The sequence below is a fragment of the Sphingomonas faeni genome (genome assembly GCF_003053745.1).
In the GTDB taxonomy this organism is placed as follows: Bacteria; Pseudomonadota; Alphaproteobacteria; order Sphingomonadales; family Sphingomonadaceae; genus Sphingomonas; species Sphingomonas faeni.
The window spans coordinates 113,826-169,122 of sequence record NZ_QAYE01000005.1; the positions used below are offsets into that span (position 1 = coordinate 113,826).

At 65.9% G+C, this 55,297-nt stretch carries 62 protein-coding genes (2 of these 62 only partly in view); 40 read left to right on the top strand and 22 right to left on the bottom strand.

Annotated elements, in window-relative coordinates:
* Window positions 1-103 carry the 3' portion of a tyrosine recombinase XerC gene (locus C8J25_RS10625; protein ID WP_244186986.1) on the top strand. It extends 803 nt beyond the left edge of the window, so 103 of the gene's 906 nt are visible here — the last part of the coding sequence; its start codon lies beyond the left edge, outside the window; the stop codon is at window positions 101-103.
* Here the strand turns inward: C8J25_RS10625 and C8J25_RS10630 are convergent.
* The 4 genes from C8J25_RS10630 to rsmI form a co-directional block, all read right to left on the bottom strand.
* Window positions 100-699 (bottom strand): DedA family protein, encoded by a 600-nt coding sequence (locus tag C8J25_RS10630; RefSeq protein ID WP_107954412.1) that lies wholly within the window; start codon window positions 697-699, stop codon window positions 100-102. The two genes, C8J25_RS10625 and C8J25_RS10630, sit on opposite strands and share 4 nt — an antisense overlap.
* Before the next feature lie 166 nt (window positions 700-865).
* Entirely contained in the window at window positions 866-1,819 is a 954-nt protein-coding gene (gene gshB, locus C8J25_RS10635) for a glutathione synthase (RefSeq protein WP_107954413.1), read from the bottom strand.
* Window positions 1,820-1,883: 64 nt separating this feature from the next.
* Window positions 1,884-2,237: a YraN family protein gene (locus C8J25_RS10640; protein ID WP_056488495.1), complete on the bottom strand. Its 354-nt coding sequence runs from the start codon at window positions 2,235-2,237 to the stop codon at window positions 1,884-1,886.
* Window positions 2,238-2,360: 123 nt separating this feature from the next.
* On the bottom strand, window positions 2,361-3,209 hold the full coding sequence (gene rsmI / locus C8J25_RS10645; protein WP_107954557.1) for a 16S rRNA (cytidine(1402)-2'-O)-methyltransferase: 849 nt from the start codon (window positions 3,207-3,209) through the stop codon (window positions 2,361-2,363).
* Window positions 3,210-3,219: 10 nt separating this feature from the next.
* Here rsmI and C8J25_RS10650 point away from each other — a divergent pair, with 10 nt between their 5' ends.
* The gene (locus tag C8J25_RS10650; RefSeq protein WP_107954558.1) at window positions 3,220-4,419 is read left to right on the top strand and encodes a penicillin-binding protein activator; all 1,200 of its coding nucleotides are present in this window, start codon (window positions 3,220-3,222) and stop codon (window positions 4,417-4,419) included.
* A 60-nt stretch (window positions 4,420-4,479) separates the two neighbouring features.
* On the opposite strand, the gene hemW is transcribed toward C8J25_RS10650, so the two are convergent.
* A complete protein-coding gene (gene hemW / locus C8J25_RS10655; RefSeq protein WP_107954559.1) occupies window positions 4,480-5,652 on the bottom strand; it encodes a radical SAM family heme chaperone HemW in 1,173 nt (390 codons plus the stop codon).
* A gap of 43 nt (window positions 5,653-5,695) precedes the next feature.
* Here hemW and C8J25_RS10660 point away from each other — a divergent pair, with 43 nt between their 5' ends.
* Window positions 5,696-6,253, top strand: coding sequence for a CAP domain-containing protein (locus C8J25_RS10660; protein ID WP_107954414.1), 558 nt, complete (start codon window positions 5,696-5,698; stop codon window positions 6,251-6,253).
* Between the two features lie 67 nt (window positions 6,254-6,320).
* Window positions 6,321-7,118: an EAL domain-containing protein gene (locus C8J25_RS10665; protein ID WP_483009880.1), complete on the top strand. Its 798-nt coding sequence runs from the start codon at window positions 6,321-6,323 to the stop codon at window positions 7,116-7,118.
* A gap of 110 nt (window positions 7,119-7,228) precedes the next feature.
* Here C8J25_RS10665 and rdgB read toward each other — a convergent pair whose 3' ends face one another.
* Window positions 7,229-7,864, bottom strand: a complete 636-nt coding sequence (gene rdgB / locus C8J25_RS10670) for an RdgB/HAM1 family non-canonical purine NTP pyrophosphatase (protein ID WP_107954416.1) — start codon at window positions 7,862-7,864, stop codon at window positions 7,229-7,231.
* Window positions 7,861-8,577: a ribonuclease PH gene (gene rph, locus C8J25_RS10675; protein WP_056055360.1), complete on the bottom strand. Its 717-nt coding sequence runs from the start codon at window positions 8,575-8,577 to the stop codon at window positions 7,861-7,863. The genes rdgB and rph overlap by 4 nt, the downstream gene beginning before the upstream one ends.
* 215 nt (window positions 8,578-8,792) lie before the next feature.
* Here rph and hrcA point away from each other — a divergent pair, with 215 nt between their 5' ends.
* From hrcA to C8J25_RS10695, 4 genes are all read left to right on the top strand, one after another.
* Window positions 8,793-9,836, top strand: a complete 1,044-nt coding sequence (gene hrcA, locus C8J25_RS10680; RefSeq protein WP_056055363.1) for a heat-inducible transcriptional repressor HrcA — start codon at window positions 8,793-8,795, stop codon at window positions 9,834-9,836.
* Window positions 9,837-9,861: 25 nt separating this feature from the next.
* On the top strand, window positions 9,862-10,401 hold the full coding sequence (gene grpE / locus C8J25_RS10685; protein ID WP_107954417.1) for a nucleotide exchange factor GrpE: 540 nt from the start codon (window positions 9,862-9,864) through the stop codon (window positions 10,399-10,401).
* Window positions 10,402-10,526: 125 nt separating this feature from the next.
* A complete protein-coding gene (locus C8J25_RS10690; protein WP_107954418.1) occupies window positions 10,527-11,750 on the top strand; it encodes a threonine synthase in 1,224 nt (407 codons plus the stop codon).
* A gap of 107 nt (window positions 11,751-11,857) precedes the next feature.
* Entirely contained in the window at window positions 11,858-12,097 is a 240-nt protein-coding gene (locus C8J25_RS10695; protein ID WP_107954419.1) for a hypothetical protein, read from the top strand.
* Between the two features lie 124 nt (window positions 12,098-12,221).
* Here C8J25_RS10695 and C8J25_RS10700 read toward each other — a convergent pair whose 3' ends face one another.
* Both C8J25_RS10700 and C8J25_RS10705 read right to left on the bottom strand, forming a co-directional pair.
* Window positions 12,222-12,701 (bottom strand): vgr related protein, encoded by a 480-nt coding sequence (locus C8J25_RS10700; protein ID WP_107954420.1) that lies wholly within the window; start codon window positions 12,699-12,701, stop codon window positions 12,222-12,224.
* Window positions 12,698-13,135 carry a copper chaperone PCu(A)C gene (locus tag C8J25_RS10705; RefSeq protein WP_208622573.1) on the bottom strand — a complete coding sequence of 146 codons (438 nt, stop codon included), beginning with the start codon at window positions 13,133-13,135 and terminating at the stop codon, window positions 12,698-12,700. Before C8J25_RS10705 ends, C8J25_RS10700 begins: the two co-directional genes overlap by 4 nt.
* A 168-nt stretch (window positions 13,136-13,303) precedes the next feature.
* Between C8J25_RS10705 and dnaK the strand changes: the two genes are divergently transcribed.
* The 4 genes from dnaK (at window position 13,304) to C8J25_RS10725 (ending at window position 17,494) form a co-directional block, all read left to right on the top strand.
* The gene (gene dnaK / locus C8J25_RS10710; RefSeq protein ID WP_107954421.1) at window positions 13,304-15,211 is read left to right on the top strand and encodes a molecular chaperone DnaK; all 1,908 of its coding nucleotides are present in this window, start codon (window positions 13,304-13,306) and stop codon (window positions 15,209-15,211) included.
* 116 nt (window positions 15,212-15,327) lie between these two features.
* On the top strand, window positions 15,328-16,464 hold the full coding sequence (dnaJ, locus tag C8J25_RS10715) for a molecular chaperone DnaJ (protein WP_107954422.1): 1,137 nt from the start codon (window positions 15,328-15,330) through the stop codon (window positions 16,462-16,464).
* Window positions 16,465-16,645: 181 nt separating this feature from the next.
* Window positions 16,646-16,969 (top strand): hypothetical protein, encoded by a 324-nt coding sequence (locus C8J25_RS10720; RefSeq protein WP_146173328.1) that lies wholly within the window; start codon window positions 16,646-16,648, stop codon window positions 16,967-16,969.
* A 72-nt stretch (window positions 16,970-17,041) separates the two neighbouring features.
* Window positions 17,042-17,494: a TM2 domain-containing protein gene (locus C8J25_RS10725; protein ID WP_107954424.1), complete on the top strand. Its 453-nt coding sequence runs from the start codon at window positions 17,042-17,044 to the stop codon at window positions 17,492-17,494.
* A 176-nt stretch (window positions 17,495-17,670) separates the two neighbouring features.
* Here C8J25_RS10725 and C8J25_RS10730 read toward each other — a convergent pair whose 3' ends face one another.
* From C8J25_RS10730 to purB, 3 genes are all read right to left on the bottom strand, one after another.
* Window positions 17,671-17,934: a PepSY domain-containing protein gene (locus C8J25_RS10730; protein ID WP_107954425.1), complete on the bottom strand. Its 264-nt coding sequence runs from the start codon at window positions 17,932-17,934 to the stop codon at window positions 17,671-17,673.
* Window positions 17,935-18,074: 140 nt separating this feature from the next.
* On the bottom strand, window positions 18,075-18,287 hold the full coding sequence (locus C8J25_RS20290) for a hypothetical protein (RefSeq protein ID WP_146173329.1): 213 nt from the start codon (window positions 18,285-18,287) through the stop codon (window positions 18,075-18,077).
* Window positions 18,288-18,439: 152 nt separating this feature from the next.
* Entirely contained in the window at window positions 18,440-19,738 is a 1,299-nt protein-coding gene (gene purB / locus C8J25_RS10735) for an adenylosuccinate lyase (RefSeq protein WP_107954426.1), read from the bottom strand.
* A gap of 232 nt (window positions 19,739-19,970) precedes the next feature.
* Here purB and C8J25_RS10740 point away from each other — a divergent pair, with 232 nt between their 5' ends.
* Complete coding sequence (locus tag C8J25_RS10740) at window positions 19,971-20,399, top strand: EF-hand domain-containing protein (RefSeq protein WP_107954427.1); 429 nt, start codon at window positions 19,971-19,973, stop codon at window positions 20,397-20,399.
* Window positions 20,400-20,474: 75 nt separating this feature from the next.
* Here the strand turns inward: C8J25_RS10740 and C8J25_RS10745 are convergent, their stop codons facing one another.
* The 3 genes from C8J25_RS10745 to radC form a co-directional block, all read right to left on the bottom strand.
* Window positions 20,475-20,876 carry a BLUF domain-containing protein gene (locus C8J25_RS10745; protein WP_107954428.1) on the bottom strand — a complete coding sequence of 134 codons (402 nt, stop codon included), beginning with the start codon at window positions 20,874-20,876 and terminating at the stop codon, window positions 20,475-20,477.
* A gap of 65 nt (window positions 20,877-20,941) precedes the next feature.
* A complete protein-coding gene (locus C8J25_RS10750; RefSeq protein ID WP_244186988.1) occupies window positions 20,942-21,151 on the bottom strand; it encodes a hypothetical protein in 210 nt (69 codons plus the stop codon).
* 82 nt (window positions 21,152-21,233) lie between these two features.
* The gene (gene radC, locus C8J25_RS10755; RefSeq protein ID WP_107954430.1) at window positions 21,234-21,938 is read right to left on the bottom strand and encodes a RadC family protein; all 705 of its coding nucleotides are present in this window, start codon (window positions 21,936-21,938) and stop codon (window positions 21,234-21,236) included.
* An 86-nt stretch (window positions 21,939-22,024) separates the two neighbouring features.
* On the opposite strand from radC, the gene C8J25_RS10760 reads away from it, so the two are divergent.
* The 18 genes from C8J25_RS10760 to C8J25_RS10845 all read left to right on the top strand — a co-directional run bounded on the left by C8J25_RS10760 (window position 22,025) and on the right by C8J25_RS10845 (window position 38,743).
* Window positions 22,025-25,192 (top strand): intermembrane phospholipid transport YdbH family protein, encoded by a 3,168-nt coding sequence (locus C8J25_RS10760; protein WP_244186989.1) that lies wholly within the window; start codon window positions 22,025-22,027, stop codon window positions 25,190-25,192.
* A gap of 47 nt (window positions 25,193-25,239) precedes the next feature.
* Complete coding sequence (locus C8J25_RS10765; protein ID WP_082444354.1) at window positions 25,240-25,416, top strand: YnbE family lipoprotein; 177 nt, start codon at window positions 25,240-25,242, stop codon at window positions 25,414-25,416.
* Between the two features lies 1 nt (window position 25,417).
* Window positions 25,418-25,798: a YdbL family probable chaperone protein gene (locus C8J25_RS10770; protein ID WP_107954431.1), complete on the top strand. Its 381-nt coding sequence runs from the start codon at window positions 25,418-25,420 to the stop codon at window positions 25,796-25,798.
* Window positions 25,799-26,076: 278 nt separating this feature from the next.
* The gene (locus C8J25_RS10775; RefSeq protein WP_056488546.1) at window positions 26,077-26,397 is read left to right on the top strand and encodes an AtpZ/AtpI family protein; all 321 of its coding nucleotides are present in this window, start codon (window positions 26,077-26,079) and stop codon (window positions 26,395-26,397) included.
* 70 nt (window positions 26,398-26,467) lie between these two features.
* Window positions 26,468-27,226: a F0F1 ATP synthase subunit A gene (locus C8J25_RS10780; protein ID WP_056056028.1), complete on the top strand. Its 759-nt coding sequence runs from the start codon at window positions 26,468-26,470 to the stop codon at window positions 27,224-27,226.
* Window positions 27,227-27,265: 39 nt separating this feature from the next.
* On the top strand, window positions 27,266-27,493 hold the full coding sequence (locus C8J25_RS10785) for a F0F1 ATP synthase subunit C (RefSeq protein ID WP_055873230.1): 228 nt from the start codon (window positions 27,266-27,268) through the stop codon (window positions 27,491-27,493).
* A gap of 54 nt (window positions 27,494-27,547) precedes the next feature.
* Window positions 27,548-28,042 (top strand): F0F1 ATP synthase subunit B family protein, encoded by a 495-nt coding sequence (locus C8J25_RS10790; RefSeq protein ID WP_107954432.1) that lies wholly within the window; start codon window positions 27,548-27,550, stop codon window positions 28,040-28,042.
* On the top strand, window positions 28,035-28,652 hold the full coding sequence (locus tag C8J25_RS10795) for a F0F1 ATP synthase subunit B family protein (protein ID WP_107954433.1): 618 nt from the start codon (window positions 28,035-28,037) through the stop codon (window positions 28,650-28,652). Before C8J25_RS10790 ends, C8J25_RS10795 begins: the two co-directional genes overlap by 8 nt.
* 203 nt (window positions 28,653-28,855) lie before the next feature.
* Complete coding sequence (locus C8J25_RS10800) at window positions 28,856-29,176, top strand: DMT family transporter (protein WP_056488555.1); 321 nt, start codon at window positions 28,856-28,858, stop codon at window positions 29,174-29,176.
* Window positions 29,177-29,504: 328 nt separating this feature from the next.
* On the top strand, window positions 29,505-31,430 hold the full coding sequence (gene uvrC, locus C8J25_RS10805) for an excinuclease ABC subunit UvrC (RefSeq protein WP_056055419.1): 1,926 nt from the start codon (window positions 29,505-29,507) through the stop codon (window positions 31,428-31,430).
* A 154-nt stretch (window positions 31,431-31,584) separates the two neighbouring features.
* The gene (locus C8J25_RS10810; RefSeq protein ID WP_107954434.1) at window positions 31,585-32,562 is read left to right on the top strand and encodes a polysaccharide deacetylase family protein; all 978 of its coding nucleotides are present in this window, start codon (window positions 31,585-31,587) and stop codon (window positions 32,560-32,562) included.
* Window positions 32,563-32,681: 119 nt separating this feature from the next.
* A complete protein-coding gene (gene recO, locus C8J25_RS10815; RefSeq protein ID WP_107954435.1) occupies window positions 32,682-33,413 on the top strand; it encodes a DNA repair protein RecO in 732 nt (243 codons plus the stop codon).
* A 41-nt stretch (window positions 33,414-33,454) separates the two neighbouring features.
* A complete protein-coding gene (gene leuB, locus C8J25_RS10820; RefSeq protein WP_107954436.1) occupies window positions 33,455-34,501 on the top strand; it encodes a 3-isopropylmalate dehydrogenase in 1,047 nt (348 codons plus the stop codon).
* Entirely contained in the window at window positions 34,498-35,598 is a 1,101-nt protein-coding gene (locus C8J25_RS10825; RefSeq protein WP_107954437.1) for a glycosyltransferase family 2 protein, read from the top strand. Before leuB ends, C8J25_RS10825 begins: the two co-directional genes overlap by 4 nt.
* 196 nt (window positions 35,599-35,794) lie before the next feature.
* On the top strand, window positions 35,795-37,000 hold the full coding sequence (locus tag C8J25_RS10830) for a trans-sulfuration enzyme family protein (RefSeq protein ID WP_107954438.1): 1,206 nt from the start codon (window positions 35,795-35,797) through the stop codon (window positions 36,998-37,000).
* On the top strand, window positions 36,997-37,395 hold the full coding sequence (gene apaG / locus C8J25_RS10835; RefSeq protein ID WP_107954439.1) for a Co2+/Mg2+ efflux protein ApaG: 399 nt from the start codon (window positions 36,997-36,999) through the stop codon (window positions 37,393-37,395). The genes C8J25_RS10830 and apaG overlap by 4 nt, the downstream gene beginning before the upstream one ends.
* Window positions 37,392-38,174, top strand: coding sequence for a LysR family transcriptional regulator (locus C8J25_RS10840; protein ID WP_107954440.1), 783 nt, complete (start codon window positions 37,392-37,394; stop codon window positions 38,172-38,174). Before apaG ends, C8J25_RS10840 begins: the two co-directional genes overlap by 4 nt.
* Before the next feature lie 41 nt (window positions 38,175-38,215).
* Complete coding sequence (locus C8J25_RS10845) at window positions 38,216-38,743, top strand: GNAT family N-acetyltransferase (protein WP_341871535.1); 528 nt, start codon at window positions 38,216-38,218, stop codon at window positions 38,741-38,743.
* Between the two features lie 162 nt (window positions 38,744-38,905).
* On the opposite strand, the gene C8J25_RS10850 is transcribed toward C8J25_RS10845, so the two are convergent.
* Together C8J25_RS10850 and C8J25_RS10855 are read right to left on the bottom strand one after the other, a co-directional pair.
* Window positions 38,906-40,177, bottom strand: a complete 1,272-nt coding sequence (locus tag C8J25_RS10850) for a serine hydrolase (protein WP_107954442.1) — start codon at window positions 40,175-40,177, stop codon at window positions 38,906-38,908.
* Window positions 40,177-41,031 carry an ABC transporter permease gene (locus C8J25_RS10855; RefSeq protein WP_107954443.1) on the bottom strand — a complete coding sequence of 285 codons (855 nt, stop codon included), beginning with the start codon at window positions 41,029-41,031 and terminating at the stop codon, window positions 40,177-40,179. The genes C8J25_RS10850 and C8J25_RS10855 overlap by 1 nt, the downstream gene beginning before the upstream one ends.
* Window positions 41,032-41,096: 65 nt before the next feature.
* On the opposite strand from C8J25_RS10855, the gene C8J25_RS10860 reads away from it, so the two are divergent.
* Complete coding sequence (locus tag C8J25_RS10860) at window positions 41,097-41,852, top strand: GcrA family cell cycle regulator (RefSeq protein ID WP_107954444.1); 756 nt, start codon at window positions 41,097-41,099, stop codon at window positions 41,850-41,852.
* A 505-nt stretch (window positions 41,853-42,357) separates the two neighbouring features.
* Here the strand turns inward: C8J25_RS10860 and C8J25_RS10865 are convergent.
* A complete protein-coding gene (locus C8J25_RS10865; protein WP_107954562.1) occupies window positions 42,358-43,215 on the bottom strand; it encodes an outer membrane protein in 858 nt (285 codons plus the stop codon).
* A 159-nt stretch (window positions 43,216-43,374) separates the two neighbouring features.
* Between C8J25_RS10865 and parE the strand changes: the two genes are divergently transcribed.
* Entirely contained in the window at window positions 43,375-45,384 is a 2,010-nt protein-coding gene (gene parE, locus C8J25_RS10870; RefSeq protein WP_107954445.1) for a DNA topoisomerase IV subunit B, read from the top strand.
* Window positions 45,385-45,574: 190 nt separating this feature from the next.
* Here the strand turns inward: parE and C8J25_RS10875 are convergent, their stop codons facing one another.
* On the bottom strand, window positions 45,575-46,363 hold the full coding sequence (locus tag C8J25_RS10875; protein ID WP_107954446.1) for a hypothetical protein: 789 nt from the start codon (window positions 46,361-46,363) through the stop codon (window positions 45,575-45,577).
* Window positions 46,364-46,603: 240 nt separating this feature from the next.
* Between C8J25_RS10875 and C8J25_RS10880 the strand changes: the two genes are divergently transcribed.
* The 5 genes from C8J25_RS10880 to queE all read left to right on the top strand — a co-directional run bounded on the left by C8J25_RS10880 (window position 46,604) and on the right by queE (window position 51,497).
* On the top strand, window positions 46,604-47,794 hold the full coding sequence (locus tag C8J25_RS10880; RefSeq protein WP_107954563.1) for an aspartate aminotransferase family protein: 1,191 nt from the start codon (window positions 46,604-46,606) through the stop codon (window positions 47,792-47,794).
* Window positions 47,795-47,957: 163 nt separating this feature from the next.
* Window positions 47,958-48,899, top strand: coding sequence for an ornithine carbamoyltransferase (gene argF, locus C8J25_RS10885; protein WP_208622574.1), 942 nt, complete (start codon window positions 47,958-47,960; stop codon window positions 48,897-48,899).
* A 32-nt stretch (window positions 48,900-48,931) separates the two neighbouring features.
* Window positions 48,932-49,849, top strand: a complete 918-nt coding sequence (gene hslO / locus C8J25_RS10890; RefSeq protein ID WP_107954447.1) for an Hsp33 family molecular chaperone HslO — start codon at window positions 48,932-48,934, stop codon at window positions 49,847-49,849.
* A gap of 309 nt (window positions 49,850-50,158) precedes the next feature.
* A complete protein-coding gene (gene queC, locus C8J25_RS10895) occupies window positions 50,159-50,863 on the top strand; it encodes a 7-cyano-7-deazaguanine synthase QueC (protein ID WP_107954448.1) in 705 nt (234 codons plus the stop codon).
* 1 nt (window position 50,864) lies between these two features.
* Window positions 50,865-51,497 carry a 7-carboxy-7-deazaguanine synthase gene (queE, locus tag C8J25_RS10900; RefSeq protein ID WP_107954449.1) on the top strand — a complete coding sequence of 211 codons (633 nt, stop codon included), beginning with the start codon at window positions 50,865-50,867 and terminating at the stop codon, window positions 51,495-51,497.
* Window positions 51,498-51,664: 167 nt separating this feature from the next.
* On the opposite strand, the gene C8J25_RS10905 is transcribed toward queE, so the two are convergent.
* The 3 genes from C8J25_RS10905 to lipB form a co-directional block, all read right to left on the bottom strand.
* Window positions 51,665-52,375 (bottom strand): hypothetical protein, encoded by a 711-nt coding sequence (locus C8J25_RS10905; protein ID WP_107954450.1) that lies wholly within the window; start codon window positions 52,373-52,375, stop codon window positions 51,665-51,667.
* A gap of 297 nt (window positions 52,376-52,672) precedes the next feature.
* Window positions 52,673-52,954 carry a hypothetical protein gene (locus C8J25_RS10910; protein WP_107954451.1) on the bottom strand — a complete coding sequence of 94 codons (282 nt, stop codon included), beginning with the start codon at window positions 52,952-52,954 and terminating at the stop codon, window positions 52,673-52,675.
* 103 nt (window positions 52,955-53,057) lie between these two features.
* Window positions 53,058-53,864, bottom strand: a complete 807-nt coding sequence (gene lipB / locus C8J25_RS10915) for a lipoyl(octanoyl) transferase LipB (RefSeq protein ID WP_244186990.1) — start codon at window positions 53,862-53,864, stop codon at window positions 53,058-53,060.
* Here lipB and C8J25_RS10920 point away from each other — a divergent pair.
* Together C8J25_RS10920 and C8J25_RS10925 are read left to right on the top strand one after the other, a co-directional pair.
* Complete coding sequence (locus C8J25_RS10920; protein ID WP_107954453.1) at window positions 53,830-54,690, top strand: hypothetical protein; 861 nt, start codon at window positions 53,830-53,832, stop codon at window positions 54,688-54,690. The two genes, lipB and C8J25_RS10920, sit on opposite strands and share 35 nt — an antisense overlap.
* A protein-coding gene (locus C8J25_RS10925) for a hypothetical protein (protein WP_107954454.1) crosses the window boundary here: on the top strand, window positions 54,687-55,297 show its 5' portion. 130 nt of this gene lie beyond the right edge of the window; the window shows 611 of its 741 coding nt (coding positions 1-611); its start codon is at window positions 54,687-54,689; its stop codon lies beyond the right edge, outside the window. The genes C8J25_RS10920 and C8J25_RS10925 overlap by 4 nt, the downstream gene beginning before the upstream one ends.

Here is a 55,297-nt window from a genome sequence, read left to right on the forward strand (position 1 = left end):
GCTCGGGCATGCGAGCCTGAGTTCGACGCAGGTCTATACGCAGGTCGATGCCGCGCATCTGATGGACGTGTACCGCAACGCCCACCCGCATGGCGGCGTCTAGCCCTTCGGCTTCCAGGTCAGCACACGCCATCCATAGCCGATGATGATCACCACGAACGTCGCCACTGCGACCGGCCCGACATAGCGGTCGAGTTCCTCGAAGTGCGAGCCCAGAAGGATGCCCGCATAGGTGAGCACGGTGTTCCAGATCGCGCTGCCTGCCGCGGTCCAGATCACGAACTGCCAGATCGGCATCCGCGTCATCCCCGCGGGCAGCGAGATGACGGTGCGGAAGGTCGGCATGAACCGGAATACGAAGATCACCCAGCCGCCGCGCTTCATGAAGAAGCGGTGGATCTTCTCGACGTCGGACCATTCCATCGTCAGCCAGCGCCCGTTGCGCTCGATGAACGGGCGGAAGCGTTCGTAGCCGATGTTACGGCCGATATAATACCAGAAGTAGTTGCCGACGACCGAGCCCGCGGTGCCCCAGGCGATCAGCGGCACGACGCTCATGTGGCCGCGCGCGACGGCCATGCCGCCGAGCCCCATGATGACTTCGGACGGCACCGGCGGCACGATATTCTCGAGCGCCATCAACAGGAAGATACCGAAATATCCGCCCCAGGCGATGAGATCGAGGATGAATTCGGTCATGGGTATCACATACTGCCGGGATGCCGGATGTGTTCCACCGACATCACACCACCCCGGCGAAGGCCGGGGCCCAATTGGGGGACGGTCATGACGGAGGACGGCGCTCCGTGACCGCGACCTTTCCAATTGGGCCCCGGCCTCCGCCGGGGTGGTATCTTCGCTCCAGTTACCGAGCCGCCACCTTCGCCTCGATCGCATCCCAGATCATGCCGGCGACATCGGTCCCATCGAAGTTCGAGATCGTGACGATCCCGGTCGGCGACGTGACGTTGATCTCGGTCAGCCACGTGCCACCGATCACGTCGATCCCAACAAACAACAGCCCGCGCTTCTTCAGTTCAGGCCCGAGCACTGCGCAGATCTCGCGCTCCTTGTCGGTCAGCACCGACTTCTCCGCCGAGCCGCCAACCGCGAGGTTCGAGCGGATCTCGCCTTCGCCGGGCAACCGGTTGATCGCGCCCGCGACCTCGCCGTCGATCAGCACGATGCGCTTGTCGCCCTTCGCCACGTCGGGGAGGAACGCCTGGACCATGTGCGGCTCGCGCCACGTCATGTTGAAGACCTCCATCAGCGCCGACAGATTGGCGCCGTCAGACTCGACCTTGAAGATCGCCTTGCCGCCATTGCCGTGCAGCGGCTTGATCACGATCGCGCCGTGCTCCGCGAGAAACTTCCGCGCCTCGTCGAGCGAGCGGGTCACCAGCGTCGGCGGCATGAACTGCGGATAGTCGAGCACGAAGACCTTCTCGGGCGCGTTCCGCACCTGCGCGGGATCGTTGACGACGAGCGTCTTGTCCGCGATCCGCTCGAGCAGGTGCGTCGCGGTGATATAGCCGAGATCGAACGGGGGATCCTGACGCATGAGGACCACGTCGGCCTCGTCGCCGAGATCGAGGTTCACGGGTTCGCCGACGCTGAAGTGATCGCCGACGACGCGCTGCACGGTGACCGGGTGCGCCTTCGCCCAGACGCGGCCGTCACGGTAGTTCAGGTCCTCGGCCGAGTAATGGAAGAGCGTATGGCCACGGTCCTGCGCGGACAACATCAGCGCGAAGGTCGAATCGCCGGCGATGTTGATGCTGTCGAGCGGGTCCATCTGGACGGCGACGGTGAGGCTCATGCGTCTTCCTTCTGTTCGGTCGAGCGCATGTAGGCGCGGGCGGGCGCGAAGTCACCGGGCGGCGTCATCCGATCCAGGCATTCTCGATATGGCGCGGGCGCGTGCCGGGGGCGAGCAGGATGACGTCGACGCGGATATCGTCGCCGGGGCCGGCATAGCGCGGCATCAGATATTCCGCGGCTGCGGCGACGCGCGCGAGGCGACGCTCGTCGATCGCGAAGTCGAGTTCGGCGGCGGTCGCGCGGGTTTTTACCTCGACGAAGGCGACGAGGTTTCCCTTTCGAGCGACGAGGTCGACTTCGCCGGCGGGGGTGCGGACGCGGCGGTCGAGAATGCTCCAGCCCTTGAGGCGCAGCCACCACCCCGCCAGCCGCTCGCCGCGACGACCCGCGATCTCGGCGGAGCGACGGTCACGCATCCCTGCTCCCATCCCTGAAAGGGAGGGGTTGGGGGTGGGTAGGCTGCTGGGATTCGGGACCGCCAGCCAATCGGCCGACCCACCCCCGGCCCCTCCCTTCCAGGGAGGGGGGAAGAAGGGCGGTCACCCTTTCTCCGCCTTCAATTCCAGCGCCCGCGCGTAGAGGGCTTTGCGGTCGAGCCCGAGCTTCTTCGCCACCTCGCTCGCAGCCTGCCCGGTGGACAGTCGCGTCAACGCCTCGACCAGCGCCGCGTCACCGTCCTCCGCACTCGCCGGCGGCGCCTCGCCCGGCGGTGCGACGACGATCACGATCTCCCCCCGCGGCGGCGCATCCGCGTAGCGCGCGGCGAGCGTCGAGAGTGTCCCCGTCACCGCCTCCTCGAACTTCTTGCTGATCTCGCGCGTCACCGCCGCCTCGCGGTCGCCGAGTCCCTCGGCCAGCGCGGCAAGACATGCGCCCAGTCGCGGCCCCGATTCATACATCACCAGCGTCGCACGGATCGTCGCAATCTCCGCGATCGCCTCCGCTCGCGCGTGCATCTTCGACGGCAGGAAGCCCACGAACAGGAAGCGGTCGGTCGGCAGCCCCGCCAGCGTCAGCGCCGCCACCGCCGCACACGGCCCTGGAATCGTCACCACCAGATGCCCCGCCGCCCGCGCGTCACGCACCAGCTTGAACCCGGGGTCCGATATCAACGGCGTCCCCGCATCCGACACCAGCGCCACCGCCTGCGTCGCCATCCGCGCGATCAGCGCCGGGCGCACGCCCTCCGCGCTATGGTCATGATACGGCACCATCGGCGTCTTCGTGCCGATGTGGCGGAGCAAGCCGGCGGTCACGCGGCTGTCCTCGACCGCGATCACGTCGGCGCGGCGGAGGATGTCGGCGGCGCGCGGCGACAGATCGCCAAGATTGCCGATCGGGGTCGCGACGATGTAGAGGCCGGGATCGAGAAGAGTTTCAGGGTTCATGGGGACGGTCATGGCAGACGCGACGACGATACGGCAACCACGCGCATTCATACGCTGGGCCACCCTCACGGCCGCATGTTTGCTCGGCGCGTGCCAGACGATCGTCCCACGCGGCCCCGTCGAGCCGACGCAGCAGCGCCCGACCACGCGCCCCGTCGATCGGCCCGAGATCGGCGTCGAGACCGGCATTCCTCGCGATGCCGAGCGCAATCGCGTCGCGCTGCTCGTGCCGCTGTCGGGTAGCAACGCGGGCGTCGGTACCTCGATCGCCAACGCGACGATGCTGGCCTTGCTCGACACGCAGAACCAGCGTGTCCGGATCACCAACTACGACACTGCGACCGGTGCCGCCGCCGCCGCGCAGCGTGCGATCGCCGAGGGTGCGCAGCTGATCCTCGGGCCGCTGCTCGCCGACGACGTCCGTGCGGTCGCGCCGATCGCGCGCGCCGCTAACATCCCGGTGCTGAGCTTCTCCAACGATCTCGGCGTGGCGGGCAACGGCGCATACCTGATGGGCTATGTCCCGACCCAGTCGATCGCGCGCGTCGTCGATTTCGCCAAGGAGCGCGGCGTCAGCAACTTCGCCGGCTTGGTCCCCAACGGGCTTTACGGCGAGCGTGCCTCCACCGCGCTCCTCCGCGCGGTAGAGGGGGCGGGCGGTCAGGTCGTCTCGCTCCAGACCTACGCGCGCGGTCCGGGTGGCATTTCCGGTGCGGTCACGCGGCTCGCGGCGAAGGCCCCTTATGACGCGGTCCTGATCGCCGATGGCGGCGCCACCGCAGCCTCGGCAGCGGCGATGGTCAAGCGCGGGAGCGGCGCATCGACGCGTATCCTCGGCACCGAACTCTGGAATTCGGACACCGCGATCGCCGCGAAGGCAGCGCTCAACGGCGCCTGGTATGCGAGCGTTTCGGACACGCTGTATCGCCAATATGCCGCCAAATATCGCGCGCGGTTCGGGGCAGGGCCGTACCGCCTGTCTAGCCTCGGCTATGATTCGGTCCTGTTGACGGTCCGCATCGCACGCGACTGGAAGCCGGGGACGCCGTTCCCGGTCAATAGCCTGCGCGACGGCGATGGCTTCGCCGGCATCGACGGTGCCTTCCGCTTCGGCAAGGACAGCGTCGCCGAGCGCGCGCTCGAGGTGAAGGAAATTCGTGGCGGTACGACCACGGTGGTCTCGCCCGCACCGGCCGGGTTCGGAAAGTAAGCTTGTTCACCCGCGAAGGCGGGTGCCCAGACTGGGCACCCGCCTTCGCGGGTGAACAAATTAGGCGGTGACGATCTCAGGCAGGATCGCGTCGAGGAGTAGGGCGCCGGCTTCGGTAACCCGCAGGCGCCCCGGCGTGTGTGCGATCAGCCCCAGCGCCTCAAGCCGAGCCACCGCCGCCAGATCGACCGGTACCACACCCGCATTAAGCGCGGTGATCCGGTCGAGATCGACGCCTTCCGCCAACCGCAGCCCCATCAGCAAAGCCTCGGTCGCCCGCGTTGACGGGGACAGCGGGTCCTCCACCTCCATGCCGTGGCCGTTCCGCTCGATCGCCGACAGCCAGTTCTCCGGCTTCTTCCGCCGCACCGTCGCCAGCCCGCCGCGCCGTCCATGCGCGCCCGGCCCGATCCCTGCGTAATCCTGGTACCGCCAGTAAGCGAGGTTATGCCGGCTCTCCGATCCCGGCCGTGCATGGTTCGATGTCTCGTACGCCGGCAACCCCGCCGCGGCGGTATCCGCCCGAGTCGCCTCGAACAGATCGGCCGCCGAATCACCGTCGGGGATCACGATTCGCCCCGCCAGCGCCTCGGTCGCGAACCGCGTGCCGGCCTCGATCGTGAGTTGGTACAGCGACAGATGTTCCGTCCCGAGGCTTAGCGCACGCGCAAGTTCCGCGCGCCAGTCATCGAGCCGCTGCCCTGGCAATGCATAGATCAGGTCGAAACTTACCCGTTGAAACACGCTCTGCGCAGTCGCCAGCGCAGCCTGCCCCTCGTTCACGTCATGCGCGCGCCCCAAAAACTTCAGCGCCTGATCGTCGAGCGACTGCAACCCCAGCGACACCCGGTTCACGCCAGCACGCGCCAGATCGGCAAACCGCGCCGCCTCGACCGAAGACGGATTCGCCTCCAGCGTGATCTCGATTCCCTCGGCGAACCCCCAGGCCTTCTCCGCCGCATCCAGCACCGCCGCGACGGTCGACGGCGGCATCAGCGACGGCGTGCCCCCTCCAAAGAAGATCGACTGCAACTTCCGGCCAGGCAACACCCGCGCCTCATGCGCGAGGTCGGTGAGCAGCGCCTCGCGCCAGGCCGCCTGGTCCACCTCCTCGCGAACATGGCTGTTGAAGTCACAATACGGGCATTTCGACACGCAGAACGGCCAGTGGACGTACAGCGCGAGGTCGCCCGGGGAATCGGAGCGGGGGCTTGGTGTTTCGAAGACGGGCATTATCTCGCGCATATGGTCGCACGGGGCGGCCGAAGGAAGCGCAATGACGGCACGGATGGGTTTGGCGATCGCCGGGGCGCTTTTGCTGGCGGGCTGCGCGCAGGGCCCCGAGCGTGTCGTCGAGCCGCGCGAATCGATGGCGCCGGCACCGCGCGGTGCGAGCCTGCTTAAGACCACGATGATGGACGGCCACAATGCCGCACGCGCCGCCGTCGGCGTGGCGCCGCTTACCTGGAGCGATACGCTGGCGGCTACCGCGCGCGCCTATGCCGAGGAGATGGCGCGGACCGGCAAATTCGCGCACGCCCCGCAACCGCAGGGCATGTCGCGCGAAGGCGAAAACCTGTGGACCGGCACGCGCTATGCCTATGCCTACACCGAGATGATGGGGCACTGGGTCGCCGAGAAGCGCGATTTCATCAATATGCCGACCCCCGGATTCAGCCGCACCGGCAATTTCGAGGACGTCGCGCACTATACGCAGATCGTCTGGCGCGGCTCGACGCAGGTCGGCTGCGCGATGGCGAGCAACAAGACCGACGACTATCTGGTGTGCCGCTACTCGCCGCCCGGCAACGTATTTGGCGAGCGCGCCTATTGACCTGGAGCAAGCTGGCAGACCCACATTGGTCGCACTTTCTTAAGCGATCGTCGGCTAACCTGTTTTAATGATACCAGTATCCAAACCCGATGGCGTTCGGCCCGGTGGCTGTGTCGGATGCCGTGATGGTGCCGGCCTGTCGTTTGCCTTCTCGATGGCGTTCCAGCCGATCGTCGACGTCGAGACCGAGACCGTCTTCGCCTACGAAGCGCTCGTGCGTGGTCCCGAGGGTCAGTCGGCGGCGAGCGTCTTGTCGCAGGTCGATGGCGCGAATCTGTACGCGTTCGACCAGCAATGCCGGGTGCGCGCGATCGAGGCTTCGGTGAAGGCCGGGCTGCTCGATACGCCCGCCCGACTGTCGATCAACTTCCTCCCGAACGCGGTCTATTCGCCGGCCGCGTGCATCCAGTTGACGCTCAAGACCGCGGGCGCCGTCGGGATGCCGACCGATCGCCTCATCTTCGAGTTCACCGAGAACGAGGAGATGCTCGACCCCGCGCATGTCGCGAACATCATCGCGACGTATCAGAAGATGGGTTTCGGCACCGCGCTCGACGATTTCGGTGCAGGGCATGCCGGATTGAACCTGCTCGCGCGGTTCCAGCCGGACATCATCAAGCTCGACATGGAGCTGATTCGCGACATCGATACGAGCCTGCCGCGGCGGATGATCGTCGAGGGTATGCTGCGGATGTGCACCGCGCTGGGGATCACGGTGATTGCCGAGGGGGTGGAGACGCTTGGCGAATTCGAGGCGCTGCGTGGTTTGGGCGTACGGTATATCCAAGGGTATTTCCTGGCGAAACCGGCGTTCGAAGCGCTGCCTGCGGTGACGTGGCCCGAGAAGCAACTGATCGCGGTTTAAACAGGGTCAGCCCCTATCGTTCTCCCGCGAAGGCGGGAGCCCAGGTTCACGAGCGGGACATTCGTGGCTCCTGGCCCCCCGCTTTCGCGGGGGAACGGGAAGTAAGTCTCTCAGAACACTGCGGCTTCCAGCAACTTGAACGCCTCGTTCCGATGGCTGATCGCGTTCTTCGTCTCGTGCGGCAGTTCGGCATAGGTCTGGTCGTAGCCCAGCGGCACAAACACCGGATCATACCCGAACCCGACATTCCCACGCGGCGGCCAGACGAGCGTCCCCTCGGCACGCCCCTCGAACCATTCGACATGACCGTCCGGCCAAGCCAGCGCCAGCACGCTAACGAAATGCGCGCCGCGCGTCGCATCCGGCCCCTTGGCGATGACCGCGTCCTCGACCTTCTGCATCGCCATGTTCCAGTCGCGACCGTTCGGGGTCTCCGCCCAGTCGGCGGTGTAGACGCCCGGATCGCCGTTCAGCGCGTCGACGCACAGCCCGCTATCGTCCGCGAGGGCGGGGTAGCCCGACAGGTCGGCGGCCGAGCGCGCCTTCAGCTCGGCGTTCGCGAAGAAGGTCGTGCCCGTCTCGACGGGCTCCGGCAGGTCGAGCTCGGCGGCGGAGACGACTTCGAGCCCCCGCCCTTCGAGCAAGGCAGCGATCTCGCGAACCTTGCCCTTGTTGTGGCTGGCGATGACCAGCTTGCCGGGAGCGAGCTTGCGGATCGCCTGCGGTTCCTTGCCTTCGCCGCTCACTTGGCGACAGCCTTGGCTTGCGCCGCGAAGATGTCGGTGCAGCCGATCCGCGCGAGGCGGAGCAGGCGAAGCAGCGCCTCCTCGTCATAGGTCGCGCCCTCGGCGGTCGCCTGCGCCTCGGCGATGTTGCCGTTTTCGAGCAGTACGAAGTTCGCATCCGCATCCGCGCCCGAATCCTCGATATAGTCGAGGTCGAGCACCGGATTGCCCTGGTAGATGCCGCAGCTGATCGCCGCGACCTTCTGCGTCAGCGGGTCGGCGGTCAGCTTGCCGCTCGCGAGCAGGCCGTCGATCGCGAGCCGCAGCGCGACCCAGCCGCCCGAGATCGACGCGGTGCGCGTGCCGCCATCCGCCTGGATCACGTCGCAGTCGATCACGATCTGGCGCTCGCCGAGCAGCTTCAGGTCGACGACCGCGCGAAGCGAACGCCCGATCAGCCGCTGAATTTCCTGCGTGCGCCCCGACTGCTTGCCCTTGGCGGCCTCGCGGTTGTTGCGCGTGTTGGTGGCGCGCGGGAGCATGCCGTATTCCGCTGTCACCCAGCCTTCGCCCTTGCCGCGCATGAACGGCGGGACCTTCTCCTCGACGCTGGCGGTGACGAGCACTTTCGTGTCGCCGAAGCCGATCAGGACGGAGCCTTCGGCATGCTTGGTGAAGCGCGGCTCGATCGTGATCGCACGCATCTGGTCTGGGGCGCGGCCGGATGGGCGCATAGTCTTATCCTAACGGGAGTGAGTGGTTGCCCGCTGCCTAGCCTTTCGTTTGGTCGCTCGCCAGCCCAACCACCGCCGTCATCCTGACGAAAGTCAGGACCCAGGGTAACCGAGTGCTATCCTTCGTGGCTCTGGATCCTGACTTTCGTCAGGATGACGGGTGAGGAGGGTGCATTCCTCTTTGTACGCCTGTCGATCCGCCCTAGATCAAAGCGATGGCCACGCCCCCCGTCACCGAACTGACCGATCGCGCGCGCGACATTTTTCGCGCCGTCGTCGACAGCTACCTCGCCAGCGGCACGCCGGTCGGGTCGAAGACGATCGCGCAACTGACCGGCCTCAGCCTTTCGCCCGCCTCGATTCGCGGGGTCATGGGCGAGCTCGAAGGCCTCGGCTTGCTTGCCAGCCCGCATACCAGCGCGGGCCGGATGCCGACCGACCGGGGCCTGCGGCTGTTCGTCGACGGCATGATGCAGGCGATGGAACCGTCGTTCGAGGAACGCCAGACGATCGAGGCGCGTGCGGGCGTCGGTGGCCCGGTCGAGGAGGCGCTCGCCGCCACCACGCTCGCGCTCTCCGGGCTGTCGGCCTGCGCCGGGCTGGTGATGGTGCCCAAGCGCGAACTGAAGCTGCGCCAGATCGCGTTCGTCGCGTTGTCGCCCGAACAGGCGCTGGCGGTGCTGGTCAGCGAGGACGGCTCGGTCGAGAACCGCGTGATCGCGCTGCCGAAGGGCATGTCGCCGTCGGCGCTGGTCGAGGCGGGCAACTACATGTCGGCGACGCTCGGCGGCCTGACGCTGGCGGATGCGCGGACCCGGATCGAGCGCGAGCTGGCGGACGGGCAGGCGGCGCTCGACGGCGCGGCGCGGACGCTGGTCGAGCGTGGGATCGCGGTGTGGAGCGAGGATGCGGATCGCCGCCCGGTGCTGATCGTGCGCGGGCAGGGACGGCTGATCGACGCCGCCGCCGCCGCCGACCTCGACCGGGTCCGCGACCTCCTCGACGATCTAGAGGGAAAGCAGGAAGTCGCATCGCTTCTGGACAGCGCGCGGGCCGGTGATTCGACACGAATTTTCATTGGCGCGGAGACCAAACTGTTCGCGTTGTCAGGGTCTTCGGTGATCGCCCGACCGTTCCGCGGATTGGACGGTCGGGTGGTCGGCGTGGTCGGCGTGATCGGCCCCACGCGGTTGAACTATGCGCGCGTCGTGCCCATGGTGGATTTCACGGCTGCAACGCTCGCCCGGTTGATGGGTTGAGCCGGCCCAAATTATAGGGAAAACCATGTCCGACATCGACCAGAACACGCCTGCAGACCTGCGCGAAGAGACCGCCGAAGCCGCGCCTGAGGTGGCCTCGAACGACCGCGTCGCCGAGCTCGAGAATCAGCTCGCCGAAGCCAAGCAGAACGTCCTCTACGCGCAGGCCGAGATCCAGAACGTCCGCCGCCGCGCGGAGAAGGAAGCGCAGGACGCGCGCGCCTATGCCGCGACGGCATTTGCGCGCGACGTGCTGTCGGTTGCCGACAACCTGTCGCGCGGCCTGTCGGCGATCCCCGCGGACCTGCGTGCGGATGACAAGATGAAGGGCCTCGTCACCGGGCTCGAAGCGACTGGTCGCGAGCTGGAGAGCGTGTTCCAGCGCCACGGCATCACCAAGATCGCGGCCGAGGGCCAGATGCTCGATCCGAACAAGCACCAGGCGATGCTGGAAATGCCGAGCGACCAGCCGCCAGGCACGATCGTCCAGGAGATGCAGGCGGGCTACATGATCAAGGACCGCCTGCTGCGTCCCGCCATGGTCGGCGTCGCCAAAGCTGGCTGACACCGTCTTGCTCCCCTCCCTGACAGGGAGGGGCTGGGGGTGGGTCGGCCAGTTGGCTATCGGTGCGCCCGCCCCAGACCGACCCACCCCCGACCCCTCCCTTCCAGGGAGGGGGGAGAGCAGCGATGAACCAGAACCTCACGACCGATCGCCAGACCTTCGTCACGCATCTCGAATGCTCGATCACCGGCGAGCGGTACGAGGCGGATCAGCTTCATGGGCTGTCGCGTGCGGGGCGGCCGTTGCTAGTGCGCTACGACCTCGACGCCGTGCGATCGACGATTTCGCGAGACACGATCGAGGCTCGGCCGACAGACCTGTGGCGCTGGCGCGAACTGCTTCCCGTGCGCCACACGTCCAACATCGTCAGCCTCGGCGAGATCGAGACGCCGCTGGTGCCGCTGACCAAGTCCGGCGGCCCCAACGTGTTGGTCAAGGACGAAGGCCGCCTCCCAACCGGCAGCTTCAAAGCTCGAGGCCTCGTCATGGCCGTCGCGATGGCGAAGGAGTTGGGCGTCACGAAGATCGCGATGCCGACCAACGGCAATGCGGGCGCGGCGCTGGCGGCGTACGCCACCCGCTGCGGGATCGAGACGATCGTGTTCTGCCCCGACGACACGCCCGAGATCAACGTCCGCGAGATTGCGATGCAGGGCGCGCGCGTCTGGCGGGTCAACGGGTTGATCGACGATTGCGGCGCGATCGTGGGGAAGGGCGCCGCGGAAGGCCGCTGGTTCGATTTCTCGACGCTCAAGGAGCCCTATCGGATCGAGGGCAAGAAGACGATGGGGCTCGAACTCGCCGCGCAGTTCGGCTGGAAACTGCCCGACGCGATCTTCTACCCGACTGGCGGCGGCACCGGGCTGATCGGCATGTGGAAGGCGTTCGACGAACTCGAGAAGCTCGGCTGGATCGGCTCCGAGCGCCCGAAGATGTTCGCGGTGCAGGCGAGCGGCTGCGCGCCGATCGTCCGCGCGTTCGAGGCGGGCGAGGAGCATGCCGAACGTTGGGAAGATGCGAGCACCGTCGCGGCGGGCATTCGCGTGCCGAAGGCGGTCGGTGACTTCCTGATCCTCCGCGCGGTACGCGAGAGCGGCGGGCAGGCATTGGCGGTCGGCGATCCGGCGATCCTGAAGGCGGTCGATGCGGCGGCGAAGCAGGACGGGCTGCTGCTGTGCCCCGAGGGCGGTGCGACGTTGGCCGCCTATCATCAGGCGCTGAACACCGGGTTGGTCGACGAGGACGACAAGGTCGTTCTTTTCAACTGCGCGTCCGGACTGAAATATCCGATGCCCGAGGCACCGCAAGCGCTTGATAGGACACGACCTATCGATTTCGACGCGCTGTAAACGGCGCATTTCTGCCGATCGGGTGGGTCTCGATCTACCAGATCGGTGGTTGAAATTGATCCATGTTGGCTGCAACGGGGCGCCCTTATTTACAAAAGGGGTTCCCAATGCAGAAAATCGTCCAGGTCGTTTGCGTCGTGCTCATCGCGGCGGCGGTGATGTTCGGCGGACGTTGGTACATGTACGTTGCGCAGGGTTCGAGCCCGTATGACGAGGTCGGCATCGCGTTGAACGGCTACGCGCCGGGACCGATGCGCGCCTGGGGCTGCCACAAGATGCAGGCGCGGTTCCCGGGCCAGTTGCCGCCTTATGGGTGTGCCGGGGCGGATGGGCGTAACTGGCTGTAACAAAACGTCCGTCATCCCAGCGAAAGCTGGCATCTCCCCGTGATAGCGCGCGCCCTCGCCGCTTGAGATCCCAGCTTTCGCTGGGATGACGGTGGGGGAGTGAACGGGGACGGGGTCGTGGACGTCAGGCCGACGCTAACGGCGTAAACGGCAGCACCGTCTCGTATTGCGCAAGCGGCGGTGCGCCCGCTACCTTTGCCCCCGCGCGCAGCAGGAACGCATGCCGGACGATCTCGCCCTGTTGCTCGATGCCGTAGCGGTGCAGCGCCACCCCAGGCCGGAACGCATAGTCGTACCGACACCAGGGATGCCGCGCCAAGGGCAGGAACACGCCGCGCTGGTGCTGCCAGATGTGCGTCATCTCGTGGACGAACAGCCCCTGCAATGTCAGGTTCGCGTGCGCGAAGTCGTCGCACCAGAGGTCGCCCTTGGGGTGGAAGTGGATGCAGCCGCGCGGTGCCATCACCGTATCGCGCGGCTGGAAGAACGCCCATTTGCTGCGCGCCAAACTCACCGAAGAGTAATCGATCGCGCCCCCGAACACCGATGCTGCGAGCGCCGTCTCCCCCTCGGTCAGCGTGCGCTTTGAGCCTGCTCGGGTCACTTCCCTACCGGGGTTCCCGCCGCGACTACGGTCGCGTTGTTGATGATCCGCGTCCCATCGGCAAACGCGAACGTGAGCGTCACGCGATCGGCGGGCTTGATCCCCGAGTTCATGTCGAACAGCATCACGTGCCGCCCGCCCGGCGCGAACGCCACATCCGTGTTCGCCGGAATCTCCACGCGGGTCAGCGGCGTCATCGTCGACATGCCGCCTTTGTCCATCGTCTCGTGCATCTCCGACTTGATCGCGACGTCGGTCGTGGCCGAGATCAGCGTCGCAGGTGTGGGCCCCCCATGCACCGTGAAATACGCCGCCGCGGGCCGCCCGGTGACCGCGCCGAGCCGCACCCAGGCGCCGTCGACCGACAGTTCCTTCGGCGGCGAGCACGACGCTAGTGCCATCGCGGCAACACCCAGTCCGAAAACGATACGCATAGGTTACTTTTCCCCGGGCCCTGCCTCTTGCGCATCCTATGACGGGTACAATCTTGCGGCAAGCGCGAGGCCACCTATATCGCGCCCATCATCAGAAAGGTTCCACTGCCGTAACGGGGTGGAACCGGTTTCGTATTTTCGTTTCAAGTGAGGGGCTAATCAGAACTCATGGCTAAAGTAATCGGTATCGATCTCGGCACGACCAACAGCTGCGTTTCCGTCATGGAAGGCGGCAAGCCCAAGGTCATCGAGAATTCCGAGGGCGCGCGCACCACGCCGTCGATCGTCGCGTTCGCCAAGGATGGCGAGCGACTGGTCGGCCAGCCGGCCAAGCGGCAGGCAGTGACGAACGGCGACAACACCATCTTCGCGGTGAAGCGCCTGATCGGCCGTCGCTTCGACGATCCGATCACCAAGAAGGACACCGAGCTGGTCCCGTACAAGATCTCGCGCGGGCCGAACGGCGACGCATGGGTTTCGGCGGGCGGCAAGGATTACTCGCCGTCGCAGATTTCGGCGTTCACGCTGCAGAAGATGAAGGAAACCGCTGAGTCGTATCTCGGCGAGACGGTCACGCAGGCGGTCATCACCGTGCCGGCGTACTTCAACGACGCGCAGCGCCAGGCAACCAAGGATGCCGGCCAGATCGCCGGCCTCGAAGTGCTGCGCATCATCAACGAGCCGACCGCGGCGGCGTTGGCTTACGGCCTCGACAAGCAGGACGGCAAGACGATCGCAGTCTACGATCTCGGCGGCGGCACGTTCGACATCTCGGTGCTAGAAATCGGCGACGGCGTGTTCGAGGTGAAGGCCACCAACGGCGATACCTTCCTCGGCGGTGAGGATTTCGACAACAAGATCGTCCAGTACCTCGCCGACGAGTTCAAGAAGGCCGAGGGTATCGACCTCGCCAAGGACAAGCTGGCGCTGCAGCGTCTGAAGGAAGCGGCCGAGAAGGCGAAGATCGAGCTCAGCTCGGCGCAGTCGACCGAGGTCAACCTGCCCTTCATCACCGCGGACCAGAACGGCCCGAAGCATCTGGTCAAGTCGATCACCCGCGCCGACCTGGAGCGGATGGTCGAGGATCTGGTCAAGCGTACGCTCGAGCCTTGCCGCAAGGCGCTCGCAGATGGCGGCCTGAAGCCCGAGGACATTTCGGAAGTCGTGCTCGTCGGCGGCATGACGCGCATGCCGCGCGTGCGTGAAGTCGTGAAGCAGTTCTTCGGCAAGGAGCCGCACACTGGCGTCAACCCGGACGAGGTCGTCGCGATGGGCGCCGCGATCCAGGCCGGCGTGCTGCAGGGCGACGTCAAGGACGTGCTGCTGCTCGACGTGACGCCGCTGTCGCTCGGCATCGAGACGCTGGGTGGCGTGTTCACCCGGATGATCGATCGCAACACGACGATCCCGACCAAGAAGTCGCAGACCTACTCGACCGCCGACGACAACCAGGGCGCGGTGACGATCCGCGTTTTCCAGGGCGAGCGCGAGATGGCGGCCGACAACAAGATGCTCGGCAATTTCGATCTCGTCGGCATCCCGCCCGCACCGCGCGGCGTGCCGCAGATCGAGGTCACGTTCGACATCGATGCGAACGGTCTGGTCAGCGTTTCGGCCAAGGACAAGGGCACCGGCAAGGAGCAGCAGATCCGCATCCAGGCGTCGGGTGGTCTTTCGGACAACGACATCGACCAGATGGTCCGCGATGCCGAGACCTTCGCCGAGGAGGACAAGAAGCGTCGTGCGGGCGCCGAGGCGAAGAACAACGCCGAGTCGCTGGTCCACACCACCGAGCGCCAGCTGGCGGATAACGGCGACAAGGTCGACGAGTCGCTGAAGACCGAGATCCAGGCCGCGATCGACGCGACCAAGGCTGCGGTCGAGAGCGGCGATGCGGACGCGATGACTGAGAAGAGCACCGCGCTCGCCCAGGTCGCGATGAAGCTCGGCCAGGCGATCTACGAGAAGCAGGCCCAGGCGGACGCTTCGCCGTCGGCTGATGGCAATGGCGCGAAGAAGGACGACGACGTCGTCGATGCCGAGTTCTCGGAAGTCGACGACAACCCGAAGGCGTAACCGACGTCCCCCTCTCCCCGTCGGGGAGAGGGTCGGGGTGAGGGGCAGTACCGAGAGGGGCCGCGTGTGGCGCCCCTCTCCCAACCCTCTCCCCGGAGGGGAGAGGGCTTGAGATCATGAGTACCCAGACAGATTATTACGAACTGCTCGAATGCGAGCGGACCGCGGATGCGGGGACGATCAAGTCGTCCTACCGCAAGCTCGCGATGAAGTATCACCCGGACAAGAATGCCGGCTGCAAGGATTCCGAAGCGCAGTTCAAGGCGGTCAGCGAGGCCTATGAGTGCCTCAAGGATCCGCAGAAGCGCGCGGCCTATGATCGCTTCGGCCACGCTGCGTTCCAGAATGGCGGCGGCGGTGGCGGTCACGGTGGCGGCGCGCAGGATTTCGGTGGCTTCAGCGACATCTTCGAAAGCGTCTTCGGCGAATTCATGGGCGGCGCACAGCGCGACGGCGGTCGCTCGGCTGCGCGACGCGGCGCGGACCTGCGCTACGACATGGAAGTCAGCCTGGAGGAAGCCTTCCACGGCAAGACGACCGAGATCACGATCGACGTCTCCGCGCTCTGCGACACCTGCGACGGCTCGGGTGCCAAGGCCGGTACGCGGGCTAAGACCTGCCAGCATTGCGGCGGTCACGGCAAGGTGCGCGCGCAGCAAGGCTTCTTCGTGGTCGAGCGCGCCTGCCCGGTCTGCAACGGCGCGGGCGAAGTCATCGCCGACCCGTGCCCCGATTGCCGCGGCGAAGGTCGCGTCGAGAAGACCAAGACGCTGTCGATCAACGTGCCCCCAGGCGTCGACGAGGGCACGCGGATCCGCATGTCGGGCGAAGGCGAGGCGGGCGCCCGCGGCGCGCCGTCCGGCGATCTTTACATCTTCCTCCACGTGACCAAGCACAATCTGTTCGAGCGCGAGGGAACCACGCTCTTCGCGCGCGCACCGATCAGCTTCACGGTCGCGTCGCTCGGCGGATCGCTGTCGATCCCCGGCCTCGACGGCCGCACGCACGAGGTGAAGATTCCCGCCGGTATCCAGTCGGGCAAGCAACTCCGCCAACGCGGCGCCGGCATGCCCGTCCTGCAAGGCCGCGGCCACGGCGACCTCGTCGTCCAGATCGACGTCGAAACCCCCACGCGTCTCAGCAACCGCCAGAAGGAACTGCTCGAGATGTTCCGCGAGACGGAAACGGGTGACGAGTGCCCGGCCAGCCAGGGCTTCTTCGCCAAGCTGAAGGGCGTGTTCGCCGGGGAATGAACCGAGCTACCATATAGATCTAAAGGGGGGCGCAATGCTGGCATGTCTTTTCACTGCGATGGCCTGTTGGCTGGTCATGGCCACCGCCCCCCAGACGCCAATCGGCAACGCAATGCGCCGAGTACTGATCGATAGGCCTGCGGCGCGGTTGGCACGGTTCACGCGGGGCGATGCCGCCGTCATGTTCCTGCTGATGCTGACGGCCGCGATGGTCACGCTCGTCGGCGAAGGCGACGGTATCAGGCTGCTCACTCTGGCCGCCCCCGATGTAGCGATCTGGATCACGACGTTCGAGATTTCGGCCTATGTCGACATTCTCATGGCGCTGGCCGCTGCGGCATCCAGTCTGCGCGTTCGAGGTTTCACGACGCGCTGGCTCGAGGTCTTCACTCGTCGCCCGGCTGCAAAAGCGCACAAGCGTGCGATCCGCTCGCGGAAGAAGCGATCGACGAATGCAGACAACGACGACGACAGACATTGGCGTCAAACCGCGCTTGCCGCCTGACACCGGGAGTGAGTTCGAGCTTGCCTGATCCGCATCATCCGCCAGAATGCGAAACGAACACCGAGGAATGATATGCGCGGACAGGTTTTAGGCGTCGATCCCCGCACGGGCGAAGGGCTCGTCGCGGGACAGGACGGACAGCGGTACCGGTTCGCGCGCGAAGACTGGGCGCATCGCGGCGAACCCGCGATCGGTTTGGAAGTTGATTTCGAGGCTGCCAACGATCGCGCGCTCAGCGTCTTCCCGATGCCGACTGCGCCGAGCCCGCGTCGCGCCGTTCCGCCGGCGGCCCTCCCCACCAACGATCGCAACAAATACGTCGCCGCAGTCATGGCGTTCGTGATCGGCACGCTCGGCATCCACCGCTTCTACCTCGGCCGGACCGGCTCGGGGATCGTCATGCTGGTGCTCACGCTCACGGTCGTCGGCGTCGTCATCAGCGCGCCGTGGGCGTTGATCGACATGATCCGCTATCTGGTGATGTCCGACGATGAGTTCGCCGCCCGCTATCCGCGCAAGCGGTAGCCAAAGACCTGACCGGCATCGCTTGAATCCTCCCCCACCAGGGGGAGGTGGCTGGCTCTTGCCAGACGGAGGGGGAGGCAAGCGCAACCGGATGTTCCGTGTCCTCTCCCTCCGCCACCTTCGGCGACACCTCCCCCTGGCGGGGGAGGATCGGTAGGGGGCTCACTTACGACGGATCAGTCGCGATCGCGCTCCAGCTTCGTCACCTTGCCGTTATGCGGGTCGACGTGGAATTCGTACTTCGCGCCACGGCGCGCGGCTTCCCCTTCCCAATGGCCATCGTCGGCCTCGATCTTGGTGACGTTGTAACCGCGCTTGGCGAGCATCGCCGTCACGCGCGCGCTGCTGATCCAGCCGCGACCCGGTTCGTCGGCAAAGGCGGGCGCGCTGGCCATTGCGGCCATGGCAAACGCGGCGGCGATGAGAATGGGTTTCGACATGATACGATCTCCTTGTTGCGCGTTTTGAACGCGAGGAAATCGATTTGGTTCTAAGTCAGGTACTTACGCAGCCAGATAGACCGCGCGAAAACTCGGGCCCTAGCCGCGCCCCCTCGGAAGGGGGCGGGCGGGCCGATGGATCAGAAGGCGGTGATGACCACCCCGACCACCAGCGCTTGAGCCGCGATCGCCAGCATGGTGCTGGTCACGGTTTCGAACATGCGCATGGGTAGGTCTCCGATGCCGGAACAATATCCGGCAAGCGGGATATGGGCATAGTTGCGTGCTGTCGCAATTTTGTAACACGTAATCGCAATTGCGTTGCGTGCACTTTGAGGCTGCTTGGGCGACACATTTGCCCGACCACGACGCGCTCCCCTCCCTGGAAGGGAGGGGCAGGGGGTGGGTCGGTTTCCGCAAATTCCAGACGGAGGTGGCTCGAACTGGCCAACCCACCCCCAACCCCTCCTTTCAGGGAGGGGGGAATGTATCTCTTTCGGTGACTTCAGGCCGCGCCGAACACCCGCGCGAAGATCGTGTCGACGTGCTTCAGATGATAGCCGAGGTCGAACTTGTCCTCGAGCTCCGCATCCGACAGCGTCACTTCCGGATCCGCCTTCAGCAGCTCGAGCAGCGAGAGCGCGCCATCCGAATCCCACACCTTCATCGCGTTGCGCTGCACGAGGCGATACGCGTCCTCGCGGCTCACCCCCGCCTGCGTCAGCGCCAGCAGCACGCGCTGCGAATGGACGAGGCCACCCATCTTGTTGAGGTTCTTCAACATACGCTCTGGGTACACGACCAGCTTGTCCATCACGCCGGTCAGCCGCGCGAGCGCGAAGTCGAGCGTGATCGTCGCGTCGGGGCCGATATAGCGCTCGACCGACGAGTGCGAGATGTCGCGCTCATGCCAGAGCGCGACGTTCTCCATTGCCGGCGTCACATACCCGCGCACCATCCGCGCGAGACCAGTCAGGTTTTCGGTCAGCACCGGGTTGCGCTTGTGCGGCATCGCCGACGAACCCTTCTGGCCGGGCGAGAAGAACTCCTCCGCCTCGAGCACTTCGGTGCGCTGCAGGTGACGTACTTCGGTCGCGAGCCGCTCGATCGAGCTGGCGATCACGCCCAAGGTCGCGAAGAACATTGCATGACGATCGCGCGGAATCACCTGCGTCGAGACCGGCTCGACCGACAGGCCGAGCTTGCCCGCGACATACTCTTCCACGAACGGATCGATGTTCGCGAACGTGCCCACCGCGCCCGAGATTGCGCAGGTCGCGACGTCCTCGCGCGCCGCCACCAACCGCGCGCGGTTGCGCGCGAACTCGGCATGCGCCTGGGCGAGCTTCAGCCCGAACGTCACCGGCTCGGCGTGGATGCCGTGGCTGCGGCCGATCGTCGGCGTCATCTTGTGCTCGCGCGCGCGGCGTTCGAGCACCACCAGCAGCGCATCGAGATCGGCGATCAGGATGTCGCTCGCCTTCGCCAGCTGCACGGCCAGGCACGTGTCGAGCACGTCGGACGAGGTCATGCCCTGGTGCATGAAGCGCGCCTCGGGGCCGACATGCTCGGCGACGTTGGTCAGGAAGGCGATGACGTCATGCTTGGTCTCGCGCTCGATCTCGTCGATCCGGTCGACCTCGAACGCGCCCTTTTCCCAGATCGCGGCAGCGGCTTCCTTGGGGACCACGCCGAGTTCGGCGAGCGCGTCGGTGGCGTGTGCCTCGATCTCGAACCAGATCTTGAAGCGCGCTTCGGGCGTCCAGATCGCGACCATGTCGGGGCGGGAATAGCGGGGGACCATCGGGTTTCCTCGGGAGCGTGAAGGGTAGGGCGCGTCGCGTGCCGTTCGGCCCGCGGTTGCATGCGAAACGCGGTAGCAGGACGCAGGGGAAGGTTCAAACACCCGTCGCGAGGTATAAATCCGGGTATGTCGCGTGTATAGAGTTAGCAAGCGGTTCGCGATGCCGAGTATATATCGGGCATGGTCGCAAAATCGCTTAAGTAGACGCGTAGAACACTACCGGAGAGACGCAATGTTGAAATATGCTATGCTGGCCGGCGCGGTACTGGTTGCTGCACCCGTATTGGCGCAGACGACCATGACATCCCCGCAGACTTCGGCGTCGGGCGGTGCTGCTGTCGGCCAGGCCGCCCCATCTGGTACGCCAACCGATGCAGTGCCGATGCAACCCGCCGCGCGCGAGCAGCCCGCGACCGGCAGCCAGGTCGCACAGGTCGTCGACACCGAGTTCCCGACCTACGACAAGAACGGCGACGGGAAGCTCAGTGCGACCGAGTTCGGCGGATGGATGGTCGCACTGAAGAGCAAGACCGATCCGTCGACCAAGCCCGACGCCCCCGAGACCAAGAAATGGGTCTCCGCCGCCTTCGCGCAGGCCGATACCGACAAGAGCAAGTCGCTGACCAAGACCGAGGTCACCAGCTTCCTGTCGCAGGGCTGACGGCAACGACACCTCCTTAAAGTGCCATTGCACGGATCGAGGCCGTCGGGTTCGCGCCCGGCGGCCTTCGTTCCGTCAGCCGTCCAGCGAACCCGTCGCCATCAGCGCGAGGAACGGATCGCGCACCCGCTGCGAGGCGCCGTTGAGCAGGCGCCGCATCCGCGCATCATACGCATCGACGGGATCGTCCGCGCGCCGGTGTGCCATCGTCCAGGCGCCGAACTGTCGTTCGTGGATCGGGATGTTGTGCTGGAGCGACAGATCGTAATGACGATCGTCCTTAGTAATGCGACCGAACGTCGCGTCGACGAAAGCGGTCGGTCCCTCGATCACCTGAAGAAAATGCGTGCCGTCCGACCACAACAATCCGGTGATGTCATGCAGCGCGTTATTGTGCCGGGACTGCTGCAATATCCCCACGAGATCGGCCTTGTCGCCGGCTATGGTGCTCGAACTCATGTATAGAATTTGGCGCATCGCGTCTCCGGTCGATAGTTGCGCATATCGCTACTATAGATCGGAGAGCTACGACTTGCGGTAGATCAGTCGGCTTTGCGCACCCGATCTTTCGCAATGCGGGTCTCCGCCAGGATCTGCCCCTGCGCCTCGACAGCGGCGTTCAGCAGCCGATCCGAGGTTTCCGCCGCGGCGTCGGGTGTCAATGACACCGCCACCCCGTCCGGGCCATCCACCATGACCTGACCATGCTCGGCGGTTACCTCCGAGGCTTCGTCGTGCAACTTGTTATCCACATGCAATTCCTTTGCCGTGACAACGAAGATACGGATGAAAAGGCACGAGGAGTTTCGGATGTTTCTCCTTTATCTGATTGCGTCAGATCAACCCTTGCGCGCGCAGGCTGACATGGCCGCCGGTACCCATCACGATATGGTCGTGGACGGTGATGCCGAGCCGCTTGCCCGCCTCCGCGATCGTCCGCGTGATGTCGATATCGGCGCGGCTGGGGGAGGGGTCCCCGCTCGGGTGATTGTGGACGAGGATGATCGACGCAGAGCCGAGGTCGATCGCGCGGCGGATGACCTCGCGGACGTACACCGCGGCCTGGTCGATCGACCCCTTGCTCATCACCTCGTCGCGAATCAGCATGTTCTTGGTGTTCAGATGCAGAACCCGGAAGCGCTCGATCGCGTGGTGCGCCATGTCCGCGCGGAGGTAATCGAGCAGCGCTTGCCAGTTGGCGAGCACCGGGCGGTCGCTGACATGCGATTGTAGGAGGCGGATCGCGGCGGCGTGCGCGATCTTGATCGCCGCGGTCGAGATGTCGCCCATGCCCTTCACCCGGCCGAGCGCCTCGGCATCCGCGGTCAGCACGCCGCCGATCCCGCCGAACTCGCGCATTAGCGCCTTGGCGAGCGCCTTGGTATCGCCGCGCGGGATAGCGATCGCGAGCAGGTATTCGATGAGTTCGTGGTCGAGCAATGCATCGCTGCCGCCTTCGAACAGGCGTTTGCGGAGGCGGCCGCGATGGCCCTTCAGATCGTCCCCCCGGACGTCAGCGTCTTCGTCCGGTTCGGCCATTTTGCGATGCTAGCACATCCCTGGGCAATTGCATGACGCCCTCGCTCCCGCCTATGCAGAGACCTCGAATATGGCGGAGTGCGTTGGTGAGCGAGACGAGCGAGACGGGGGCCGACCCCGGGGCCCATCCTCGCCGTCCTGCGACTGCCCGCCGCGTTACGCTGGGGATCGCGCTGCTGCTGATCGCCGCGCTGGTCGTGCTGTGGCTGGTGCGGAAGCCGATCGCCGAGGGGTTCATCGACCGCGGACTCGCCAGGGCCGGCGTGCCTGCGCGCTATGACATCGCCGACCTCGCGCTGGGTGGCCAGCGGCTGACGAACGTCGTGATCGGCGATCCGGCGCATCCCGATCTGGTCGCCGACTGGGTCGAGACGCGGACCGGCGTCGGCTTGTCCGGGCCGTATCTGGAGGGCGTACGCGCGGGCAAGGTCCGGCTGCTCGGGCGGCTGGTGGACGGCAAGGTCTCGCTCGGCGCGATCGACAAACTGTTGCCGGCGCCGTCGGGGAAGCCCTTCGCGTTGCCCGCGCTCGAGGTGTCGGTGGCTGATGGGCGGATGCGGTTGGAGACTCCGCAGGGGATCGTCGGGTTGAAGCTGGCGGGTTCCGGCAAGCTCGACGACGGGTTCCACGGTACGTTGGCAGCGATAAGCGAGCGGCTCGATGTCGGCGGGTGCGTGATCGATCGGCTCGCGGCGACGGTGAAGTTGCGGATCGACGCGGCGAAACCGACGATCACGGGGCCGGTGCGCGTGTCGCGGCTCGCCTGCGGGACGACGCAGGTGGAGCGGATCGTGGCCGATCTGGACGTCGGCCTTTCGGCGGCGCTCGATCGTTGGCAGGGTAAGGCGACGCTCAAGACGGGCGCAGCACGGGCGCCGGGTGTGACTTTGGCCGGTGTCGGGGGCACGATCGACTTCACCGGAACCGCGGCGGCTACCGGCGGCAAGGCGGACATCGCCGCCGACATGGTTCGCACCACCGAGGGCCGCGCGCGGCGGGTTTCGTTCGCGGGCACCTACCGGATCGGGCAGCAGATCGCGTTCGACGGGCGTGTCCAGGCGAGCGGGGCTGCCGTGGCGCAGAAGCGACTCGCGGGGCTGGCGGGAATCGGCGGTGCAGCCGCGGGGACGCCCGTAGCGCCGTTGGCGAGTGCGGTGACGCAGGCGGTCCAGAAGGCCGGCCGCGGATTTGCCGCGGACTCCGACCTTCGCGTGCGGATCGACGGCGGGCGCGGCAAGGCCGTGCTGTCGCGTCTGGCGCTCGCGTCCGCCAGTGGTGCGCGCGTGGCGCTCGGCGGTGGGAGCGGGGTCGCGTTCGGCTGGCCGAACGGCGGGGTGCGGCTCGACACGGTTCTCGCGATGCGCGGCGGCGGCTTGCCCGAGGCGCGCGTGTCGCTGGTGCAGGCGAAACCTGGGGCGGCGATCCGCGGTGTAGCTACCATCGCGCCCTATGCGGCGGGTGACGCGCGGCTTGCCCTCACTCCCGTCACCTTTAGCGCAACGCCGGGCGGGGCAACCTCGATCGCGACGCGCGTCACGCTCGCGGGACCGATCGGTGCGGGCGGTCCTGGCAACCGGGCCGATGGCCTGTCGATGCCGGTTGCCGCGCTTTGGAACGGTCGTGGGCGGCTGGTCGTCAACACCGGTTGCGTGCCTTTGGCAGTCCAGCGCTTTGCGATCTCCGGCCTTGTGCTCGATCCTTCGCGGTTGACCTTGTGCCCCGTCGACGGCGCGCTGGTGCAGATCAACGGCGCGCGGGTCAGCGGTAGTGCGAAGATCGCAGCGGCTAAGCTGAGTGGGCGACTCGGCACTACCCCGATCACACTCGCGACCGCGGGAGCGAGTGTGCGGCTGGCGGATCGCGGCTTTGCGATCGACGGCGTGCAGACCCGGATCGGCGCGCCCGAACGCGTCACGCGACTCGACTTCGCCACCGTCACGGGCCGCATGACCGGGCAGGGCGTGGCGGGCGCGTTCACCGGCGGTTCGGGACAGATCGCCAACGTGCCGCTGTTGCTCGGGGAGGCCGCCGGCGACTGGGCGCTCGTCAAAGGCGCGCTCAACCTCACCGGCGCGATGGGGGTGTCCGATGCCGCGCCGACGCCGCGGTTCAAGCCGCTCGCCGCGCGTACTGTGACTCTCGCGCTGGTCAACGGCACGATCACCGCAGCCGGCACGCTGTTCGAGCCTACCACCAACACCAAGGTCGCCGACGTCACGTTGACGCACTCTCTCGGCGCGGGTGCAGGCAAGGCCGACCTGAATGTCCCCGCGATCGCGTTCGCCAAGGACAAGCTGCAACCCGACGCGCTTACTCCGCTGACCTTCGGCGTGATCGCCGACGTCAACGGATCGGTCAGCGGCGAGGGGCATATCGCCTGGAATCCCGACGGCGTGACCAGCACCGGCGTGTTCCGCACCGCAGGCACCGATCTCGCCGCCGCGTTCGGCCCCGTCACGGGGATCGCCACCGAGATCCGCTTCACGGACCTGCTCAACCTCCAGAGCGCACCGGGCCAGGTGGCGACGATCCGCACGCTCAATCCCGGCATCCCGGTCAGCGACGGCACGATCCGCTACCAGACGCTGCCCGGCGCGCGCGTGCAGGTCGAGGGCGGGCGGTGGCCGTTCGCGGGGGGATCGCTGACGCTCGACCCAACGCTGCTCGATTTCTCCGCGCAGTCCGAACGGCGGATGACGTTCCACGTCGCCAACATGGCGGCCGACCAATTCTTGCAACAGTTCGATTTCAAGAATCTCGATGCGACCGGTATCTTCGACGGCGTGCTGCCGATGATCTTCGACGAGACCGGCGGCCGGATCGAGGGCGGCGACCTGCGCGTCCGGCCGGGCGGCGGCACGCTCGCCTATGTCGGCGACCTCAGCCAGAAGGATCTCGGCATCTGGGCGAACATCGCGTTCCAGGCGCTGAAGTCGCTCCGCTACCAGTCGTTGCGCGTCGGCATGAACGGGCCGCTCGCGGGCGAAATGGTCACTGACGTGCGGTTCGCCGGGATCAGCCAGGGCGAGGGGGCAAAGGCGAACTTCATCGTCCGTCGCCTGCAAAAACTGCCGTTCATCTTCAATATCCGGATCAAGGCGCCGTTCCGCGGGCTGCTCGATTCGGCGCAGAGCTTCTACGATCCGAAGCGGCTGATCCAGCGCAACCTCCCGGCGTTGCTCCAGCAGCAGGCCGCACCGCCTCCTCCCAAACCCCCAACCATTCAGCCTCCCGCAAGCAGGATCGTGCCATGACCGAAACAGGATTGAAGAAGCTGGAGCAAAGGCCGATCTTGCGTAGGATGACAAGGACGATCGCGATTATCGGGCTGACGGCGGCCTTGCCGGGCTGCATCAACGTGTCGGCGCCCGACAAGCCGATCGAGATCAACCTCAACATCAACGTCACGCAGGAAGTGGTCTATCGTCTCGATGGCGAGGCGAAATCGTTGATCCAGCAGAATCCGGGGATATTCTAAGATGAAGACCAAGGTCCTTATGATGGTTGCCGCAGCGGCGGCTCTCGGTGGCCTGTCTGTCGCGGCAACCGCGCAGCGCGATCCGGCCTACGCCGCGGCGCGTGCGGGTGGCGAGGTCGGCGAGCAGCCCGACGGCTATCTCGGCTTGGTCGGGGCGGCGAGCGGCGATCTGCGTGCGCTGGTCAACAACATCAATATCCAGCGCAAGTCGGCCTATACGCAGAAGGCGCAGGCGAGCGGCGCGACGGTCGAGCAGCTTGCGTTCACGAGTGGCTGCAACCTGATCATGCAGACCAACCCCGGCGAGAAGTACAAGACGCCCAACGGTGTTTGGAAGACACGCACCGCCGGCGCCCCCGAGCGTGATTCGCGCTGCGTTTAAGCTGAAGTGCTCCCCCCCTGACAGGGGAGGGGCTTGGGGGTGGGTAGGCTGCTTGGGATCCGTGACGCCAGCCAACCGGCCGACCCACCCCCGGCCCCTCCCTTCCAGGGAGGGGGGAAGAAGTAGGGTTGGTCCAAACCTATCCGCCCCCCATTAATGACACCCCTGTCACACCGGTTGACTTGCACCCCCCCCTTTTCTAAACGGACCGCGCCTTGGCGGGATCGCTCGTCGCTGCTTGCTTCCTCCCCGATGCGAAATCAGGTGGAGGAACGTGCGTGGCGGAGATCGAACCCGGACAGGACCCCCAGGGTGTTGAAGATCCGCGACTTTCCGCGCTCGATGAGCGATTGCGAGAGGCGCAGCATCGGGAAACGCTGGCAAAGGGGCAGAAGGGGGCGGATGCCGAGCGGGGTTACTCGCAAGGCAATCGCGTCATTTCCGCTCTCATCGGGAGTCTCGTCGGCAGTGCGCTGATCGGGTGGTTGATAGACCATTGGTTCGGCACTGGCCCTTGGGGGCTGATCGTGTTGCTGTTCCTCGGGATAGCGGTCGCGTTCAGGCAGATCATTCGAATTTCAGGCGAACGCCCGGAGTAACCGGGCGTTTGTCGTATCAAGACGGCAGGGATTCCACGTGGCGGCAGAACAGGGCGGCAAGATCGATCCGATGCACCAGTTCCTGATCGAGCCGGCGTTCGGCTCGCACTGGATCGTTGGTGGCTATGACCTGTCGTTCACCAATTCCGCATTGTGGATGGTGGTGACGCTGGTCGCGCTTTGGGCGTTCATGATCGGTGGCATGAAGCGTGAGCTCGTGCCCGGTCGTTGGCAGATGGCGGTCGAGGGCTTCACCGGCTTCATCTCGGGCATGCTCGAGCAGAATGTCGGCCCCGGCGGCAAGCGCTTCGTGCCTTACGTCTTCTCGCTGTTCATGTTCATCCTGTTCGCGAACATCATCGGCTTGCTCCCGTTCGGCATCGTCCCCGGCGTCCACCCGTTCACCGTCACCAGCCACATGACCGTCACCGGCGTGCTGGCGCTGATCAGCTTCGCGATCGTGTTGCTCGTCGGCTTCGGCAAGCACGGCTTCCACTTTTTCTCGCTGTTCGTGCCGAGCGGCACGCCGGCGCTGATGATCCCGCTGATCTTCGTGGTCGAGCTGATGTCGTTCCTGGTGCGTCCGTTCTCGCTCGGTCTGCGACTGTTCGTGGCGATGACCGCAGGGCATATCCTGCTCAAGGTGCTGGCCGCGTTCGTGATCAACGGCCTGAACCTGGGCGGGATGTATATCGGTCTGGTGAGCGCGCCGAGCATGCTGCTGATGATCGGCATCACGCTGCTCGAGCTGCTGGTTGCTGCGATCCAGGCATACGTGTTCGCGTTGCTGACGTCGGTCTATCTGAACGACGCTGTTAACCTTCACTAAGTTTTCCATTACCTAACTGATTTTCAAAGGGAATTTACCATGGACGCACAAGCAGCAAAGATGATCGGTGCCGGCCTCGCAGCGATCGGCATGGGCCTCGCGGCACTCGGCGTGGGCAACGTGTTCGCCCAGTTCCTCGCCGGCGCTCTCCGTAACCCGGGCGCAGCTGACAGCCAGCAGGGCCGTCTGTTCATCGGTTTTGCAGCAGCCGAGCTTCTCGGTCTGCTCGCCTTCGTCACGATGATCATCCTCGTGTTCGTCGCTTAACAACTCGCTGAATTGGCCGGGCGACCGCGCCCGGCCGTTTCACGAAGGACCGACATGCCCCAGATTTCCCAGATAGCCGCTACCTACGCCTCGCAGATCTTCTGGCTGCTCCTCACCTTCGGCATCCTGTATTTCGGGATCGGCAAGGGAATGGTGCCAAAGATCGTGTCCAACGTGGACTCGCGCGAAGGCCGAATCGCGGGCGATCTGGCGGCGGCGGTCGCTGCCCGTACGCAGGCCGATACGGTCCAGGCGAACTGGCAGGCCGAAATGGACGCGGCCCGCGTCGCGGCGCAGGCCGAGACCGCGGCAGCAGCCAAGCGCGCGGCAACCGCGTTCGAGCATCAGGTCCACGCGGCCGACGCCGAACTCGCCGAGCGCCTGGGTCACCACGATCTGGCGGTCGCGAACGCTAAGGCCGAGGCGCTCTCGAACTTGCAGGGTGTCGCCGCCGAAGCAGCACAGCAATTGGCCGCCAAGGTAGCCGGCCTCCAGGTCAGCCTGGACGCGGCGACCGACGCGGTACGCAGGACGACGGCGCATGGCTAATCCAGATTCGGCCGCAAAGGTCATCCACGAAGAGGGCATGGCGCCCGAAGGTGCGATCGACAACCAGGGCATCCAGGGTAACACGACCGCGCCCGGCGGCGTCGAGCATGTCGCCGATCCGACCGCGCTCGGCCTGACCTCGACCGGCTGGGTCGCGGTGGCGATGATCGTCGTGATCCTGCTGATGATCTGGAAGAAGGTTCCAGGCATGATCGGCAAGATGCTCGACACGCGCATCGCCGGCATCCGCACGCAGCTCGACGAAGCCAAGGCGCTCCGTGCCGAAGCGGAAGCGATCCGCACCGAGTACGAGGCAAAGGCCAAGACCGCGCACGTCGAAGCCGAAGCCATGAAGGCGCACGCGCACCACGAAGCCGCGGCGATCATCGCCAAGGCGAAGGCCGGCGCCGAAGACCTCATGACCCGCCGCGCGAAGATGGCCGAGGACAAGATCGCAGCCGCCGAGCGCGCCGCAATCGCCGAAGTCCGCGCCCGCGCTGCCGATGCCGCGGCGAAGGCTGCCGGTATCCTCATCGCCGAGCATCACGACGCCGCCGCCGACCGCATGATGGTCGACCGCTCGATCTCGGGCCTCAGCCGCCTGAACTAAGCGGGGGCAGCGCTCGAAGCGCTGCCGTTCCCCCGCGAAGGCGGGGGCCCAGGAACTCATAGGACAGCGCCTGCAACCCTGGACCCTCGCCTCCGCGAGGGAACGGTAGTTCGCTTGGCGCTTTTCCCGTTTTGCACAGACGGCCGTCTCTTCCCGGGTTTCCGGCGGCCGAGTCTCCAATCTGAGCCCGTTGGAGAACACCTATGTCCTGGCTCATTCTCGCGGTCGCCGTCGTCACCGAAATCTGCTGGGCGCTCAGCCTCAAATGGGCAGCCACCGTCGCCACGTGGCAGGCCTCCAGCGTCCCGATCATCCTCAGCTTCGTCAACATGGGCCTGCTCGCGCTCGCCATGCGTGGCCTTCCAGCGGGCACAGCCTATGCCATCTGGACCGGCGCAGGCGCGATCGGCGTCATCATCGGCGGCGTCATCCTGTTCGGCGACAAGGTCAGCGGCATCCAGGCCTGCTTCATGGCCCTGACCGTGGTCGGCATCGTCGGCACCAAGGTCTTCGCGCAAACCTGACATCTGCCTTCGCCCGCAGGGCTTGGAAGATTGATTCACGCGAAGGCGCAAAGGCGCAAAGGCGCGAAGAGGAAGAGAAGGTTGGTTCACGCGGAGACGCGGAGACGCGGAGGTGTTGGATGCGAGGCTGACCGGGCGCCTACACCTTGGTGCTGATATAAGCCTTCGGCAGCTGGAGAGCGAACGCTGTGTGCTCGAATCTTCTCTCCGCGGCTCCGCGTCTCCGCGTGAACCAACTGCTCCCTTCTCTTCGCGACTTTGCGCCTTCGCGTGAACATCGCTGCCTTGCGCTGGCATAACCCCCTCGCACTCCCTAGATTCCTCAGCGATGTCCTCCCCCAATTCCCCCGACCGGTTCAACGAAGACAAGTCCACATTCGCCGTCCGCGGTGGTGGTGAAGCGCCCGACCTCGCGGCCGGCGTGGCGGCGATCCGCAACGTGCTCGACACGCTGCCGATCCGCCCCGGCGTCTACCGCATGCAGGACGCGCGCGGCGACGTGCTCTACGTCGGCAAGGCGCGTGCGCTTCGGAACCGCGTCGCCAACTACGTCCAGGTCGAGCGGCTGACGAAGCGCCTCCAGCGGATGGTATCGCAGACCCGGTCGATGACGATCGTCACGACCAACAACGAGGCCGAGGCGCTGCTGCTCGAATCGCAGCTCATCAAGCGGTACCGCCCCGCCTACAACGTGCTGCTGCGCGACGATAAGAGCTTCCCCTTCATCCTCCTGCGCGACGACCACGCCTTCCCGCGCGTCCAGAAGCACCGCGGCGCGCGCCGGGCGAAAGGCAATTACTACGGCCCGTTCGCCAGCGCCGGGTCGGTCAACAACACGCTCAACGCGCTCCAGAAGCTGTTCCTCCTGCGCAGTTGCACCGACAGCTTCTTCAAGACCCGCGACCGGCCGTGCCTGCTCTACCAGATCAAGCGCTGCTCGGCGCCGTGCGTCGGTCGTATCGACGAGGCGGCGTACCGGGAACTGACCGAGGATGCGAAGGCGTTCCTCGGTGGCAAGTCGACCGGTGTGCAGGCCAAGCTCGGCGCGCAGATGCAGGCCGCCGCCGAGAACATGGACTTCGAACTCGCGGCGCTGCTCCGCGACCGACTTCGCGCGCTCACCTTCATCCAGGGCACGCAGGCGATCAACGCGGAAGGGGTTGGCGACGCCGATATCTTCGCGATGGCGTGCAAGGACGGGTTGATCGGCATCCAGGCGTTCTTCATCCGCGGCGGCCAGAACTGGGGGCATCGCAGCTTCTTCCCGCAGCACACCAACGACGTCCCCGAGGACGAGGTGCTGACCAGCTTCCTCGGCCAGTTCTACGAAGAGGTCCCGCCGCCCAAGCAGATCCTGCTCGACCGCGAACTGACGGAAGGCGCGTTGCTGGCCGAAGCACTAGGCGAACGCGCCGGCTACAAGATCGCGTTGCAGGTTCCGCAGCGCGGCGATCGGCGGCGTCTGATGGACCAGGCGAAGCGCAACGCGATCGAGGCGATCGAGCGGCGCCAGGCCGAATCGACCACGCAGGCCAAGCTGCTGCGCGAAGTCGCCGACCTGTTCGACCTCGCCGAGCCTCCTGAACGCATCGAGATCTACGACAACAGCCACATCCAGGGCACCGCCGCGACCGGCGCGATGGTCGTCGCGGGGCCCGAGGGCTTCCGCAAAGGCCAGTATCGAAAGTTCAATATCAAGAACAAGGATACCGCGCCCGGTGACGATTTCGCGATGATGCGCGAGGTCTTCACCCGCCGCTTCTCGCGCGCGCAGGCCGAAGACCCCGATCGCGATTCGGGAGACTGGCCAGACCTCGTGCTGATCGACGGCGGCAAGGGCCAGCTCAATACGGTCAAGGCCGCGCTCGAGGAGATCGGCGTCGAGGACGTGTGCCTGGTCGGGATCGCCAAAGGCCCGGAACACGGTCGCGATGGCCGCGAGGTGTTCCACATGCTCGACGGCCGCGAGTTCCAGTTGCCCGTCAACGCGCCGGTGCTGTTCTACCTCCAGCGGCTGCGCGACGAGGTCCACCGGTTCGCGATCGGCGTACACCGCGACAAGCGCAGCAAGGCGATCGGCGCCAGCCCGCTCGACGAAGTCCCCGGCATCGGCCCGGCGCGAAAGAAGGCGCTGCTGATGCATTTCGGCACCGGTCGCGCAGTGCGCAACGCGAGTCTGCAGGATTTGCAGCAGGCACCCGGCGTGTCCGCGGGCGTCGCGCAACAGGTCTACGACTTCTATCATTCACGGTAGCCGCATGGACTTGGCCGCCGATCGAGAACGCACAGATCGTCGTGCGGGCCTGAAGATGATGACGTCCCGAATCGAAAAAATTTATAACCCAAATCAAGTTGATTTGTATAAAATCACAACGCCATTTTCACTACTGATTGTTACATACTAATCCGTGACTACGCCTGTATTCCTGACCATCGATACCGAGTTCGCGTGGCGCCACCATGCCGCCGGTCTGGATTGCGACGCGATCTATGCGCGGTCGCTGGAACCGGCCGGGGTAGGGCTGGGCTATCAACTGGCAGAGCTGGCCCGGCACAATCTGAAGGCGTGTTTCTTCGTCGACCCGATGCCGGCGATCACGTTCGGATTGGCGCCGATCCGTCGGATGATCGATACGATCCTGGACGCCGGCCAGGAGGTCCAGCTCCACCTCCACCCCAACTGGACCAGCGCGCGGGCGGGCGATCGCGGCGTCGCGCACGATCGGTTCCAACTTTACACGTACAGCCTTGCCGAGCAGACCGACCTGCTCGTTCGCGCCACGGAATTGCTGGTCGAAGCCGGCGCGCCGCATCCGATCGCGTTTCGCGCAGGGAGCTATGCCGCGAACGACGACACGCTGACCGCGCTCGAAGGCCTGGGCTTTGCCTATGACAGCAGCCACAACGGATCGGAGGCGCCCCACACCAGCCGCATCTCGTTCCCGGCACGCCAGATCGCCCCGGTCCGCCGCACGAACGGCACCGGCATCATCGAAGTCCCGGTAACCGTGATCGAGGACCTGCGCGGCCGGATCCGCACCTTCCAGCTCTGCGCCTTGTCGGCGGGCGAAAGCTACGACGCGCTCGAACATGCGGCGGTGTCGCACCATGCCGCGGTGACGATCGTCAGCCACGGCTTCGAACTCGCCAACCGCCGCGGCACGCGCGCCAACGCGGTCCATGTCCGCCGCTTCCAGGCGTTGTGCACCATGCTCGCGGAGATGCGCGACGTGTTGCCGACCACGCATTTCGGTGATCGCCCCGTGCTCGAACTCGATCGCGCAGACGTCCCGCTCGGCCCCGACCCGGTACGCACGCGCTGGCGACAGGCCGAGCAGCTGTGGTCGAACTGGATTTCGGAACGCCCCCGGTCGCGGCGCACCTGACACACGTCGGCCGTGGCACACAGGGTTCGGTGCGGCTTACGAACGCTTGGTGTGACGGCGAGGCCTATCCGCGGCTAAATCTCTCCTCTCCTTCGAGCGAGAGCGGTACAGGGTAACACATGCACCTCCGCGCCTCCGCCATCGTCGTCGCCGTTCGCCAGCATGGCGAGCATGGCGCGATCGTGCGCGCGCTGACCCGGAACGATGGCGTCCAGCCCGGCTACGTCCGCGGCGGGCGGTCGCGCGCCATGCGGCCGGTGCTGCTGCAGGCGAACGTCATCCAGGGCGAGTGGCGCGCGCGGACCGGTGAGCAACTCGCCTCGCTGACCGCCGAACTGGTCCACAGCCGTGCGACGCTCCACGGCGAACCGCTTGCCGCGGGTGCGCTCGAATGGGCGACCGCGCTGGCCGCTGCAGCTCTCCCCGAAGCACAGCCCTATCCGCAGATCCACGACGCGCTCGACGGCGTGCTAGGTGCGATCGAGAGCGCGCCATCTGCGCGTGGCTGGGCGGCGGCGCTGGTCCGGTACGAATTACTGGTGCTGGCTGAACTAGGGTTCGGACTCGATCTCGACCGCTGCGTCGCGACCGGAGCGGAGGACGATCTCGGCTTCGTGTCGCCCAAGAGCGGTGCAGCCGTCTCGCGCGGGGCGGCGTTCGGATATGAAGGCAAGCTCCTGCGATTACCCGACTTCCTGCTGGCAGGCGGCGAAGCGGCATGGCCGGACATCTTCGACGGCCTGCGGTTGACCGGTCACTTCCTCGCCCGCGACATCCTCGTCGACCGTCGCGCCGATCCGTTGGCGGCGCGCGACCGGCTGGTCGATCGCCTCAAAAGGGCGGTTGCGTGAGTGCGCACCGCCCGGCAAGGGGCCGCGCAGGAGAAACGCACATGCCCTTGATCGCGATACTGGCCGGTGACGGCATTGGACCCGAAGTCACGGCGGAGGCGCGTCGCGTGCTCGATACGCTCGGCCTCGACCTGACCTATGAGGAAGGCCTCGTCGGCGGTGCCGCGTACAAGGCGGTCGGCCATCCGCTGCCGCCCGAGACGCTCGAGCTCGCCCGCCGTGCCGATGCGATCCTGTTCGGTGCGGTCGGCGATCCCGACTGCGATGCGCTCGAACGCCAGTTCCGCCCCGAACAGGCCATCCTCGGCCTGCGCAAGGAACTCGGCCTGTTCGCCAACCTTCGCCCCGCCAAGCTGTTCGCGGGCCTCGAGGATGCGTCCGCGCTCCGTCCAGAGATCGCCCGGTCGATCGACATGGTCATCGTCCGCGAACTGACCGGCGACGTGTATTTCGGCGCGAAGGGCATTCGCACCACCGCCGAGGGCCTGCGCGAAGGCCATGACGAGATGCGCTACGACGAGACCGAGATCGCGCGCATCGCCCGCGTCGGCTTCGAGACCGCGCGCACTCGCAAGGGCAAGCTGCTCTCGGTAGACAAGGCCAACGTCCTGGAGACCTCGCAGCTCTGGCGCGACGTCGTGATCGAGGTCTCGGCCGACTATCCCGACGTCGCGCTCAGCCACATGTACGTCGACAACGCGGCGATGCAGTTGGTGCGCAATCCCGGCCAGTTCGACGTGATCGTCACCGGCAATCTCTTCGGCGACATTCTCTCGGACGAAGCGTCGATGTGCGCCGGATCGATCGGCATGCTCCCGTCCGCTGCACTCAACGGATCGAACAAGGGCATGTACGAGCCGATCCACGGTAGTGCGCCGGACATTGCCGGTCAGGGCAAGGCCAATCCGTGTGCGGCGATCCTGTCCGCGGCGATGATGCTGCGCCACTCGCTTGACCTCCCAGAAGCGGCCGATCGGATCGAGGCGGCCGTCGCTGCCGCGATCCTCGGCGGCGCGCGCACGCCCGATCTCGGCGGCACGCTGTCGACTCGCGACATGGGCGATGCAGTGCTGGCTAACCTCGTTTGACGGGTGACCTGCTGCAACTCGCGGTCGTCATCCCGACGTTCAACGAGAAGGCCAATGTCGCGACGTTGATCGCCAAGCTCGACCAGGCGCTGATCGGGCGCAACTGGGAGGCGATCTTCGTCGACGACGACAGTCCCGACGGTACCGCCGATGCTGCGCGCGAGATTGCCCGGCTCGACAAGCGGGTCCGCGTGATCCAGCGGATCGGCCGGCGCGGGCTGTCGTCGGCCTGCATCGAGGGCATGTGCGCCACTGCGGCCCCGATCGTCGCGGTGATCGACGGCGATCTCCAGCATGACGAGACATTGCTGCCGGCGATGCTCGATCTATTTAAGGACGACGATACCGACGTGGTGATCGGTTCGCGTTTCGTCAGCGGCGGCGGCACCGGCGAGTGGGACAGCGACCGCGTCGCCAAGTCGGCGCTTGCCACAAAGCTGTCGCGCCGCGTGCTGAAATGCGATCTCAACGATCCGATGAGCGGTTTCTTCATGATCCGCACCGACATCGTCCGCCACCTCTCGCCGTCGCTATCGGCGATCGGCTTCAAGATCCTGCTCGACCTGCTCACCGCCTCGCCGACGCCGCTGCGCTTCGTCGAGGTCCCCTACACGTTCCGCTGCCGGACCGAGGGCGAGAGCAAGCTCGATCACGTCGTCGCGATGGAATATCTGATCGCGATCTACGACCGGATGTTCGGGCGGGTCGTGCCGGTGCGGTTCGCGATGTTCTCGGCGATCGGCGTGTTCGGCGTCGGCATCCACATGGCGGTGCTGACCGCGTTGTTCGTCGGGTTCGGCACGCACTTCCTGGTCGGCGAGATCGTCGCGACGCTGGCGGCGCTCACCTTCAACTTCTTCCTCAACAACGCGCTGACGTATCGTGATCGGCGGTTGAAGGGGTGGCGGCAACTGGTCGACGGCTGGGTGTCGTTCGCGGTGATCTGCTCGGTCGGCGCGGTCGCCAACGTCGGCATCGCCGCGTTCCTATATGAGATGCGCGACGGGGCCTGGGCGGCCTCGGCACTGATCGGCGTGCTGGTCGGCGCGGTGTGGAACTACGCGCTGTCGTCGAAATTCACCTGGGGACGGTACTAGGCGGAACCTGCTCCCCTCCCTGAAAGGGAGGGGCTGGGGGTGGGTAGGCCAGCTTGTGTCGCGACCGTTCCATGATCCGGAACCCGACCCACCCCCAACCCCTCCCTTCCAGGGAGGGGAGAATGACGGCTTCGGGAACAGGGGCATACACCCGCAAGGCTTGTCATCGCGGCTCCCCCCCGGCAAAGCGGCGCGCATGAAGCGCAAGACCGGCCAGGATCGTTCGATCACTCAGCATTGGCGTCCCGCGACGCGCGCCATCCGCGGCGGCACCGCCCGCAGCGAATATGGCGAGACGTCGGAGGCGTTGTTCCTCACCTCGGGCTATTGCTACGACAAGGCAGGCGACGCCGCGGCGCGCTTTGCCGGCGAGCAGGAGGGGATGACCTATTCCCGCCTCCAGAACCCGACCGTCCAGATGCTCGAGGAGCGGATCGCGCTGCTGGAAGGCGCCGAGGCATGCCGGACGATGGCGACGGGCATGGCGGCGATGACCGCGTCGCTGCTGTGCCAGCTCCAGACCGGCGATCACCTCGTCGGCGGCCGTGCAGCGTTCGGGTCGTGCCGCTGGCTGACCGACACGCTGTTGCCGAAGTTCGGGATCGCCACGACGATCGTCGATGCACGCGATCCGCAGGCGTTCCTCGACGCGGTCCGGCCCGAAACGAAGGTGTTCTTCTTCGAGACGCCCGCCAACCCGACGATGGACATCGCCGACCTCAAGGCAATCTGTGACATCGCGCGCGAACGCGGCATCACGACCGTGGTCGACAACGCCTTCGCCACGCCGGCCTTGCAGCGCCCGATGGAGTTCGGCGCGGACGTCACCGCCTACAGCGCGACCAAGATGATGGACGGGCAGGGCCGCGTGCTCGCCGGCGCGGTCTGCGGCACCGAGGATTTCATCACCAACACGCTGTTGCCGTTCACGCGCAACACCGGCCCGACGCTGTCGCCGTTCAACGCGTGGGTGGTGCTCAAGGGCCTCGAAACGCTCGATCTCCGCATCCACCGCCAGTCCGAAAACGCGATGAAGGTCGGCGAATTCCTCGAAGGCCGCGTGCCTCGCGTGCTGCATCCCTTCCTGCCGAGCCATCCGCAGCACGAACTGGCCAAGCGCCAGATGGACGCATGCGGGCCGATCTTCGCGTTTGAGGTCGAGGGGCGCGAACAGGCGCACGCACTGCTCGACGCGTTGGAGCTGGTCGACATCTCGAACAATATCGGCGATTCGCGCTCGCTGATGACGCATCCGGCCTCGACCACGCACGCGAGCGTCTCGCCCGACAAGCAGATCGAGATGGGCGTGACCGAGGGGCTGTTGCGGATCAACGTCGGGCTCGAGGATGCGCAGGACGTGATCGACGACCTCGACCAGGCGCTGCGCCAGGCGGGCCTGTGAAGGCGCTATTCCCCAACGCGGCGACGACCGATGGGGTGACGGTGCGGGTGTCGGTCAGCTATCTGCCCGAACAGTCCGAGCCCGAGCGCGGCCGCTGGTTCTGGGCCTATCACATCCGCCTCGAGAATGAGGGCACCGAGACCGTCCAGTTGCTAACCCGCCACTGGGTCATCACCGACGGCCGCGGCGCGCGCCACTCGGTCGAGGGCGAAGGCGTGGTCGGCGAACAGCCGGTGATCGAACCAGGCGCGAGCTTCGACTACGTCTCGGGCTGCCCGCTCGCGACGCCGTCGGGTGCGATGCATGGGAGCTACCAGATGGTCCGCGAAGACGGAGCCGTGTTCGCGGTCGAGATTCCTCGCTTCTCGCTGTTTGCCCCTGCGGTGCTCAATTGAAGCGCACGCATCTCCCGCTCAACGGCCTGCGCGTGCTCGACGCGGCGGCGCGGCATCTGTCGTTCACGCGGGCGGCGGACGAGCTGGCGGTGACACCGGCGGCGGTTGGTCAGCAGATTCGGGCTCTGGAGGATACGCTGGGCGTCGTCCTGTTCCGCCGTACCACGCGAGGGCTCGAACTGACTCCCGAGGCTGAGGCAGGCTTGGGCGCGTTGCGTGGCGGTTTCCTCCAGTTCGAGGAAGCCGTTCGCGCGATGCAGGCGGGGCAGTCCTCCAAGTCGCTGACGATCGCCGCGCCGCGCGACCTGACCGAGAAGTGGTTGATGCCGCGGCTCGCGCAGATCGCCGAGGCGGATCCCGAACTGCGCTTCGTGCTGATCACCGCCGACGAGAATGTCGACTTCACCGAAGCCAATCTCGACCTCGCGATCCGCTGGGGCGATGGTCCGGGCGAGCACGAAGGCGAGGCGCTCGAGTCGGAGGGCATGGTGACGATCGCCAAGCCCGGTACGGACACCGAGTCGGCAATTGCCTGGTCCGGAGAAGACGGCGTCGCGCTGGTCCGTGTCACCGATGCCGGGCTAGCGATCGATGCGGCGGTGGCGGGGCTTGGTCGCGCGACCGTTCCCGAATTACTAGCGCGTCGCGATCTCGCACAGGCCCGCGTGACGCTCATCGGCGAGTCGCAGCCGTCGAAGGGGGGGTATTGGCTCGTCGCCCCGCTCCCGCAGTGGCGCCAGAAGAAAGTCCGCGCGCTCGTGGATGCCCTGACCGCGTGAGGCAACCCGGGCGCCGACCCCGTCGCGCTGGCGTGTCGCCGGTGCTGAAGACGCGCCGGCTGCGATTGCGGCCGCTGGTCGAGGACGACGCGACCGCGTTGCACCCGATGCTCGCCGACGCGGAGCTGATGGCCTATTCCGCCGACGGGCCGTTGGGCTCGGTCGACGACGTCCGCACCTACCTCGCCGAAGAGGCCGCGCCGGGCAACCAGCGTACCTGGGCGATCACCCGCACCGGTGACGACCGCGCGATCGGCTGGGTATCGGGCAGCGAGGCCGATGGGGCCGGGGTGACGGAGATCGGTTTCATCCTCGCGCGAGAAGCGTGGGGGCGAGGGATCGCGCGTGAGGCTGTGTCGGCGGTGATCGATCGGTTGTTTGCGGAGGGGCGGAGCCGCGTTTTTGCGGATGCCGATACCGAGAACGCGGCGTCGATCACGTTGCTGGAGCGGTTGGGGTTTCGTCGCGAGCGGCTGTTGCGCGACGAGTGGGAAACGCATCTGGGGTTGCGCGACAGCCTGATCTACGGGCTCTGCGCCGATAGCTGGCAGGCGGCCGGGCGGGCCTGATCCCCACTTAATAAGCTGTTCTCCTGCGAACGCAGGAGCCCAGGATCACAAACGCCATCTCCAGTTACCCTGGACCCCCGCCTTCGCGGGGGAACGGCATGGGTTGGCGTTTGCGCTGTAATTGATCAGCCTATGGGGGCATGCAGCGAAAAGCAGCGAAACCTACCGCGCCGCCAGCAACGCCAGCGCCCGCCCCATCAGCCCCGCGAACCGAACCTCGTTCACGCCGTCATCAGTCCGGTGCCAGTTTCCGGTCGCCGCATACCAGCGCCCGTCCTTAGCCTGCAGCAGATAGTTTAGCGTCAGCACCCCAGGCTCGCCACCTCCCTTGAACCCGACATACCCAAACCGCTTGGCAATAGCCGGATCGACCCCGGCATTGACCGCCATCACCGCGCGGGTCGTGACGTCCGTCCCCCGCAGCCGGTCCAGCAGCCCCGCCATTGCCGAAGGACTCGCAAACCACTCGATGCTGTCGATCGCCACAGGCTTCCCGGCGAACACGGTCGGATCCAGCTTGGCCGTCGCGACCTTCACCGCATTGTCGACCAGCAGCGCCCGCCGCTCGTCCACCGACCCAGCCGCCCAAGCCTTGGTCAGCGCGGGATCCCCCTTCAACACGAACATCTCCCGCGTCGTCATCACCGGCACGTTGCCACCCGCCGCCTCCGCCATCGCATCGACCTTCGCGCGTCCGAGCGTCGTCAGCAGCGTATCCGTCGCGGTATTATCGCTGATCGAGATCATCATCGTCGCCAGCGTCTGTACCGTCACCGGCGACCCGGCGGGCCAGGTCTGCAACACGCCCGACGGCAAGGACGGCGCCCCGACCTTCACGACGTCCTCCCAATGTCGCTCGCCCGCCGCAACCTGCCGCGCCAACTCCGCCAGCACCCACAGCTTGAACGCCGACCCAAGCGGCGCGGCGACATCGGCACGGTATTCGAGAATCGGCGCAGGGTTGCCCGCGCCAAGCGCATACAGCCCGAACCCGCTGGCCCCCGGCAGTGCACGAAACTCCGCCTCGACCTTCGCCAAAGTATCGTCCCGCGCGCCCGTACCCGTAATCAGCAACCCGGTCGCAGCATGCGGCGCCGCGGGGTCTATCACCAGCCGAACGCTCGCCGTCCCCCGCGCATAGCCAACGACCAGATCCGCGGACCATGCCGACGTCGCCGTCAGCGACTCGATCTTCTGCGGCACGCCCAGCGTCGCCTTAAGTTGCTCGACAATCGCCGAGAACTGCGCCTTCGGCACCTTCTCGCGGAAGCTCGCCGCGAAATACGCATCATATGCGCCGCGCCCGTCGAGGATCGCGACCAGCGCATCAGCCTTCGCCCGCAACGCCGGATCCGCCACCGCACCCTGCGCCACCGCACCGACCGGCAGCAAGGCCACTGCCAACGCCACCGGCCAGAGCGCGAGCCTGTGCATCAGTTCTTCAGCTTCCAACCACTCTTCAGCAACCGGTAGCACAGCGTCGCCAGCACCAGGTCGATCACCAGGATCACGATCCCGCCGATCATCACCGGCGAGTCGGCGATCCCCAGGAACCCGTATCGGAACCCCGAGATGATATAGAAGAACGGGTTCGCATGGCTGAACGCGCGGAACGCCGGCGCGAGCTTGTCGACCGAATAGAACGTCCCCGACAGCAGCGACAACGGCGCGATCACGAAGTTGGTGACCGCCGCGGCATGATCGAACTTGTCCGCCCAGATCGACGTCAGCACGCCGAGCAGCGCGAGGAACGTCGCACCCAGCAACCCGAACCAGATGATCGCGAGCGGCGCATGCGGCGTCACGTGCACGCCCGGATACAGCGCCATCGCCGCCCAAACGACGATCCCGACGATCACCGCGCGAGTTACTGCGCCACCGACCAGCGCGCCCAGCAATTCACCCGTGGACAAGGGCGGCTGTAGGTAGTCGACGATCGTGCCCTGCATCTTGCCGACCAGCAGCGAGAAGCTCGCATTGGCGAACGCCGGCCCCATCATGCCCTGCGCGATGATCAGCCCCGGCGCGATGAAATCGGCGAACGCGACGATCTGTCCGTCGACCGGAACCGGGCTCTTTGCGCCCGTCGCGATGGTGAACACGATCAGAAACAACAGCGTCGTGATCGCCGGCGCCCACACCGTCTGAAGCTGCACCTTGAAGAACCGGCGCACCTCCTTGATATAGAGGGTTCGCAATCCCTCCCAGTTCACGCTCTTTATGACGGGGACGCCGGGGGCGGAGTGTACCGCCGAATGGATTTCACCGGTTGGGGGCTGGCTGCTCATAGGCGTTGCGGGTAATCGCTGCCGCTGCCGCCCGCAACCCGGCTGAGCAAGACTAAGGAACGAACATGTCCTGGACCGACGAGCGCATCGCGACGCTCAAGACGATGTGGGAGGCCGGCCAGACCGCCAGCCAGATCGCCGAAGTACTGGGTGGCGTGAGCCGCAACGCCGTCATCGGCAAGGCCCACCGCCTCGAGCTACAGGCGCGCCCGTCGCCGGTGAAGCCGAACGATCCCGAAGCCAAGGCGGCTGCGGCGGCAGAGGCGTCGGCGTCGGCAGCAGCGGCGGCGCCCGAGCCGGTCGCCGCACCGGAGCCGGTCGAGGCCGAGGCTCCCAAGGCCGCACCGGTCGCACCGCCCGTAGTGGCAGCGGCCAAGCCTGCTGCACCGGTCGAGCCGGAGCCGGTCGCTGAAGAGCCTGAGGACGAAGAGGACGAAGACGAGGACGAGGCTCCGGCCGTGGCCGCGCCCGTCCGCGCGCCGCAGCCAATTCTGCGCTCGGTCGGCCCAGGCGGCTTCCTCCGCCAGGCACCCGGTGAGCAGCAGCCTCCGAGCACGCCAGCCCCGCCGCGTCGTCTGGTTCCCGCCAAGCCGTCGGCTGAGATGGCCAACAAGACGAGCCTGCTCGAACTGAACGACCGCATCTGCAAATGGCCGCTCGGCCATCCTGGCGAGCCGGACTTCCATTTCTGCGGCAAGGCGGTGAACCCTGGCTTCCCGTATTGCGTCGATCATTGCGGCCATGCGTACCAGGCGCAGCTGCCCCGTCGCGATCGCCGTCCGACTCCGCCGCTGCCCTTCGGCGGTCCGCGGCCGAGATAAGGCGAAGGGCGGCCTGCGCCAACCTGGCGCAGGACTCGCCCAAGCCCGGCCGGCGCGGCTAGCCGCGACCGACGACATGGGCTTTGCCCATGGCTAGCGTGATGTAGAAAAGGCCGTTTCCTCGGGCGAGGAAGCGGCCTTTTCTCTAACTGCTACCACCCCGGCGAAGGCCGGGGCCCAGTTGGAAAGGTAGCGGTTACCGAGCGCTGCGCCCGTTTGGCAACGTTTCCCAACTGGGCCCCGGCCTCCGCCGGGGTGGTGCTCTATAGCTGAACGTCTTCCGCCCCCTCTTGTTCTCCCGCGAAGGCGGGAGCCCAGACTGGGTCCCCGCCTTCGCGGGGAAACAAACTTCGCACGAAACAAAAAAGGCCGCTTCCCCGTGTGAGGAAGCGGCCTTTTCTTTATCAGCTAGCCATGGGCAAAGCCCATGTCGTCGGCCGCGGTGAACCGCGCCGGCCGGGCTTGGGCGAGTCCTGCTCCAGCTTGGAGCAGGCCGCCCTGCGCCTCAGAACCGGAACGCGACCGTGCCGCGCAGGCTGTGCCAACGGAAGTTGTCATCCGAGCGCTTGAACGCCGTCCCGGCCGTGTTCGGCGCGAGCACGAACGGGTTGTTCGCAGGCTGCGTGCCGCGCGTCACGAGAACGCGGGCGTCGTCGTCCTGATACTGGTGGAACATGTATTCCATGCCGACCGAGATATTCTTGCCGAGCTTCTGCTCGATGCCACCGCCGCCGGTGATGCCGAACTGGTTCTTCTTGCCGCTCTGCGCATAGGCGTTGGCGGTGTTGCTCGAATAGAAATCGCGGTCGATGCGGGCATAGCCCGGACCGAACGTGCCGTAGAACAGCGTCGTGTTGACCGCATAGCCCACACGGCCGCGGATCGAGGCCTCCCAGGCGAGATCGCGCGTCATCGTGTAGAAGGCGGGCGTGGTCGAGAACGCGGTGACGCTGTCGCGGATGTTCGACTTGCCGAATTCGCCGACGACGCCGACGACGATGTTACCACGCTGCTGGTCGATGCCGACGCGCGCGTAATAGGCGGTGTTGTCCTTGTCGTTGCGGCAGCCACGGCCACCGACGGCAGGAGCCGTGCTGCTCCGTGCGGCGCCGTTGCAGAAGCCGGGCGAGAACGCGTTGGCGCCAGCAGCGGTCGTGACGGCATCACCGAAGCGGCCATCGAGGTTGCGATCGAACAGGATCGACGAACCCTCGTCGTTCGGCTGCACGTCATAGCCACCGGCCGCGCCGAAATAGATGCCGCTGAACGGTGCGTCTTCGGTCATCTCCTGCGCCGCGACAGGCATTGCGGCAAAACCCAGCGTAGCGGCGCCAGCAAGCGCCACCATCATCGTCTTAGTCATATTCACTCCCGGAAACTTCATGACAGGTTTTTCATAAACGGCCGGTTCCGCGAAAGTTATCCCCCCAAAGCAACAATCTATATCAATGTGGCTTTTCGATCACAGGGAGAACAAACGGAGCCTGTGGCTTTGTCCGACGCCTGCGGCTACGTTCCCGCCATGGCTGAAGATCTGTTCGCGTCCCCCTCGACGCCCGGCGCCGGCAAAACCGCCGCCAACACCTATGACGCGTCCTCGATCGAGGTGCTCGAAGGCCTCGAACCCGTACGCCGCCGTCCCGGCATGTATGTCGGCGGCACCGACGAGCGCGCGTTGCACCACCTCGCCGCCGAAGTGCTCGACAACGCGATGGACGAGGCGGTCGCCGGTCACGCGACGCGGATCGAAGTCACGCTGGAGGCGAACAACCGGCTGACGATCGTCGACAACGGCCGCGGCATCCCGGTCGACCCGCACCCGAAGTTCCCCGACAAATCCGCGCTGGAGGTGATCCTCTCGACGCTGCATTCGGGCGGCAAGTTCGCGGGCAAGGCCTATGCAACGTCAGGCGGCCTGCACGGCGTCGGGATCAGCGTCGTCAACGCGCTGTCGTCCGATACGGTCGTCGAAGTCGCGCGCGATCGGCAATTGTACCGCCAGCGCTTCGCCAAGGGCCTGACGCTCGGACCGATCGAGCACCTCGGACCAACGCCCAACCGTCGCGGCACCAGCGTCGCCTTCACACCCGATACCGAGATCTTCGGCAGCGAGCTGAACTTCAAGCCGCAGCGCCTCTACAAGCTCGTCCGCTCCAAGGCGTACCTGTTCGCGGGCGTCGAGATTCGCTGGCATTGTGCGCCCGACCTGATCGGCGACGACACCCCCGCACAGGCCGTGTTCCAGTTCCCCGGCGGCCTAGCCGACCACCTCCGCGACCAGATCGCCGGCCGCGAATGCGCAACCTCCGACTTCTTCTCCGGCTCGCAGGACTTCCCGAGCGCGAACGGCGAGACGCAGGGCCGTGTCGAATGGGCAGTCGCGTGGCCGCTGTGGAGCGATGGCTCGTACAGCTGGTATTGCAACACCATCCCGACCCCCGACGGTGGCACGCACGAACAGGGCCTCCGCCAGGCACTGGTCCGCGGGCTTCGTGCGTTCGGCGATCTCGTCGGCAACAAGAAAACGAAGGATATCAGCGCCGACGACGTCATGGTCGGCAGCGAGCTGATGCTGTCGGTCTTCATCCGCGAGCCGCAATTCCAGAGCCAGACCAAGGATCGCCTGACCAGCCCCGAAGCCGCCGGCCTCGTCGAGAAGGCGGTGCGCGATCATTTCGACCATTTCCTCAGCCACAACATGGAGCGCGGCAGGGCGCTGCTGAACTATGTGCTGGAGAGAATGGACGAACGCCTGCGCCGCAAGCAGGAACGCGACGTCAAGCGCAAGACAGCGACGTCCGCGCGTAAACTCCGCCTGCCGGGCAAGTTGACCGATTGCTCGGCGAACTCACCCGAAGGCACCGAGCTCTTCATCGTAGAGGGTGATTCGGCAGGCGGCTCGGCAAAACAGGCGCGCGATCGGAAGACGCAGGCGATCCTGCCGATCCGCGGCAAGATCCTCAACGTCGCGTCTGCCACCAGCGCGAAGATCTTCGCCAACCAGGAAATCGCCGACCTGACGCTCGCGCTGGGCTGCGGCACCCGGAAGGACTGCACGCCGGATACGCTTCGCTACGAACGCATCGTCATCATGACCGACGCCGACGTCGACGGCGCGCACATCGCCACGCTGCTGATGACGTTCTTCTTCCAGGAGATGCCCGAACTCGTCCGCCGCGGGCACCTCTACCTCGCGCAACCGCCGCTCTACCGCCTGACTGTCGGCACCAAGAGCGTCTATGCGAGAGACGACGCGCATCGCGCCGAACTCGAACGCACCGTCTTCAAGGGCAAGAAGGTCGATGTCGGCCGCTTCAAGGGCCTCGGCGAGATGAACCCGAGCCAGCTCCGCGAAACCACGATGGACCCCGCCACCCGCGGCATGCTCCGCATCACGCTCCCGCAGGAATACGAGGAGCGCGCGCAGGTGAAGGACCTGGTCGACCGCCTGATGGGCAACAACCCCGCGCACAGGTTCGCGTTCATCCAGGAGAATGCGGGGCGCATGGACGAGGAAGCGATCGACGCGTGACGTAACGGTAGCGCGTGTCGAGAACGGATGGCGATGTCGCGCCAGTCCGAAAACGCCACGGAGGCGGCCCGAGTCCGCCAAGCTTGCCACCACCATTGCGCTCACCCGCGAAGGCGGGTGCCCAGCCTGGGCTCCCGCCTTCGCGAGAGTACAACCTGGCTGGGCACCGTCATGGCTCTCAAACGATCACCTATTGCTTGTAGGCGACTAGCGTCGACGTCTTCCCACGTTTGATGTCGTTGACGTCGATCGTCATCGTCTTGCCGTCGGGCGAGACCGTCATGAGGAATTTGCCGGTCACCTTGCCTTCGAACATATCGGTCTCGTGCAACGTGCGGGCACTGGGCTGCGTCAGGGACACGGTCGTCCAGCCCGGATCGCCCGTCACCGGCACTGCCGGACCGCCGATCGTCGCGGCGAACGAGATGCCGATCGGCGTCGAATAGCTCACGACCTTGCCGACCTGCGCGAACGTGAACGTCAGCCCGCTGTCGGACACCTGCGCATCCTTGGTCTGGCGCCAAGAGCCCGACGTGGCATGCGCGCCGGCAGGGGCGGGGGCAACGCGATCGCTGACCGACGTGCCGGTGATCGGGACGCCGGTCGTGCCCACCGTCTCGCTGAATGCCGTCGCAATCGATTTTCCGTCGGCAGACACCGTCTCGGTCGCTTCGCTGACGATCTTGCCGCCCTTCTTCGTCGCGTACTTCACGACCGCCGGATCGACCACGGTCACCGACATTTCATCGTAATAGGGCTGTCCGGCCACCGCATGCCAGCCACCGTCGGCGACGACCTTGACCATCGGCTTGCACGTGGCGCAGGTATATAGTCCCTTGTCTATCAACGTGCTGGAAGGTTTGGTGGACAATTGACTGGCACTGATATCACCCTTCCAAGTACCCGACAGGACGTCTTGCGCGACTACCGGCGATATCGCGGTCGATATCAATGCTACGCCGATTGTAAGTTTGATCATGATTAGCTCCCCTGTACTTCGACGAGGTCATTCGAATCGAATCAAAGCACACAGGATCCTGGTGCCGCGTCTTCCGATGCATGCGCTTGTTTAGGGTGATGCGACAGGGCGACGGCGATATAATCTCGGTCAGCTTTGGTGGGTGATGCAAGCGGTGTTGCTCCCGGCGGCGCGCGCTCGTATCAGGCGGTTCGGGCGGCCGCTAAGGGTCGCCCTCGCTGTTTGAAGGAGCTTGCCGTCGTGACCATCACCCCGCTCATGCCCGTCTACCCGCGGTGTGGCGTGCGTCCGGTCCGAGGCGAGGGCGCGTACCTCTTCGGCGAAGACGGCCAGCAGTATCTCGATTTTGCCAGCGGTATCGCGGTCAACGCGCTCGGTCATGGTCACCCGCATCTGACCAAGGCGATCGCCGAGCAGGCCGCGACGCTGATGCACGTGTCGAACCTGTACGGGTCGCCGCAGGGCGAGCATCTCGCGCAGCGCCTTGTCGACAACAGTTTCGCGGACACCGTGTTCTTCACCAATTCGGGCGCCGAGGCGGTCGAGTGCGCGATCAAGACCGCGCGGCGCTATCACTTCGCCAACGGCAACCCCCAGCGGCATACGCTGATCACGTTCGACACCGCGTTCCACGGGCGTACGCTGGGCGCGATCTCGGCGACCAACCAGGCCAAGATGCGCGACGGGTTCGAGCCGCTGCTGCCGGGGTTCGCCTATGCGAAGTTCAACGATCTCGAAGGCGCACTCGCGCTGATCGACGACAACACCGCGGGTTTCCTGGTCGAGCCGATCCAGGGCGAGGGCGGCATCCGCCAGGCGAGCCACGAGTTCCTCACCGGTCTGCGCAAAGCCTGCGACGAGCACGGCTTGCTGCTGGTGCTCGACGAGGTCCAGTGCGGCTATGGGCGCACCGGCAAGTTCTTCGCGCACGAACTGTACGGCATCACGCCGGACATCATGGCGGTCGCCAAGGGTATCGGCGGTGGCTTCCCGCTGGGCGCCTGCCTCGCGACCGAGGAAGCGGCCAAGGGCATGGTCGCCGGCACGCACGGTTCGACCTATGGCGGCAATCCGCTGGCGATGGCGGCCGGCGAGGCGATCCTCGACGTGATGCTCGAGGACGGGTTCCTCGACAACGTCACGGCGATGGGCGATCGGTTGCGGCAGGGGCTCGAACAGATGATCCCCAACCACGATCATTTGTTCGACAGCGTCCGCGGCACCGGGCTGATGCTCGGGCTGAAGCTCAAGAGCGACAGCCGTGCGTTCGTCGCGTTCGCGCGCGACAATCACAATCTGCTGCTGGTGTCGGCGGGCGAGAACGTCGTTCGAATCCTGCCGCCGCTGGTGATCGACGAGAGTCATATCGCCGAGTGCATCGACAAGCTGTCGACCGCCGCGCGCGTCTACGTACCCGCTGCCGACGATTGAAATCTGCCGCTCATCCTGAGTAGCCATTGAGCGAAGCCGAAATGGCGTATCGAAGGGCCCGCCGATACCGGGCGCGACCTTCGGTACCAGACCCTTCGATACGGGTCTTCGGCTTCGCTCAGCCCCTACTCAGGACGAACGGTTTTACCGAATAACGGCCTGCATGACTGGAGCCGATGCTTTGACCATCCGCCATTTCCTGAATCTCACCGACGCCGGCGCCGACGGCATCGCCGCGATGCTGTCCGATGCACTCGACCGCAAGGCAGCGCGCGCCGGTTTCCCCAAGGGCCGCACCGATGCCGATGCGCCGCTTGCCGGCCACACGCTCGCGATGGTCTTCGAGAAGAGCTCCACCCGCACGCGATTCTCGTTCGACATGGCGATCCGGCAGCTCGGGGGCACCTCGATCGTATCCGACGGCGGCTCGATGCAACTCGGTCGCGGCGAGTCGATCGCCGACACCGCGCGCATCCTGTCGGGCTATGTCGACGCGATCATGATCCGCACCGATGATCACGCCAAGATCGAGGAAATGGCGCACTACGCCTCCGTCCCGGTCATCAACGGCCTGACCGACGCGTCGCATCCGTGCCAGATCATGGCCGACCTGCTGACGATCATCGAAAGCGGCAAGTCGCTGCCCGGCCTCAAGATCGCGTGGCTTGGCGACGGCAACAACGTGCTCGCCTCGATCGTCGAGGCCGCCGGGCTGATGCAGTTCGACGTCGTCGCGGCCTGCCCGCAGGGATTCCAGCCGGAAGAAGAGGCCATCACGCGGTCGTCGGGTCGGGCCCGCGTCGTGGCCGACCCGCGCGAGGCGGTCGAAGGCGCTGACATCGTCGTCACCGACACCTGGATCTCGATGGGTCAGGCGCATGCCGATGCGAAGCTGAAGGCGCTCACCCCGTACCAGGTCGACGCGACGCTCATGGCGCTTGCCAAGCCCGACGCGAAGTTCCTCCACTGCCTGCCTGCGCATCGCGGTGAGGAGGTCACGCCCGAGGTGATCGACGGCCCGCAGTCGCTGATCTGGCAGGAGGCCGAGAACCGGCTCCACGCGCAGAAGTCGGTCCTGCGCTGGTGCTTCGGGCAGATCGGTTGACCTGAACGGGCAGGGTCACCATCTGGCGGACGATGAACGATACGCCAAAATTCGATCCCAACGTGACCGATCTCGACCGTGCGCTGGCTTTCGCGATCCCGACGCGCAGTGCACGCGGCCGGATCGTGCGGCTCGGCACCGCGCTCGACGAAGTGCTTGCCGCGCACGCCTATCCGCCCGCGATCGAGAAGCTGCTCGCTGAGGCGCTCACGCTCGCCGCGCTGATCGGTTCGACGCTCAAGGATTCGAGCGGCCAGCTGACGATGCAGACGCGCACCGACAACGGCGTCGTCCAACTGCTCGTCTGCGACTACCGCGGCGGCGAAGTGCGCGGCTACATCGAATATGATGCCGACAAGCTCGCCGAAGCGCCTGCCGAGCCATCGCTGTTCGCGCTGTTCGGCGCCGGCTATCTCGCGATCACGTTCGACATGGCGACCAGCAACGAGCGCTATCAGGGCATCGTCCCCCTCGACGGCGACACGCTGTCGCAGGCCGCGCAGAGCTATTTCACGCAGTCCGAACAGATTCCGACGATGATCCGCACCGGGATGGCGAAGGGCCCCGACGGTCGCTGCATCTCGGGCGGGCTGTTTCTCCAGCATCTCCCCGAAGGCGAGGACGGGCGCGAACGCCTGCATACCAAGCTCGATCATCCGGAATGGGAGCATGTCGCCACGCTCGGCAACACGATGGGCGTCGATGAACTCACCGATGCGACGTTGCCGCTGGAGACGCTCGTCTGGCGCCTGTTCAACGAGGAGGAGGACGTCCGCATCCTCGCCGACATCCCGATCATGCGCGGGTGCCGCTGCGATCCGGATTACATCCGAGGCGTGATTTCGAAATTTCCCCTGGAAGAGCGCCAGTCGATGGCGGATGAGTCCGGCTTCATCATCGTCGACTGTGCATTCTGCGCGACCAAGTTCCCGGTGGCGGTGGAGGACTAAGCCCTCTCCCTACAGGGGAGAGGGAGGGGCCCGCGACGTAGTCGTGGGAGGGTGAGGGGCGTGAGGCTCAGGACACTAGTCCCAACTACCCCTCACCCTTCCGTCGCCTACGGCTCCTCCCTCCCTCTCCCCCCGGGGGAGAGGGGAAGTGCGCGTTAACGGCGTTTTTACGCCTCGCCGCTATCTTCGGTCACGTGCTCTTATTCAGCACGTTTTCTCCCTTGTGGCGCGTGTCCGCGCCAAACTCGGGGCCGCTCCGCCGGGCGGCCCCTTTCTTTTTTGCGCTCGCTGGCCTAGCGAACACGCATCATGACATCCCCTGCTCCCTTTGCGGTCGCCCTCGTCTCGGGCGGGCTCGACTCGATGGTATCCGCCGCCCTTGCGCGCGAAGCCGGCCAGCGCGTGCTCGCGCTGTCGTTCGATTATAACCAGCGTCACCGGATCGAACTCGACGCAGCGCGCCGGGTCGCCAGTGCACTCGGTGCCGAGCGCCACATCGTCCTGCCGATGGACCTGTCCGCGTTCGGCGGATCCGCGCTGACCGCCGACATCGACGTGCCGAAGGACGGCGCTGGTACCGAAGACGGCGGTGGCATTCCCGTCACCTACGTCCCTGCACGCAACACGATCTTCCTCAGCCTCGCGCTTGGCTGGGCGGAGGCGGCGGGCGCGCGCGACATCTATATCGGCGTCAACGCGCTCGATTACTCCGGCTATCCCGATTGCCGCCCCGAGTTCATCGCCGCCTTCGAAGGCCTCGCCGAACTCGCGACCAAGGCCGGCGTCGAAGGCGAACCGTTTCGCATCCAGGCACCGCTTCAGATGATGACCAAGGCGGATATCGTCCGCGAAGGCACACGTCTGGGCCTCGATCTGGGCCTCAGTTGGTCGTGCTACGATCCGACGCCCGCCGGTGAGCATTGCGGCGAGTGCGACAGCTGCCGCCTGCGTTCGCGCGGCTTCGACGAAGCCGGGATCGCCGATCCGACGCGCTACGCCGTCAAGCCGGCCTGACATGAGCTACGCCGTCAAGGAAATGTTTCTCACGTTGCAGGGTGAGGGCGTCAACGCCGGTCGCCGCGCGGTGTTCGTCCGGTTCGCCGGCTGCAACCTATGGTCGGGCCGTGAACAGGATCGCGCCACCGCGGTCTGCAAGTTCTGCGATACCGAGTTCGTCGGCACCGACGGGCTGGGCGGCGGCAAGTTCGCCGACGCGCAAGCCTTGGCGTCAGCGGTCGCGGGCTTTTGGGGCGAGGGCGAGCGCGATCGCTTCGTCGTCCTGACCGGTGGAGAGCCGATGCTCCAGATCGACGACGCTATCGTCGATGCGTTGCATGAGCAGGGTTTCCGCATTGCGATGGAAAGCAACGGCACGATCCCGGCGCATCCGGGAATCGACTGGATCTGCATCAGCCCCAAGGCCGGCAGCATCGTCGTCCAGCGCGCCGGGCACGAACTGAAGCTCGTCTGGCCGCAGCCGGGCAGCGACATCGAAGAGGTCGAGACCTGGGATTTCGAGAACTTCCTGCTCCAGCCGCTCGACGATCCGCGAGCGGATGCGAACCGCGAGGCGTGCGTGGACCTCGTCATGGAACGCCCGCAATGGCGACTGTCGCTCCAGACGCACAAGCTGCTCGGCCTGCGCTGATCGGTCTGCGGTACGACGTGCGAGTCTGGAAAAAACGGCACCCCTAGTCCGTCATCCCAGCGAAAGCTGGGATATCCCCGTGTGACGTCCGTCATCTGATCCGCAAGATACCCCAGCTTTCGCTAGGGTGACGGGGGGCAATGAAGTCACGCCCCCCAAGCCAACCTTTACCGCGTCGCCATACCCATGCCGACCGGCGGCCAGTTCTGCGCGCCGCACTTCTTCACGACCCATTCGCCCTTCTTGTTCCAGCAGATCGGATCGAGGCGGATCATCATTGGTGCTCCCCGTTCGCGACCGATGTACCGGGGAAAGCGCTGCTCGCCCCACGGGATCAGGCTGTTGCGTAACTCGCGCGAGCGGGCGAGTGCGACCTCGAAGAAATGACCGCGCGGTGCGAACACCGCATCACGCCCGATCGACCCTGCGGTCTGGCAAAAGCCGTACTGCGCCGCCACGGTGGCGAAGCTCGAATAGGTCCGCGTCCCGAACTGGTCGAGCGCGCCCTGACCCGCCCTGGGGCCGGCCGCCTTGTTCACGCGCAGGAAGTATTTGGTGAGCGTGTCGAAGGCCCCCTTTAACTCCTCGCCGTGATCGGCCAGGATCGAATTATAGTTCGGCACGGTCAGCAAAGTCGGTTCGAACTGGCACTGCAACGCAGCGACGTTGAGCGCCGCGCGCATGTGCCATACCAACGCCGCCCGCATTTCCGCCGAAGTCGCGCCGGGCAGGGCCTGACCAAGGTCGGATTCTTCACCGGTGACGGCTGCACCCGAGAAATCGCGCGACTGTAAAAAGAACTGCGCCGACGCCGACTGCGCCACAGCGAGCCCGCTCGACGCCACGCAAAGCGCGAGCGCGGTACGCAACACCTTCATTCCAACCTCCCCAGGGCATTCCAAGTGATCGAATCTAAAGCGTTTCCGTGAAACTCCCAAGCGATTTTAACCTTTTCGACCCGTCGTCCGACGCCGTTGCCGGGTGGGAACGGCAGAAATCCGTCGGCGCCGAAACGATCGCTCGACGACGATGCCGTGGGGGTGCCGTAGAGTGCCCAATAGAGGGTGCGGCCGCACGTGCTGCGACCGTCGAAACCACAGCACTTCGCCAATAACGAAAAGGGCCGCCCGGTTGCCCGGGCGGCCCTCCACAACGTCGTAGTTTCCTTGCGGAAATTACATTGCGTTGGTGGTCATCGCGTTGTTCGTCATCATGGTGTCGTTCGACATCATCGTGTCGTTCGCCATCATGGTGTCGTTGGCCATCATGCCAGCGTTCGACGCGCCGTCGACTGCGGTCATGTTGTCGGACATCGTGTCCATGCCCTCAGTGGCGTTCATGTCGGTGACCATCGTGTTGTCGGTCGTGGTCTCGGTCTTGGGACCGCAAGCCGAAACAGCGAGTGCTGCGCTGGCGATCAGCGAACCGGTCAGAACCTTGGAAATGAGTGCACGCATGTGGAAGCTCCCTAGATAGAGGATTTGGCTGGCTGCTCGCCCTTAATACCCAAATCGTAGTGGACATTAATCCGATAACGCTTTGCCCTCAAGCCTCGTTTTCTCAAGGACAAGAAACTGTTTCAAGGAAAGCATCGGCCGTCAACGCCAGGGCGGCGTCTAAGGTTGCAAGGTCGGCCGGAATGCCGAGCGATTGCAGGCTGGTAACGCCGTATTCCGGCAGGCCGCAGGGCACGATGCCACCGAAGTGCGACAGGTCGGGGTCGACGTTGACCGAGAAACCATGGAGCGTCACCCAGCGCTTCACCCGCACGCCGATCGCCCCGATCTTGGCCTCTCGACCCCGATCGAGTGTCCAGATCCCGACCCGGCCATCGACCGCGAACGCCTCGACGCCGAGTTCGCCCAGCGCCGCGATCACCCAGGATTCGAGTGCGTGGACGTAGCACCGCACGTCGCGCCCGCGCTTGGTGAGGTCGAGCACGACATAGCCGATCCGCTGCCCCGGCCCGTGATACGTATATTTGCCGCCGCGCCCGGTCGGGATCACCGGAAAGCGCGCGTCGATCAGGTCGCCCGGCTCCGCACTGGTGCCGGCGGTGTAGACCGGCGGGTGCTCGAGCATCCACAGCAGTTCGCGCGCGTCACCGGTGCCGACGGCAACCGCGCGCGCCTCCATCTCGGCCAGTGCATCCGCGTAAGGGGTAAGGCCGGCGCTGGTCCGCCATTCGATATCGGAGAGGGGAGGGTTGGTCACCGATCCCAATTGCGCACCCGCATCCGAAGTTGCAACCGCGGCGAGCGTTTCAACCATGTGGTCAAGCGCGGGGGCTTGGGCTAGTCCGCGCAGGAACGGGAATGGCGGGAGCACAGGCATGGCGACGACAGGCGCGACGACGGGCATAGTCAACGTACGCGTGAAGATGGGAACGGTCTGGGATCGCACTATCGAGGTGCTCAACGGACGCACCGGGATGATCGCGCGGATCGGAGTGCTCGGCATGTTGCTGCCGACGGTCGTGCGGGATGGGTTCGTCGCGTTCTCTTCGCGCGCCAATCCGGTTTCGATGCTGGTCGGCGCAGTCCTGACGATCGGTGCGCTCGTCGCGATGATCTGGGCGCAACTCGCGATCATCGCGATCGCGACCGATCCGGCGGTTGATGCCGCGTCTGCAAGTCGTCAGGCACGCGCGCGCGTGCTGCCAGCGCTTGGCATCACCGTCCTGCTGACGATCGGCGCGTTCCTGCTCGCGGTGCCACCGATCGTCGTTCTGGTGCAGTCCGGTTTTGACTTCGCCGCTGCCGCCAATGGCTCCAGCGCACAGATGACGCCGCCGAGCGTCGGTGCAGCCAGCTTCACCGCGCTCTACGGGCTGGCCTATCTGCTTGTCCTGCTCTGGATCGGCGCGCGACTGGTGCTGCTCAATCCGGTCATTCTCAACGAACGCCTCGGTGTCGGCGCGATCCGTCGGTCGATCCAGCTGACCAAGGGCATGACGTGGCGGATCATCGGCGTCCTGGTGCTGTTCTGCATCGTCCTGCTGGTCGCCACCGGTGCCGCGCAGTCCGTCACGGGTATCGTCTTCCGTCTCGTGCTGGGCGCGGGTTCCGTCACGACGGCGGCCTTCCTTGCGGGGGTTGCGGGCTCGATCGTCACCACCGCCTTCACGGCGCTCGCCGCCGTCTTCACCGCGCAGCTCTACGTCGCGACCAGAGAGAAACACGCCGTCTCATGAAGCTTGATTTCGCGACTGTTCTCACCGACGCCTGGACGCTGTTCAAGCGCGACCGCGACCTGTTGCTGCGGATCGCCGCGCCGTTCCTGTTCCTGCCCGCGTTCGCGCTCGCGCTGGTCGTGCCCGATCCGCCGATGCCCGACGCGGCGGCCGGCAACAACGAGGCCCAGGCGATGGTCTGGGCCGATGCGGTGCAGACCTGGGCTGCGGCGCATGGCGGCTGGTACCTGCTCGCCTATGTGACGAGCTTCTTCGGGACGTCGTTGTTCTACGCGCTGTATCTCGATCGCGAGCATCTCGACCTGCGGCAGGCGTTGACGCGCTGCCTCCGGATATTCCCGCGCTTCCTGCTGGCAATGGTGATCGTGTCGCTGCCGGCGGGGGCTGGGCTGCTGCTGTATGCGATTCCGGGGTTGTACATCCTCGGCCGGACGATGCTGACCGGCCCGGCGATGTTCGCCGAAGCCCCGCTCGGTGCGCTGGCCGCGATCCGCCGCAGTCTCGTACTCAGCCGTGGCGCGGGGTTGTCGCTCATGGGGCTGGCGGCGTTCAGCTACATCAGCGGCTGGCTCGTCGGTGCCCCCTTCATGATGGCCGACAAGGCGTT

Coding starts and splice junctions, on each gene's coding strand:
- C8J25_RS10630 (WP_107954412.1), bottom strand. CDS start 699: ATGACCGAATTCATCCTCGATCTCATCGCCTGGGGCGGATATTTCGGT.
- gshB (WP_107954413.1), bottom strand. CDS start 1,819: ATGAGCCTCACCGTCGCCGTCCAGATGGACCCGCTCGACAGCATCAAC.
- C8J25_RS10640 (WP_056488495.1), bottom strand. CDS start 2,237: ATGCGTGACCGTCGCTCCGCCGAGATCGCGGGTCGTCGCGGCGAGCGG.
- rsmI (WP_107954557.1), bottom strand. CDS start 3,209: ATGAACCCTGAAACTCTTCTCGATCCCGGCCTCTACATCGTCGCGACC.
- C8J25_RS10650 (WP_107954558.1), top strand. CDS start 3,220: ATGGCAGACGCGACGACGATACGGCAACCACGCGCATTCATACGCTGG.
- hemW (WP_107954559.1), bottom strand. CDS start 5,652: ATGCCCGTCTTCGAAACACCAAGCCCCCGCTCCGATTCCCCGGGCGAC.
- C8J25_RS10660 (WP_107954414.1), top strand. CDS start 5,696: ATGACGGCACGGATGGGTTTGGCGATCGCCGGGGCGCTTTTGCTGGCG.
- C8J25_RS10665 (WP_483009880.1), top strand. CDS start 6,321: ATGATACCAGTATCCAAACCCGATGGCGTTCGGCCCGGTGGCTGTGTC.
- rph (WP_056055360.1), bottom strand. CDS start 8,577: ATGCGCCCATCCGGCCGCGCCCCAGACCAGATGCGTGCGATCACGATC.
- hrcA (WP_056055363.1), top strand. CDS start 8,793: ATGGCCACGCCCCCCGTCACCGAACTGACCGATCGCGCGCGCGACATT.
- grpE (WP_107954417.1), top strand. CDS start 9,862: ATGTCCGACATCGACCAGAACACGCCTGCAGACCTGCGCGAAGAGACC.
- C8J25_RS10690 (WP_107954418.1), top strand. CDS start 10,527: ATGAACCAGAACCTCACGACCGATCGCCAGACCTTCGTCACGCATCTC.
- C8J25_RS10695 (WP_107954419.1), top strand. CDS start 11,858: ATGCAGAAAATCGTCCAGGTCGTTTGCGTCGTGCTCATCGCGGCGGCG.
- C8J25_RS10705 (WP_208622573.1), bottom strand. CDS start 13,135: ATGCGTATCGTTTTCGGACTGGGTGTTGCCGCGATGGCACTAGCGTCG.
- dnaK (WP_107954421.1), top strand. CDS start 13,304: ATGGCTAAAGTAATCGGTATCGATCTCGGCACGACCAACAGCTGCGTT.
- dnaJ (WP_107954422.1), top strand. CDS start 15,328: ATGAGTACCCAGACAGATTATTACGAACTGCTCGAATGCGAGCGGACC.
- C8J25_RS10720 (WP_146173328.1), top strand. CDS start 16,646: ATGTTCCTGCTGATGCTGACGGCCGCGATGGTCACGCTCGTCGGCGAA.
- C8J25_RS10725 (WP_107954424.1), top strand. CDS start 17,042: ATGCGCGGACAGGTTTTAGGCGTCGATCCCCGCACGGGCGAAGGGCTC.
- C8J25_RS10730 (WP_107954425.1), bottom strand. CDS start 17,934: ATGTCGAAACCCATTCTCATCGCCGCCGCGTTTGCCATGGCCGCAATG.
- purB (WP_107954426.1), bottom strand. CDS start 19,738: ATGGTCCCCCGCTATTCCCGCCCCGACATGGTCGCGATCTGGACGCCC.
- C8J25_RS10740 (WP_107954427.1), top strand. CDS start 19,971: ATGTTGAAATATGCTATGCTGGCCGGCGCGGTACTGGTTGCTGCACCC.
- C8J25_RS10745 (WP_107954428.1), bottom strand. CDS start 20,876: ATGCGCCAAATTCTATACATGAGTTCGAGCACCATAGCCGGCGACAAG.
- radC (WP_107954430.1), bottom strand. CDS start 21,938: ATGGCCGAACCGGACGAAGACGCTGACGTCCGGGGGGACGATCTGAAG.
- C8J25_RS10765 (WP_082444354.1), top strand. CDS start 25,240: ATGACAAGGACGATCGCGATTATCGGGCTGACGGCGGCCTTGCCGGGC.
- C8J25_RS10770 (WP_107954431.1), top strand. CDS start 25,418: ATGAAGACCAAGGTCCTTATGATGGTTGCCGCAGCGGCGGCTCTCGGT.
- C8J25_RS10780 (WP_056056028.1), top strand. CDS start 26,468: ATGCACCAGTTCCTGATCGAGCCGGCGTTCGGCTCGCACTGGATCGTT.
- C8J25_RS10785 (WP_055873230.1), top strand. CDS start 27,266: ATGGACGCACAAGCAGCAAAGATGATCGGTGCCGGCCTCGCAGCGATC.
- C8J25_RS10790 (WP_107954432.1), top strand. CDS start 27,548: ATGCCCCAGATTTCCCAGATAGCCGCTACCTACGCCTCGCAGATCTTC.
- C8J25_RS10795 (WP_107954433.1), top strand. CDS start 28,035: ATGGCTAATCCAGATTCGGCCGCAAAGGTCATCCACGAAGAGGGCATG.
- C8J25_RS10800 (WP_056488555.1), top strand. CDS start 28,856: ATGTCCTGGCTCATTCTCGCGGTCGCCGTCGTCACCGAAATCTGCTGG.
- uvrC (WP_056055419.1), top strand. CDS start 29,505: ATGTCCTCCCCCAATTCCCCCGACCGGTTCAACGAAGACAAGTCCACA.
- recO (WP_107954435.1), top strand. CDS start 32,682: ATGCACCTCCGCGCCTCCGCCATCGTCGTCGCCGTTCGCCAGCATGGC.
- leuB (WP_107954436.1), top strand. CDS start 33,455: ATGCCCTTGATCGCGATACTGGCCGGTGACGGCATTGGACCCGAAGTC.
- C8J25_RS10830 (WP_107954438.1), top strand. CDS start 35,795: ATGAAGCGCAAGACCGGCCAGGATCGTTCGATCACTCAGCATTGGCGT.
- C8J25_RS10850 (WP_107954442.1), bottom strand. CDS start 40,177: ATGCACAGGCTCGCGCTCTGGCCGGTGGCGTTGGCAGTGGCCTTGCTG.
- C8J25_RS10855 (WP_107954443.1), bottom strand. CDS start 41,031: ATGAGCAGCCAGCCCCCAACCGGTGAAATCCATTCGGCGGTACACTCC.
- C8J25_RS10860 (WP_107954444.1), top strand. CDS start 41,097: ATGTCCTGGACCGACGAGCGCATCGCGACGCTCAAGACGATGTGGGAG.
- C8J25_RS10865 (WP_107954562.1), bottom strand. CDS start 43,215: ATGACTAAGACGATGATGGTGGCGCTTGCTGGCGCCGCTACGCTGGGT.
- parE (WP_107954445.1), top strand. CDS start 43,375: ATGGCTGAAGATCTGTTCGCGTCCCCCTCGACGCCCGGCGCCGGCAAA.
- C8J25_RS10875 (WP_107954446.1), bottom strand. CDS start 46,363: ATGATCAAACTTACAATCGGCGTAGCATTGATATCGACCGCGATATCG.
- argF (WP_208622574.1), top strand. CDS start 47,958: ATGACTGGAGCCGATGCTTTGACCATCCGCCATTTCCTGAATCTCACC.
- hslO (WP_107954447.1), top strand. CDS start 48,932: ATGAACGATACGCCAAAATTCGATCCCAACGTGACCGATCTCGACCGT.
- queC (WP_107954448.1), top strand. CDS start 50,159: ATGACATCCCCTGCTCCCTTTGCGGTCGCCCTCGTCTCGGGCGGGCTC.
- queE (WP_107954449.1), top strand. CDS start 50,865: ATGAGCTACGCCGTCAAGGAAATGTTTCTCACGTTGCAGGGTGAGGGC.
- C8J25_RS10905 (WP_107954450.1), bottom strand. CDS start 52,375: ATGAAGGTGTTGCGTACCGCGCTCGCGCTTTGCGTGGCGTCGAGCGGG.
- C8J25_RS10910 (WP_107954451.1), bottom strand. CDS start 52,954: ATGCGTGCACTCATTTCCAAGGTTCTGACCGGTTCGCTGATCGCCAGC.
- C8J25_RS10920 (WP_107954453.1), top strand. CDS start 53,830: ATGGCGACGACAGGCGCGACGACGGGCATAGTCAACGTACGCGTGAAG.